Below are 53,386 nucleotides of genomic sequence, written 5' to 3'. Positions count from 1 at the left end.
GAGGAGCAGAAGACCGGCAGCGCCTGCCCGCCCGCCTCCTCGATGGCGGCGCAGAGCGTCTCGACGAACGCGGTGTTGCCGGCCATGTGATGCGCGCGGTAGTACAGCACTCCCACCACCGGTCCGCTCCTGGAGCCGGTCACGCGCTCCAGCCGTCCCCAGGACGGTGCGGGTGCGGGCGGCGCGAAGCCGTGCCCCGTGAGCAGGACGGTGTCGGTCAGGAACGCGTGCAGCTCGGCCAGGTTCGCCGGTCCGCCATGGGCGAGGTAGGCGTGTGCCTCGGCGCAGACGCCGCCGGTGACCGTGGACAGCTCCATCAGCTCGGCGTCCGGGGCCTGCTCCCCGCCGAGGACCACGACCTGGCGCGGCTGCGCCAGCAGCGCGTCCAGGCCCTCTTCCCAGGCCCTGCGTCCGCCCAGCAGGCGGACGACGACCAGATCGACGCCTTCGAGCAGGTCCGGCAGGTCTTCTGCGGCCAGCCTGGCGGGGTTGCCCCATCGGTAGGCCGCGCCACTGGCGCGGGCACTCAACAGGTCTGTGTCGGAGGTCGAGAGCAGCAGAACGGTAGGGCTGTCGCCAGGCACGACGCATCCTCCCTCGGGGTCCTCGCCCCGGTCGCGGGTGTCGCGACGGCAGGAGTCTCCTGGCTCCCGGATCAGCGCTCACCCCGGCCTTCCCACCCGTTGCCGGGTCGTGGCCTGCGGTGGGGTTCGCTCCCCGGTCACGGTGGCGGGACCGCGCCGGTTTCGCACCGGCTTCCTCCCTTTGCCATCGCCTACCGGGAGCCTACGGCAGGAGCTGCCCCCGCCAGAAGTGGCGTTACCATCCTCATCGTGTCCATAGCCGACTTTTCCGGACGAGTGCGCCCTGATGCCTGTCCGGGAGCGCTACAGGTGCACGAGGCCGCGGACGGTCCGCTGGCACGGGTTCGCCTGCCCGGCGGCGCCGTCACCGCTCCTCAGCTCCGCGAGATCGCGGCCTGCGCGGACGAGCTCGGCTCGGGGGTGATCGAGCTCACCTCACGGGCGAACGTGCAGGTGCGCGGCCTGCGCTCGGCGTCCGCCTTCGCCGCGCGGATCGCGTCCGCGGGCCTGCTCCCGTCCGCCGCGCACGAACGGGTCCGCAACATCGTCGGCTCGCCGTTGAGCGGGCGGGGCGCCACGGGGTCGCTCGACACGCAACCGATGGTGGACGCCCTCGACCGGACGCTGTGCTCACGTGCCCGCCTCGCCGGGCTGCCGGGACGGTTCCTGTTCGCGCTGGACGACGGCACGGGAGACGTGACCGGGCTCGGCGCGGACGTCACCTTCGTGGCGGCGGGCGCAGGACCAGGGCGGCTGCTGCTGGCCGGCGCGGACCTCGGGCTCGACGCCCGCCCGGACTCGGCGATCACCCTCATGATCGCCGCGGCTGAGGCGTTCCTCGACGAACGAGCTGCGCACGCGGCGTGGCGCATCCACGAGCTGGCGGACGGCCCCCGGCGCATCGCCGCCCGCCTGAACGGCCTCACCGCCGGACCACCCGGCGACTCGGACGACCCGGACGGCTCAGGACACTCCGGCGGCTCCGGCGGCTCCGGGGAGGCGAGCCGGCACGCCGCCGCTCCAGCCGAATCGCCCGAATCGCCCGATCCGCCCGCCATCAGGCGCGCCGGACGCATCGCCCAGCGGGACGGCCGCGTCGCGCTGGAAGCTCTGGTGCCACTGGGCCGGTTGACGCCCGCCCAGGCCGTGGCGCTCGCGAACGCAGGACCCACGGTGCGGCTCACTCCCTGGCGCACCGCCGTCCTGCTCGACCTGTCCCCCGGAGCGGCGGATCGCGCGGCGGACACCCTCGCAGAGGCCGGGCTCGTCCCGGACCCGGCATCGCCGTGGGCCGGCGTCACCGCCTGCACCGGCCGTCCGGGCTGCGCCAAGTCGCTCGCGGACGTCCAGGCCGACGCGCGGCGCTGGGTGAGCGGCCTGGACGCCGCCCCGCCCGCGCCCGTGCACTGGTCCGGCTGCGAGCGCCGCTGCGGGCTTCCCCGCGGCCGGGTCGTCCAGCTGATCGCCACCGAAGACGGTTACCAGGAAAGGCAGCAGTGAACGACTACCTCCGCGACGGCGCCGAGATCTACCGGCGCTCGTTCGCGACCATCCGCGCCGAGACCGACCTCAGCGGCATGCCGCCGGAGGTCGCGCAGGTGGCGGTGCGGATGATCCACGCCTGCGGGATGACCGATCTGGTCGCCGACCTGGACTGGTCGCCCGCCGTGGTGGTCAGGGCCAGGGAGGCGCTGCGCCGTGGCGCGCCCGTGCTGTGCGACGCCATGATGGTCGCCTCCGGCGTGACCAGGCGCAGGCTGCCCGCCGCCAACGAGGTGCTGTGCACGCTCGGTGAGCCCGGCGTGCCCGAGCTGGCCGAACGGCTCGGCACCACCCGCAGCGCCGCCGCTCTCGAACTCTGGCGCGGCCGCCTCGACGGCGCTGTGGTGGCGATCGGCAACGCGCCCACCGCCCTGTTCCGCCTGCTCGAACTGGTCGCGGAGGGCGCGGGCAGGCCCGCGGCGGTGCTCGGCATCCCCGTGGGGTTCATCGGCGCGGCCGAGTCCAAGCGGGCGCTGGCGGACAGCGACCTGGACCACCTGGTGGTGCACGGCCGTCGCGGCGGCAGTGCGATGACGGCGGCGGCGGTCAACGCCCTCGCGAGCGAGACGGAGTGAGCGCCATGACGGGACGGCTGTACGGGGTCGGTCTCGGCCCCGGTGATCCGGAACTGGTCACGGTCAAGACCGCCAGGCTGATCGGCGAGGCGGACGTGATCGCCTACCACGCCGCCCGCCACGGGCGGAGCATCGCCCGCTCGATCGCGCTGCCGTACATGAAGGCGGGGCAGATCGAAGAGCTCCTGCTCTACCCGCTGACCACGGAGACGACCGACCACCCCGGCGGCTACCAGGGCGCGCTCGACGACTTCTACGCCGACTGCGCCGAACGGCTGGCCGCGCACCTGGAGGCCGGGCGCACCGTGGTCGTGCTGGCGGAGGGCGACCCGCTGTTCTACGGCTCCTACATGCACCTGCACAAGCGGCTCGCGCACCGCTACCCGACGGAGGTGGTGCCAGGGGTCACCTCCGTCAGCGCCGCCTCCGCCGTGCTCGGCCGTCCCCTGGTGGAGCGGGACGAGGTGCTCACCGTGCTGCCCGGCACGCTGCCCGCCGGCGAACTGGCCGAGCGGCTGCGCGGCACCGACTCCGCCGCCGTGCTCAAGCTGGGCCGGACCTTCACGAAGGTGCGCGACGCCCTGGCCGAGGCCGGACGGCTCGACGACGCCTGGTACGTCGAGCGTGCCACCATGGGCGCCGAGCGGGTGGCACCGCTCAAGGACGTGAATGCGGACGGTGTGCCGTACTTCTCGCTGGCCCTGCTGGCCAGCCCGGCCGAGCGGACCTTCGTGCCCGAGCGTCCTGCGGCCGAGGCGCGGGGAGAGGTGACCGTGGTCGGCCTCGGCCCCGCCGGGCGGTCGTGGCTCACCCCGGAGGCGCAGGAGGCGCTGGCGGCGGCGACGGACCTGGTCGGCTACGGTCCGTACGTGGATCGGGTGGCGCCGAACCCGCGCCAGCGCCGCCACCGTACCGACAACCGGGTGGAGGCGGAGCGGGCCAGGCACGCGTTCGAGCTGGCCCGCGAAGGGGCCCGGGTGGCCGTGGTGTCCTCCGGCGACCCCGGCGTGTTCGCCATGGCCAGCGCGATCATGGAAGCGGCGGCCGACTTCCCCGGTGTGCCGGTGCGGGTCGTCCCCGGTCTGACCGCCGCGCAGGCGGTGGCCAGCCGGGTCGGCGCCCCCCTGGGCCATGACTACTGTGTGCTGTCGCTGTCGGACCTGCTCAAGCCGTGGGAGGTGGTGGCCGAGCGGCTGTCGGCCGCGGCTCGGGCGGACCTGGTGCTGGCGATCTACAACCCGGCCTCGCGCAGCCGTACCTGGCAGCTCGGCGCGGCCCGTGACCTGCTGCTGGAGCACCGCGACGGCGCCACCCCCGTGGTGATCGGCCGCGACGTCGGCGGCGAGCGGGAGAGCGTCACCGTCACCACGCTCGGCGCGTTGGATCCCGCCCAGGTCGACATGCGCTGTCTGCTGATCATCGGCTCCTCGACGACCCGGGTCACGGACGAGGGCGCCGTCTACACGCCCCGTCGCTATCCCTGAGCCCAGGCGGCCGCCACGGCCACGGTGTCCACCACCCGGACGCCCGGCGGCGGTGGCGGCCGATCGACCATGATCACCGGAAGTCCCAGCTCGCGCGCCGCCACGAGCTTGGCGGCCGTCATCTCCCCGCCGCTGTCCTTGGTGACCAGCACGTCCAGCCGGTGCTCCAGGATGAGGGACCGCTCCCCCTCGACCGTGTACGGGCCACGGTCGAGCAGCACGTGCACGTGAGCCGGGACGGGCGCGTCGGGCGGGTCGACCGACCTGGCCAGCAGCCACACTCCGGACAATCCGCTGAAGACCGGCAGGCTCCGGCGGCCGGTCGTGAGGAACACCCGCTCCACCGGCATGCCGGTCAGCCGGGCGGCCGCCTCCTCCAGGGAGGGAACGCGCCGCCAGGCGTCATCCGGGCTCTCCCGCCAGCCCGGTCTGCGCAAGACGAGCAGCGGCACACCGGTCCGTGCCGAGGCCTCGGCCGCGGAGGCCGACATTCGCGCCGCGAACGGATGCGTGGCGTCCACCACGGCGTCGATCCGCTCGGCGGTCAGCCAGGCGGCCAGCCCGTCCGGCCCGCCGAACCCGCCCTCCCGCACCTCGCCCACCGGCAGGCGGGGATTGGTCACCCGTCCGGCCAGTGACGACACCACATGCGTGCCCCCACCGGCCAAGTCTGCGGCCAGGGCCCGCGCCTCGGCGGTGCCGCCCAGGATCAGGATCCGGCGCACGGCCGGGCCCGTTCGGCGCTGTAGAGGTGGCTGTCGGGGAACTGCGTCGCCGAGAGCACCCGCCCGACGACGATCACCGCCGTACGCCGGACGCCGGCCTCGTGGACCTGCCCGGCGATGTCGGCCAGCGTGCCGCGCAGGATCACCTCGTCGGCCCTGCTGGCCCGCGCGACCACCGCCACCGGGCAGTCGGGGCCGTAGGAGGGCAGCAGCTCGGCCACCACCGCGTCGATCCGCTGCACGGCGAGGTGCAGCACCATCGTCGCGCCACTGGCGCCGAGCGTGGCCAGGTCCTCGCCCTCGGGCATCGGCGTGGCCCGCGCCGAGGTGCGGGTCAGGATGATCGTCTGGCCGACCCCCGGCACGGTCAGCTCCCTGCCGAGCGAGGCCGCCGCCGCCGCGAACGCCGGCACTCCGGGAACCACCTCGTACGGCACCCCGAGCGCGTCCAGCCGGCGCATCTGCTCGGCCACCGCGCTGAACACCGACGGGTCGCCCGAGTGCAGCCGCGCCACGTCCAGGCCCTGATCGTGGGCGGCGGTCAGCTCCGCGACGATCTCGTCGAGGGTCAGATTCGCCGTGTCCACCAGCCTGGCTCCCTCGGGGCACGAGGCGAGGAGCTCACGGGGCACCAGCGAGCCCGCGTACAGGCACACCGGCGCGGACTCCAGCCGCCGCAGCCCGCGCAGCGTGATCAGGTCTGCCGCGCCGGGGCCCGCTCCGATGAAATAGACGGTCACGGCTGGTCCTTCCTGGTGACCGACCAGACGGTCACCGGCATCGCGGCCCGCCATCCCGTGAACGAGCCGACGGGCGAGGCACGCTGCACGGCCAGGCGCACCAGATCACCGCCGAGCCTGGCGTACCATCCGGCCACGACGGCCTCGGACTCCAGGGTGACGGCGTTGACCACGAGCCTGCCGCCGGGCCGCAGCGCCGCCCAGCATTTCTCCAGCAGTCCGGGGGCCGTCGCACCGCCGCCGACGAACACGGCGTCCGGCGCGGGCAGCCCGTCGAGGGCGGCGGGCGCCCTGCCTTCGACGACCCGCAGCGACGGCACGCCGAGGGCATCGGCGTTGCGCCGGATCGCGGCGGCCCGATCAGCCCGGCTCTCGACGGCGACGGCCACGCACGCCGGATGGGCGCGCATCCACTCGACGGCGATGCTGCCCGCCCCCGCGCCGACGTCCCACAGCAGTTCGCCGGGCACCGGTGCCAGCCGCGACAGGCTGACGGCGCGGACTTCGCGCTTGGTGAGCTGACCGTCGTGCTCGAACGCCGTGTCGGGCAGGCCGGGGACGCGGGCCAGCGGCTCGGTGCCCGGCTCGGCGACGCACTCGATCGCGATCACGTTCAGCGACGAGGGCAGCGACGAGGGCAGCGACGAGGGCAGCGACGAGGACGCTGTGGCCGTCCACCCGTCCGCGGTGCCTCGCAGCTCCGACTCCGACGCCGCGCCCAGGTCCGACAGCACCGTCATCGGGCTGGGGCCGTACCCTCGATCGACGAGCAGCCCCGCCACCACAGACGGCGAGCCGGCTGCCGCGCCGAGCACGACGATCCGCCGTCCCGGCAGCAGGGCGGCGTTCAGAGCGGCCGGCGGGCGGCCCACGAGGCTCACCACCTCCGTCTGCTCGACCGGCCAGCCGAGCCGGGCGCACGCGAGCGACAGCGACGACAGGTGCGGCAGCACCCTGACCCGCGTGGCGCCCAGCAGCCGCACCAGGGTGGAGCCGATGCCGTGGAACATCGGGTCGCCGCTGGCCAGCACGCACACGTCGTGACCGGCGTACTTCTCCAGCAGCGCGGGCAGCGCCGGGAGCAGCGGTGACGGCCAGGCGACCCGTTCGGCGGCGGAGTCCGGCACGAGGCGGAGCTGCCGGGTGCCGCCCATGAGGACCTCCGCCGTCTCCACCGCACGGCGCGACCCGGCGGGCAGCCCGTCCCAGCCGTCCGCCCCGATGCCGACGACGGTGATCACACGTTGCCCAGCACGTTCGTCACCCGGATCTCCACCACCACTCTGGCCGGGTTCGGCCGTGGCGGCTTGTACCGGGCGGCGTAGCGGCGCTCGGCGTCGGCCACCTGCTCGGGCTCGGTCCGCAGCACGGCCAGGCCCTCCAGGGTCGACCACCGGCGGCCGTCCACCTGGGTCAGCGCCACCAGCGCACCGGACGGACCCGACCGGGCGATGAGCCTGGCCTTGTACGAGGTCCCGGAGGTGATGACGCGGGCGACCCCCGTCTCCAGGTCCAGCGTGGCCCCGACCGGGACGGCGTGCGGCGGCCAGCCGGGGCGAGCGGTGGCGAGCGTGCACAGGTGCCGCTCATGCCAGAACGCGGCGAAGTCGTCGCCCTGCTCGGCCAGATCCACGGTCCTCCTCGGGTGGTTTGCGAGCGATATCGTATATCTCCCGCTCTGGCACACTCTTATGGGTGAAGCGGCTACTCGTCATCGGCATCGGCGCGGGCGATCCCGACCATCTCACTCTCCAGGCGGCCAAGGCCATCGCCCGTACGGACGTGTTCTTCCTCGTGGACAAGGGCGAGGTGAAGGACGAGCTGGTACGGCTGCGGCAGGACCTGATCGCCGAGCACGGCCGCCCGCCGTACCGGATCGCCGAGGCCCGCGACCCGGAACGCGACCGCGGCGCCTCCGCCTACACCGCCGCTGTCGCGGACTGGCGCTCGCGCAGAGCGCTGGCCTGCGAAGCGCTCATCGGCGAGGAGCTGGCCGACGGCGAGACGGGGGCGTTCCTGGTCTGGGGAGATCCGGGCGTGTACGACAGCACGCTGGCCATCGTCGAGGAGATCCTCCAGCGCGGCAACGTCACGTTCGACTACGAAGTGATTCCCGGCATCAGCAGCGTGGCCGCACTGACCGCCCGCCACCGCACCAGCCTCACGCGGGTCGGGCGGCCCGTTCACCTCACCACCGGGCGCCGGCTGGCCGAGGAGGGCGCCACCGCCGACGACGTGGTCGTCATGCTGGACGCCCACTGCTCCTTCGACGGCCTGGACGACGGTGACATCTCCGGTGACAGCTCCTGGGACATCTATTGGGGCGCCTATCTGGGCACGCCCGACGAGATCCTGGTCTCCGGGAAGGTCTCCGAGGTCGGCGAGCGCATCCGCGAGCTGCGCGCCGAGGCGCGCGCCCGCAAGGGGTGGATCATGGACACCTACCTGCTGCGCCGGGCTCCTCGCGCCGACCGTTGAGACGCCCGGGGGCGGGACGGTGCCGCCGGCGCGCGGTGCCGCTCCGGGGGCGCGAAGAAGACCCTGAACAATCTCGAACGGCCCGACCGCCGGCGATGGAACGGGGAGCAGCGTGGTCACGGGGTGGCCCTGAGGCCGAGGACAACGCGGATCTGCGGGACGCCGGTGCTGGGATGGCGGGCCACCTCGGCGTCCACGTGGTAGACCTCGGCGAGCAGGGCGGGGGTGAGCACCTGGGCGGGTGGCCCGTCGGCGAGGACCCGGCCGTTCGCCATGACGTGGATCCGGTCGCAGAACGTGGCGGCAGGCGGCCAAGGCCATCGCCCGTACGGACGTGTTCTTCCTCGTCGACAAGGGCGAGGTGAAAGACGAGCTGGTACGACTCCGGCAGGACCTGATCGCCGAGCACGGCGGCCCGCCGTACCGGATCGCCGAGGCCTCCCGCGGCCATCGTCGGCGCCGGCCAGGGGCGCCTGCCGGCCGGCCTTTCCACGATTGATTTGACACACATCTAATCAGCAAGGCATGCCACCTACTACTTCGACAAGCATCTAAACAGGAGGCGATCATGGGTGACGGATGCTGCGGCACCACCACGCCCTTGGCAGCGGAGCAGTTCACCACCGACTTGGAGACCGACACGCTCCCGGTGGTGATCATCGGTGCGGGTCCGACCGGCCTGGCCGCCGCCGCCCACCTGGCTGAGCGGGGCCTCGACTTCCTTGTCCTCGGAAGCGGGCGGGCAGGTGGGCGCGTCCATCGCCAAGTGGGGGCACGTACGGGTGTTCAGCCCTTGGCGCTACAACATCGACGCCGCGGCCCGCCGCCTGCTGAACGGCGCGGGCTGGCAGGCCCCGGACGACGACTGGCTGCCGACCGGGGCCGAGATCATCGAGGACTACCTCGCTCCGCTGGCCAAGGTCCTGGGAGATCGCGTACGCGTCAACGCCCGCGTCTCGGCCATCACCCGCCTGGGCTTCGACCGGGTACGGACCAACGGCCGCCAGGACGTTCCGTTCCTGATCCGCCTGGAGAACGGCGAGGAGCTGTACGCCTGGGCGATCATCGACGCCTCCGGCACCTACACCACTCCCAACGTGCTCGGCGCGAGCGGCCTGCCGGCGCACGGCGAGGCCGATGTGGCGGCCCTGATCGACCACGCGCTGCCCGACGTGCCCGGACGGATCGCCCTGTTCTCGGTTGCCGACAAGGCCGCCGCACCGCTCGCCGCCGTCGCCCTGGCCCAGGCAGTCGGCTACGGCTGGGTCATAGGTGCGGTGGCCTCGGCCTGTGCGATCGCGGCGTTCGGCCTGCTCGCCTATCACCGCCTATAATTTCGACAGAGTTCGAATCAGAGGGGGAGCCGGATGGCCGCCACCACGACCCCGTGCTGCGCACCGATCGCCCGGGAGCCGCTGTCGGAGACCGACGCGGCCGACCTCGCGGTCATGCTCAAGGCGGTCGCCGACCCGGTCCGGCTGCGCCTGCTGTCGATGATCGGCTCACACGCGGGCGGCGAGGCATGCGTGTGCGACCTCACCGACGCCTTCGACCTGACCGCCCCGACCATCTCCCATCACCTCAAGGTGCTGCGCACCGCCGGCCTGATCGACGGCGAGCGGCGCGGCACCTGGGTCTACTATCGGATCATCCCCGAGGCGGTGAACAAGCTCGGCGCCCTCTTCGCCCCGCTGACCGAGTCTTCACCCGGCAGGCCGGGAGACCTCGAGCTCCTGCCCGTATGACCCGAGCTCCGCGCCCGGTCGACGTCCTGGTCATCGGCGGCGGTCAGGCGGGCCTGGCCGCCGGCTACTACCTGCGCCGCGCTGGGGCCGATTTCGTCATCCTGGACGCTCAGGAGGAACCCGGCGGGGCGTGGAGGCACGCGTGGCCGTCGCTCCGGTTGTTCTCCCCCGCCCAGTACAGCTCGCTGCCCGGACGCATGATGCCCGCCCCGCCGGGCGGCGGCTACCCCGGCGCCACCGACACCGTCGCCTACCTCGCCGACTACGAACAGCGCTACCAGCTCCCGATCGTCCGGCCCGCGACCGTGCATGCGGTACGGAGAGGCGAGCAGCGGCTTCTGGTCGACACCGACGCCGGCACCTGGCAGGCCCGCCACGTGATCAGCGCCACCGGCACTTGGTGGCGGCCCTACGTGCCCTACTACCCCGGCATCGGCGACTTCCAGGGGGAGCAGTCGCACACCGCCGGCTACCGTGGTCCGGAGCCGTTCCGCGGCCGGCGCGTCGTGATCGTGGGCGGCGCCAACTCCGGCGCCCAGATTCTGGCCGACGTCTCGACCGTCGCCGACACGACCTGGGTCACCCTGCACCCGCCTCGCCTGCTGCCCGACGAGGTCGACGGCCGGGCCCTGTTCGCCCTGGCCACCCGCCGGGCCCAGGGTGCGGACGGGGTGGGCCCGCTGGGCGACATCGTGGCCGTCCCACCGGTCCGGGAGGCGCGCGACCGCGGCGCGCTCAAGGCCCAGCCGATGTTCAGCCGCATCACCTCCACGGGCGTCACCTGGCGGGACGGCACCGGTCTCGACTGCGACGTCATCATCTGGTGCACCGGCTTCCGCCCGGCCCTGGGCCATCTGGCGCCGCTCCGGCTGCGCGGTCCCGACGGGCTCATCCCGGTGGACGGCACCCGCGCCGTGGGCGAGCCTCGACTGCACCTGCTCGGCTACGGCGACTGGACCGGCCCCGCCTCCGCCACACTGATCGGCGCGAGCCGCACAGCCAGGGACACCGTCGCCGAGATCCTGAGATCAAGCACCCAAGGACGAAACCGGCAGGGGTCCCCCTTGGCGGATCGCTGAGGCGGCAAGCAGCATGACGGCGTCACTGTCATTGCCCCTTCCCCTGCGGTGGAGATCAGGATCGTCAGCGGTCTGTCATCGCTCGTATCTCCATGATCCTCATCCTATCTTGGCTGTGATCCTGTTGATCTCGGCGGTGAAGACGGCGCGTGACTCTTCTCCTCGCGCATGATCTGCAGCGCCGCGGCCGTGCTTTCCTCTTCCACGAACCCGGCTGCACGCTCACTGCCCGGCGGTCTGCGGAATCAACTCGTCCAGCAGATCACGCACCATCAAATCGATCATCATGCACAGGTCGTGCACCTCATCCAAGGACCTGCCCCGGGTGTCGGTGAAGTCCCAGTTCAGATATCGCTTCCCCGGATGGATGGGACACGCATCACCGCAGCCCATGGAGACGATCACATCGGCGGCCAGGACGACCTCGTCAGTGAGCGGCTTGGGAAAATCGGTCAGGGTGGTGATCCCCATGAGGGTGAGGGCCTCGATCACGGTCGACTCGATCTCGGGGGCGGGATGGGTGCCCGCCGTACGTACGTGAACCTGGCCCGCCGCATGATGCCTCATCAGAGCCGCGGCCATCTGCGAACGACCGGCGTTGTGTGTGCAGACGAACAGCACCTCGCTCACCGGCTTGCCCATCTCGTCACGGCTCTGGGCCAAGGCGGTGAGGCGCTCCTCGGCCAGGCGCTCAGTGAGGGTGAACAGATGTTGCTGGACACGGGCGCCCCGCGCGAGCGAAGCGTACGACTCCGCCACATACCGCTCGACCGTCTCGATCGAGAAGATCCCGGGGAAACGGGGCAACAGCTGCTGGGCGATCCTGCCCAGCAAGGAATCCGACCTGCTCGGCTCCATTGGCACACTCCCAGCGCAGAGCGACACACCTCGAACGGCCTCATCGGAGGTCAACCCTCTCGATGTCGAGCCGAAGGTGCGCTCTAAATATAGACATATATCTATGCAATGTAATCCGAGCAGGCAGCGCTACACGGGTCACGGTCAGGCGGCAGCCGACACGTCGAATTAGCCCAGCAGGATGCGCCAGCCGGCGTTCGGCCTCATCTCGGATGGGCCGCATCAGGACCGGACATCTGCGACACACGTCGCACCGGCCTTCGCCGATCACGGCGGGCTTGACCGCGCCCGCGACGCCCGCGCATGGTGCTCTGGTGGTGCAAGACAATCCCCTGCACTCCGATCCTGCCTTACGAGAGCTCTACTCGGCTGCGCTGACTCGCGCGCTGCACGATCCGGAGATCCGTGACGCGTTCGACTACGTGACGGTGAGGCCGCTGCACATCCGGCTGGAGATGATGGAGCAGGCGGCCGAAGTCTTCGCGGCCGTGCTGACCCCGGCCCGAGAGCCCTCCACTGGAGATGCCCCGGCGCGCGAGGTCTCGGTCCCGTCAACTGCACTGATCCTGCTGGTGTTCGGGCTGCTCGTGCTGGGCGGGGCGACGGCGGACTGGCGGGCACCCCTGCTCATCGCCGTCGTCAGCGGCATGGTGGTGCGCTCGTACGTGGCTCTGGCTCGTGCGCGGGCCTGGCCCAAACTGCTCGATCGACTGCGGTCGTTCCCCTACTCCCCGGCTCGGGCGAAGCTGGTGCAGGGCCTGGAGAACGGCGAACTCATGGCTCAGATCCGTCAGCGGATCAACGTCCGCCGGGCCCGGTTCGATCCCACCTTCAGCGTGATGGCCAGTCCAGGGCTCAGCGAGGCGCTCGACAACGCCTACCATGTGCCGACGCGGACCGTGGACGCCCTGGACGAACTGCTCGGCCGCTTGTCCGGCGCGAGCGTAGGCATCGCCGGCCCACGCGGGTCCGGCAAATCCACCCTCGTACGGCGCTACTGCGAGGAGTCCCATCCCCGTTCGGGGAGCGGGGATCTGCGGTTGCTGGTCTCGGCTCCGGTGGAGTACGCACCACGCGACTTCGTGCTCCACCTGTTCGCCGCGTTCTGCCGGGCCATCTTGCGGCACCTTGGTCCCGGCCGCAGCCGCCGCGTCCGGGTCCGCCAGATCTTCACCCTGCTGGGATCCTGGCTGGCGGCCAAGACACTCGCCACCTGGCCCGCACTCCTCGCGGCGGTCGGCGGGGACGTGTTCCTGCAGGTCATGTACGCGCTAGGCCCGGCACCGCAGTGGCTGATCGGCGTGGCCGACCGCTACGGCGACAACCTGGCGCCCGAGGTGATCGCCCAGGTAGCGTCCCAGCTCGTCCTGCTCCTCGGCCTGGCCCTATTCGTCCTGTCCGTCCGCCGCGCAGGGCGCAGGTTCGATCCCACGGACAGCCTCAAGGCCCGCGCACACCGCCACCTGGCGCAGATCCGCTATCTGCAGACCCACACTGCGGCCTGGTCGGGCACGGTCAAGTTCCCGGTCTGGGTGGACGCGCAACTGAGCGGTGGCCGCACCCGGGCCGAGCAGCCTCTCAGCTATCCGGAGGTCGTCACCGCCTTCCGTTCCTATGCCCAGGACGTGGCCGGCCAACTCCAGCCCGGCCGCAGCGTGTACATCGGCATCGACGAACTGGACAAGATCGGCTCAGGAGAGCGGGCGGAACGTTTTCTCAACGAGATCAAGGGCATCTTCGGGCTCCCCCGTACGTACTTCATGATCTCGGTCTCCGACGATGCGATGAGCGCCTTCGAACGTCGTGGCCTGCCCTTCCGTGACGCCTTCGACAGCTCCTTCGACGAGGTCATCCGGGTGGGCCCGCTCTCCTACAGCGAGTCCGTCCGGTTCCTCTACCGCCGCGTCGTCGGACTCACCGAGCCGTACATCGCGTTCTGCCACTGCTTGTCGGGCGGACTGTCTCGCGACCTTCTCCGTGCCGCGCGCGCCGTCATCCGCACCGCGCACGCGCTGCCCTCCGAATCGCTGTCCCCGATCTGCCTGGCCGTACTCAAGGACGAGGTACGGAACAAGGCACACGCCCTCATGGAAGCGGCGAACGACCTGGCCCCCGACGTCCTCGACCTCCTCCATGACCTGGCCTACCGCCGGGCGGATCAGACGCCTGGCGAGACCTTGCAGCACCTCATGAGCCGTCGTGTCGAAGGTCCCGCCCAAGAATTCGCCGCGTACACCTACTTCTGCGCGACCCTGGAGGAGATTTTCACCGGTGAGCTGACCCGCTCCCCAGGTGCCATCGCCTTCGACGACCTCTCCGCAGCGCGGCACGCCTTCACTTTCGACACCGGCCTCGCCTGGCGGACCATCTCCACAGCCAGACGAGCGTGGGCGCTCACGCCGCATGACCTTCCCGCCTGATCTGGCGACCTACGGCCCGGCTCCAGCAGTTGAGCGATTGGCGCCCGGTCATAGACATATGTCAATATGGATGAAGACTTCGACAACCATCTATATCAGGGGGTTATCGCGTGGAGCCGCTGCAGATCCTGGATTGCAGCCCACCGCTCGTACGCGAGCAGCTGGATGCCGACAAGGCCGCCGACCTCGCTCGCGTGTTCAAAGCTCTGGGGGACCCGGTACGGCTGCGCATCCTGTCGATCGTGGCGAGCCACGCGGGCGGCGAAGCCTGCGTCTGTGACATCACCGACGCCTTCGACCTGACCCAGCCGACGATCAGCCATCATCTCAAGGTGCTCAGGGAGGTCGGGCTGCTCACCCATGAGCGCCGCGGTTCCTGGGTCTACTACCAACTCGTCCCGGAGAACCTGGCCCAACTGTCGGCCTTGCTGGACATCCCCGCCACGGTCTGACGCCCACCACTTCCAGGGAAGAACGAGATGTCTTCGAATGCTGCCCGCACTCAGGCGCCCGCGCAGGGCATGACGACGGCCGTGGTCGGCCGCCTATCGGTTCTGGACCGGTTCCTGCCGGTGTGGATCGGCGCCGCGATGGCCGCCGGGCTGCTGCTGGGCCGGTTCGTCCCAGGCCTGAACACCGCGTTGGAGGCGGTGAAGATCGGCGAAATCTCGCTGCCCATCGCGCTCGGCCTGCTGCTGATGATGTACCCGGTGCTGGCCAAGGTCCGCTACGACCGGCTCGACACCGTCACCGGCGACCGCCGGATGCTGATCTCATCGCTCCTGCTGAACTGGATCGCCGGCCCCGCCCTGATGTTCGCGCTGGCCTGGATCTTCCTTCCCGACCTCCCCGAGTACCGCACCGGCCTGATCATCGTGGGGCTCGCCCGCTGCATCGCCATGGTGCTCATCTGGAACGACCTGGCCTGTGGCGACCGCGAATCGGCGGCCGTGCTCGTAGCGATCAACTCTGTCTTCCAGGTGGTCGCGTTCGGCGCGCTGGGCTGGTTCTACCTGAAGGTTCTGCCCGGCTGGCTCGGCCTTTCGCAGGCGGCTCTCGACGTGTCGATGTGGGACATCGCCCGGTACGTGCTCATCTTCCTGGGCATCCCGCTGCTGGCGGGCTACATCTCGCGTACCTGGGGCGAGCGCGCCAAGGGAAGAGTCTGGTACGAGCAGCGCTTCCTGCCGCGCATCGGCCCGATCGCCCTGTACGGTCTGCTGTTCACCATCGTCATCCTCTTCGCGCTCCAGGGCCACACGATCAGCGAGCGGCCCCTGGACGTGGCCCGCATCGCGATCCCCTTGCTGGCCTACTTCTTCGTGATGTGGGGCGGCTCTTTCCTGGCCGGACGCGCGATCGGTATGTCCTATGAGCGGACCACCACGCTGGCCTTCACCGCCGCCGGCAACAACTTCGAGCTCGCCATAGCCGTGGCCGTCGGCGTCTTCGGCGTCACCTCCGGCCAGGCCCTGGCTGGAGTCGTCGGCCCGCTCATCGAGGTTCCCGTCCTGGTCGCCCTGGTCTACGTCAGCCTGGCCGGCCGCCGCCTGTTCACCACCACTTCCAAGGAGCAGATCTCGTGACTGACAAGCCCAGCGTGCTGTTCGTGTGCGTACACAACGCCGGACGCTCCCAGATGGCCGCCGGATGGCTCACCCACCTGGCCGGTGACCGCGTCGAGGTGCGCTCCGCCGGATCGGCTCCCGCCGACCAGGTCAACCCGGTCGCCGTCGAGGCGATGCGCGAGGTGGGCATCGACCTCACCGCCGAGCAGCCCAAGATCCTCACCGTCGATGCCGTCGAGGCCTCCGACGTGGTGATCACGATGGGGTGCGGGGACGCCTGCCCGATCTTCCCCGGCAAGCGGTACGAGGACTGGAAGCTCGACGACCCCGCCGGGCAGGGCATCGAGTCGGTCCGCGTGATCCGCGACCAGATCCGTACCCGCATCGACAAGCTCATCGGCGAGCTGACTGGCTGACGAAGCCAGGACGAGCAGCGCCATGCGGAGCTCATGGGACGTTCTGCCGCATGCGGCCCGCCATTGGTTGACGCAGGCATAACCCGGATCTCATCGGGCTACTGATGATGAGGATCAGGTCGGCGGTCAAAGCCGCTTCAGGTACGCGGATATGGCGGGCAGGGGGGCGTGGTCAGTTCGGCAGACGTTCGAGGTGATAGCGCCACAACTCGAACCGGGCGTCGGAACGTCGCACCTTGATACCGAGGGCCTCGGCTGAGGCGCGCCGGGCGGTGAGCAGTCGCCAGCCGGCGCGAGTGAAACGGTGCCGGACTTCCCCGGGCAGCAACGGTCCGGGTCCGTTGACGAGGTGATCAGGTCGGCGGGCGGGGCGGGCCGCTGCCACACTGCCAGCCCCAGGCGGTAGGCGAGGCGATAGACCAGGCGGTACCAGCGAAGGCGAGACCGCGGCAGTAGACGGGTGATCACGATGCGCACCGGCCGGTGGAGAGCCGGCGCCGGATGGAGCGCACTATCACCGGGAGGCCGACCAGGCTCGGAGCGATCCACCACGCCCAGGCAGGCAACCGGTCCCATCCCGGCAGGTGCCGGCCGTTGTCGACGTAGAAGCCGGTCAGCAGCACGATGTAGGAGCCGCCCATCCCGGCGATGTGCAGATACGGTTGCCGACGCCGCCGGTTCAGGTGACCGGTCAGAGCCAGTGCGGCGGCGACCAGGCCGATGGCGAAGAGATGCGCGTTGTGGCTCCAGCGAATCGCCGACATGACCGCCATCGATGCGAACATCACGCCCAGGCACCACAAGTAGAGCCGGCCGAAGCAGCGATGCCGGGCCGCTCCTTTGCGGGACAACGCCGCACCGGCTCCGCAGAAGACCGAGACCAGGCCGGCCGCGACGTGGACGGCCAGCACGGCGAGGAAGAACGGACCGGCGTTCGGCACGGGTATGCCGGCGATCTCTATCTCGTCCACCACACACCTCCATACGTAGCATTGCTACCTATCCCGACGCTACTCGGATGGTTGTCTCGGCGGAAGCCCCGATATAGCGTTACTACCTATGCGGGCAGAAGCGCTCAAGGGACACCTGGACGGCCTGCTGCTCGCGACGCTGGAGAACGGGCCGCGGCACGGGTACGCCGTCAAGGAAGCCCTGTGCGAGGCCACCGACGGCCGGATCGACCTGCCCACGGGCACCGTCTATCCGGCGCTGCACCGCCTGGAGCGGGCCGGGTTGATCACGGGGATCTGGTCGGTGGTCGGAGGGCGGCGCCGCCGCACCTACCAGCTCACTCAAGCCGGGCATGCCGCCCTGAGCCGGGAGCGGACCGGATGGCAAGAATTCGCCACCGCAGTCACCGCGGGCCTGGGAACGCGGCCATGGCCGGCCACAAGCTGATCGACGCCCAGCTCGCCGCCCTCGCCCGGCACCTTCCGGCCGAGGCGGTGGAGGAACTGTCCGACGGGCTTCACGAAGCCTACGACGCGTACCTCACCGAACTCGGCGATCCTGATGCCGCAGCCCGCGCGGCGATCAGCGAATTCGGCGATGCGGAGACGGTCACCGCGGCCTTCGTGCGCGGCTCGCCCTGGCGGCGGCCGGCTATGGCGCTGCTGGCCACCGGTCCGTTCATGGCCCTGCTGTGGGGACCTGCTCTGGTCTCCGCACAGGTGTGGACCTGGCCGATCGCGCCGTCCTTGCGGATCACCTACGGTCTCGCACTCGTCGCGACCGCGCTCACCCTGCTCGCCGTCGTCAGGGAGAGGCGGGCCTACCGCCGCATCCGGACCATGACGCTGTCGGCCGCCGCCGCCCTGATTCTGCTGGACACGGGCATGCTCGCGACCATCGCCGCTCACCTGCCGCCGGTTCCGCCCTGGCCACTCGCGTTGGCGGTGCCCGCCAGCCTGCTCCGGATCGTCCTCTCCCTTCGTGCCTTGCCGCGGCTCATGCAGCGCCGGTGACGAACCGACCCTCATCCAACAGCGCATTCACCCCGGCCGCGGCGCTGTCGAGGGCGGCAGCCGCTGCGGGCAGACGCCCGGAAGGCTTTGGCTCGCCACAGAATGACCGGACGACCAGGCCCGTGTGCTGAAACACGAGCTGACCGCATCCGCTTACGGCGTACCTGGCGGCGGTACGTCGAACAACCGCATCACGTGCCGAAACAGTTGCGCACCGATCGGCGTGACCGAATGGAAGGAGCGTGCATCCTCCACCTCGCAGTCGACCAGGCCGGCGTCGCGGAGCGCCTTGAGATGGTGGCTGATCGTCGGCTCGGTCACGTCGAAGGCTTCGGTGAGCTCGTGCACTCGGGCGCTGCCGTGCTCGTGACTCAGCAGAATGCTCATGATCCGCAGCCGAACAGGATCGGCGAGCACGCGAAGTTGCCGGGCCATGTCGATGGCCATCTGCGTCGGGGGAGGCGCCCCAGAGGGTGAGCCGGAGCAGTCGTCGGCATCGGACAGCACAGGCCACGTCTCCCTGCAAATGGACGCTGATCTAGTTTTGTGTCCGGGTCGGCGGGCACAGCGCGCTTCGATCACGGCTGAGCGCGGTTGACCGATCTCCGGCCCAGGCCCCGGCCATCAGCCGTCCTCCGTCGCTTCCTTCGACGCCACAAGCCGATAGCCGACACCGCGTACCGTCAGGATGAGCGCCGGGTTCTTCTCGTCATCGCCGATCCGGCGGCGTAACCGTTTGATGTGGACAGCGATGGTGTTGTTGGGCGGGGATACCGTGCTGCGCCACACATGGTGGCTGATCTCGTGACGGGTGACCACGCGACCGGCGTTCCTCATGAGGTACGCGAGCAGTTCGAACTCGCGCAACGGGACGTGCACCAGTTCCCCGCACACGCGGACCACGTGAGCCACCTCGTCCAGTTCGACGCCACCGACCCTCAACGGGGTCGACGGGTTGGAGCCGGCGTTGATCAACGGAAGGAGTTCCGACGAGCGATAGGGCCTGGCCACGCACGCGGTGGCCCCTGCCTGCAGCGCTCGCATGGCGAGCTCCGCATCGTCCGGGCCGACGCCCACGATGATCGTCATGTTCATCGACCGGCGTAGCGTGGTGATCAGGGTCGCCGCTTCGATACCGGGCAGTCGGGCGGTCAGCAGCAGCACGTCCGGTCGCTCGGCGCCGATGCGCAGCAGCGCCTCGGCGCCGTTGTCGCAGCGCGTCACCGCCACCCCGTGCGCGGACAGCTCGCTCAGTTCGGCATCCGGGTCGGCGACCAGGACCGTGGGGCCGGTCCTGACCGGCTCGGCGCCGTCCCGCTGCCCGCGCAACGGGACGGCGGCTGTTGCACGGCTCATGTGGCTCATCGGCTCCGCTCTGGGTCAGCCGAAGCGTCCGGTGATGTAGCCCTCGGTTCGCTTGTCGGCGGGGTTGCTGAAGATGCGTGCGGTGTTGTCGAACTCGACGAGGCGCCCGTGCCGTACGCCCTTGTCGTCGACCTCGGCGGTGAAGAAGGCGGTGCGCTCGGAGACGCGGGCGGCCTGCTGCATGTTGTGGGTGACGATCACGATCGTGTAGTCCCTGGAGAGCACCTGCATGAGATCCTCGATCTTGGTGGTGGCGATCGGATCGAGTGCGGAGCAGGGCTCGTCCATGAGAATCACGTCCGGCTTGACCGCGATGGCGCGGGCGATGCACAGGCGCTGCTGCTGGCCGCCGGACAGGGCCAAGGCGTTCTGCTTGAGCTTGTCCTTGACCTCGTCCCACAGGGCTGCCCGGTGCAGGGCCTCCTCGACCACGTCGTCCAGGCCCCGGCGTTGACCGTTGATGCGGGGGCCGTAGGCGATGTTGTCGTAGATCGATTTGGGGAACGGGTTCGGCTTCTGGAAGACCATGCCGATGCGGCGGCGCACTTCGATGGGGTCGACGTTCTCGCCGTAAAGGTCTTCGGCGTAGTAGGCGATCTTGCCGGCGACCCGAGCGTCGAGAATGAGATCGTTCATCCGGTTGAGGCAGCGCAGCACCGTGCTCTTGCCGCAGCCGGACGGGCCGATCAGCGCGGTGATCTCCCTGGGAGCGATGCGCATGTTGACGCCGCGCACGGCCTCGTAGTCGCCGTAGAAGACCGACAGGTCTGTCAGCGTGAAGACCGGGTCGAGCGCGTCGGCCGGTTCGTCAGCCATGGTGTCGCGGGCCTTCACTGTGATGTCGGAGCTCATGGATATGTCTCACCACCGCTTTTGGGAGCGATTACGGACGAGGATGGCGATCGAGTTCATCGCGATGATGACGACGAGCAGGAGCACGATCGCGGCCGATGACAGGTCGTGGAACTCGGTGCGGGATTGGCTGATCCAGCCGTAGATCTGGATCGGCAGCACGGTGTAGCCGCTGAGCAGACCATCGGGCACGTACGCCACGTAGGTCAGGCCGCCGAGCAGCAACAGCGGCGCCGCCTCGCCCGCCGCTCTGGACAGGGCCAGGATGGAGCCGGTGGCCATGCCGGGGACGGCCGCGGGCAGCACCTGGCGCCAGATGGTCTGCCACTTGGTGGCGCCCAGGCCGTAGGAGGCGTTGCGGATCTCGCCGGGCACCGCGCGGATCGCCTCGCGGGAGGCGATGATCACGATAGGCAGTACGAGCAGGCACAGCGTGATGGACGCCGTCAGCACGGTGGTGCCGAAGCCGAAGCCGCGGGCGATGATGCCCAGGCCGAGGATGCCGTAGACGATGGACGGGATGGCCGCCAGATTGGCGATGTTCAGCTCGATCAGCCGGTTGTACCAGCGGCGGTGGTCGGCGTATTCCTCCAGGTAGATCGCGCCGAGGATGCCCACCGGCAGGCAGAACACCGCAGTCATGCCGATCACCCACAGGCTGCCGAACAGGGCGGACCGGGCACCGGCCCGCTCAGGCCGGCGAATGGAGGGGAAGTTCTCCCACAGCCGGGCGTCGAGGCGCGGCCAGCCTCGGTAGACGACGTAGACGAGCAGCGTCACCAGGAACGCCACCGCGATGAACAGGCACAGCCGCAGCAGCAGCTTGAAGGCCAGGTCCCCCCAGCGCACGCCGCGCCGGGTGAGCAGACGTTCCTGAGTGGTCGTCATTCGTACACCTCCCTGAACCGGCGGACCAGACGGGCGCTGATGAAGTTCATCGCGAACGTGATGAGGAACAGCAGGGCGCCGACCGCGAAGATGGTCTTGTAGTCGAGCGAGGCGGTAGGCAGGTCACCGGAGCCGGCCTGGGCAATGAAGCCGGTCATCGTCTGCATGGCGTCAAGGGGGTTGAACGACAGCGCGGGCTTGTTGCCCGAGGCGATGGCGACAATCATCGTCTCGCCGATGGCACGGGAGATGGCCAGCACGAACGAGGCGACCACCCCGGACAGTGCGGCCGGGAGCACCACACGCACTGCCACGAGCCTGGTGGACGATCCCAGCGCGTACGCGCCGTCTCGCAGGCCCCTCGGCACGGCCGACATGGCGTCCTCCGACAGCGACGCCACGGTGGGCACGATCATGACGCCCATGACCAGACCTGCTGAGATCGCGTTGAAGATGTCCGGCTGCAGCCCGGCGGGCAGGTATGCCTGGAGGGTGGGGGTGACGAAGCGGAGCGCGAAGAACCCATACACGACGGTCGGCACGCCCGCCAGCACTTCTAGCACCGGCTTGAAGATCTTGCGGGTGCGGGCGTGGGCGTACTCGCTGAGGTAGAGCGCCGCGCCCAGCCCGAGCGGGATCGCCACCAGGATGGCGATGATCGTGATCAGGAACGTGGCGCTGACCAGTGGCAGCACACCGTACGCAGGCGGCTCGAACAGCGGCGCCCACTCGGTGCCGGTGAAGAATTCGGTGACGCTGACCGCACCGAAGAACTCGATCGTGGGCGGCACCAGTGAGATCACGATGCCTGCGGTGGTGGCCACCGACACCAGCGCGGCGGCCACCAGCACGATCTGCACCGTGCGTTCCCCGTAGCGCGAGCGCGCCCTCCCCAGCGGCCCTTGCGGGCCGGGAGGGGAGGACGCGGTTTCGATTGTGCTCATCCGCCGGCCTGGGCCTTCAGCTTGTCCAAATCGGCCTTGAGCTCGGTCTCCTGCTGCGCGTTGAGCGGGATGAACTTGGCGTCCTCGGCGATCTGCTTGTGGTTGGCCACGTAGTACTCGACGAAGGCCAGCACTTCCGGCCTCTTCAGCGATTCGGCCTTGGGGTAGATGAACAGCGGACGCGAGAGCGGCTTGTAGGTGCCGTCCTGAGCCGCCTGCACGCTCGGGCCGACGCACCCGTCGCCACCGTCGACCTGCACGGCCTTGAGCTTGTCGGCGTTCTCCTCGAAGTAGGAGAAACCGAAGTAGCCGAGGCCGCCCTTGGAGCCGGCCACACCCTGGACGGTGACGTTGTCGTCCTCGCTGGGGCTGTAGTCGGTGCGGCTCTTGCCCTCCTCACCGTTGATCACGTCGGTGAAGTAGTCGAAGGTGCCCGAGTCTGTTCCGGCGCCGAACAGCTTGAGCGGCTCGTTCGGGAACTTGGGATCGATCTGGTTCCAGTTGTTCACCTTCGAGCCGGGCTCCCACATCTTCTTGAGCTGGTCGACGGTGAGACAGGTGGCCCAGGTGTTCTCCTTGTGCACCACGACGGTCAGCGCGTCGTTGGCAACGGAGAACTCCTCGTAGGCGATGCCCTTGGCCTGGCAGGCCGTCTTCTCCTCGTCCTTGATCGGGCGCGAGGCGTTGGAGATGTCGGTCTCGCCGTTGCAGAACTTCTCGAAGCCGCCACCGGTGCCCGAGGTTCCGACTGTGAGGCGCACCTTCGCCTGCTGCTCAGCGAACAACTCGGCCGCCGCCGTGGACAGGGGCGCGACCGTACTCGAGCCATCGACCTTCACATCACCGGACAGTTCCTTGGCCGCCGTCTCGGCCCCACCGGTTCCCTCGGCACCTGGGGCACCGCCTGGATTCTGGTTGTTGCCGCCGCAGGCCACCAGCGCGACAGCGCACACCGCCACCGCGAGCAAGGCACGCACCATCCGCACTCGATCTTCCACGATCGTTCCCTTTTCCTAGAGTCAGGCCCGGCCCCGACCAGGCTTCCGTCACCCACGCATAGAAGCCCGCCTATATGAACAACCGGCAAACAGGAACTGATCTGGCGATAAATTCATCGATCGACGCCTATGTGTTATCGCACCAGCTCACGCCTTGAGCACACCAACACGCAGATTGCGGCGCACGTCCGAGAAGGGGCTAATGATGCCCGTCAGAACTCGATCACCATCCAGTCACCCATCGTCCATCATCGATCCATAGACTTGATCGGTGCACCAGGACGAGATCGCCCCCAACCACCACCATGACCGCGAAGACGGTTACATCGGCACGGGCGGAGCAGTCGAGCCACTTTCACGGCCCCAGGCGGAGCAACTCGCCAACGCGCTGAAGGCGGTCGCGGACCCCACCCGGTTGCAGTTGCTCAGCATGATCAGCGCAAGCGAGTCAGGCGAAGCATGCGTCTGCGATCTCACCGCACCCCTCGGCCTGACCCAGCCTACTGTCAGCCACCATCTGAAGATCCTCGTCGACGCCGGGCTGCTCACCAGGGAGAAGCGCGGCAAGTGGGCCTGGTACACCATCGTGGCACAACGACTGCAGGCGCTAGGCGGCCTCATCCCCCGGTGAGAGCCGCTGGACAAGTGATATAGACGCCCATCAAAATAGACACGTGTCTATAAGCCAAGCGGCGCCGATCTTCCTCGCGTCTGACGACACCTGTGGCGGTTCGCACCCAGGACCGCCCCTGCCTCCTGGGGCAGCACTCAAGCTCGCCCATCAGCTCGATGCGGCGGCCGACCCCGCGAGACTACGCATCCTGAGCTTCGTCCTCTCACAAGATCGAGGACGGTCATCCGCCTGCGACATCAACGACGACGTCCATACGGTCTTTCGCCTGCCCGCGTCAGCCGTCGGCCGGCATCTACAGGTGCTACGGGAGGCCGGCCTGCTCGACGTTCACGAACAGAACGCCCACCTCTTCTTTCAGGCCACTTCGGAGGGTCGCGAACTGCTTGCCCGCCTACGCCGAAGCCTCGGCGTCGTTCCCGCGATACGAGAACGCCATCAGCCACACACCGAAGTTCCGGAACCACAGTCGCCGGGCGGGCAGCAGGCCTGCAGTGTCACCTGCAAGTCGGACAGCGCCTTGCCGATGCGCGTGGAGTCGGCCCGATAGTAGACGGTCTTCCACTCGCGTCGCGAGGTCAGCACGCCGCCGTCGCGCAGCGTGGCCAGATGTGTGGAGGTGGCCGACTGGGCGAGTGACATGCGCTCGGCCACCTCGTTGACAGTCAGCTCGACACCGCCGACGAACAGCTCCATGATCTGCTGGCGCGTGCCGCTGGCCATCGCCTTGAGGAAGCCGCGCGCCTCGTCACTCAGCTCGAACCCGTTCGCCGTCATGGTCATAGCATCACCCCATTCTCATTATATTGTAATTTCTGGATATGAGGATATGATTCCGCGGCATGGACACCATCGTCATCGGCGGCGGCCAGTCCGGCCTCGCCGCCGCGCACTGCCTGAGCACCGCCGGGCTCCGGCCCGTCATCCTTGAAGCGGGCGAGCAGCCCACCGGCTCCTGGGCCGGCTACTACGACAGCCTCACCCTGTTCTCCCCCGCTCGCCACAGCACCCTCGGTGGCCGGCAGTTCCACGGAAACTCCGACCACTACCCGAGCCGGGACGAGGTCGTCGACTACCTGCGGCGCTACGCCGACAGCCTGGACGTCGAAATCCGCACCCGCACCCGGGTGAGCGCCGTCGAAGGAGACGGCGCGGGCGGATTCCTCGTCCACACCGCCGACGGCGACATCCTGCGCACCATGGGCGTGGTGGCGGCCACCGGCTCCTTCGGCAACCCGTACCAGCCCGAGTTGCCCGGCCAGGAGACCTTCGCCGGCCGTCTGCTGCACGTGGCCGACTACCGCAACCCCAAGCATTACACCGGCCAGCGCGTGGTCGTCGTCGGCGGCGGCAACTCCGCGGTGCAGGTCGGCTACGAGCTCGCCGAGGTGGCCACCGTCACGCTGGCCACCCGCCACCCGGTCGCGTTCATGCCGCAGTTCATCGGCGGCAAGGATGTACACCACTGGCACACCACCACCGGCTTCGACGACCTGCCCCCGCACTGGCTGGCGCAGATCACCGCCCGCGCCGGTGGCGGCACCCTGGCCATGGACACCGGCGACTACGCCGCCGCCCTGGCCGACGGCCGCATGGACCGCCGCCAAGTCTTCACCGCCTTCGACCGCGACCACATCGTGTGGGCCGACGGCGAGCGCGAGCACGTCGACACGGTCATCTTCGCCACCGGCTACCGGCCCGATCTGAGCTACCTGCACCCGCTCGGCGCACTCAGCGGGGACGGTCTGCCGCTGCACGACGGCGGCATCTCCACCACCCACCTCGGACTTGGTTACGTCGGGGTGGAGTTCCAGCGCTCGTTCGCCTCCAACACCCTGCGCGGCGTATATCGCGACGCCCAGCATGTCACCGCCCCGATCGCCGGCTACGCCGGCGGAGCCCTGGCCACCTACGGCCTCTGACATGGGCTCCGCACCAGCCACCCTGGCACTGCTCCTGCTCCTGCTGGCCAGCATGCTCACCGTCGGGACATCCCTGACGACTCAGGGCTTCCGCCCCCGGCTCCTAGCTTGATCTTTAACCTCTCCCGCCGGCCGGTCGTTGAGCTGGGTGGAGGTTGGGCCGTTCGCGGGACGTCGAGACGGCCTTGGCGTGATCATGAGCGTTGCTGAAGACGCTGACGATCACTACCAAGGCCGTGAGGATGAGTGTGCTGAACGAGGCTGTCCATGTCGAGCCCCTGGCCGAGTTGTCCGGCTTCCGGACCGATTTCTACGACTGTCTGAAGGCGCGGGGCGATGCGCTGTTCGAGCTGGCCGATGCGGTGTTGTGCAGTGATGGTCCGGTGCGTTCGCTGGTGGAGTTGTCCCTGGTCGGCGAGCACCGTCGAGGTCATGGGTCGCTGTATGCGGCGTTGGAGCGGGGCCGGCTCGATGTGGGGCGGCTGCGTCGGGTGTTGAGCACGGTGCCGCTGCCCAGGGCGGCCGACGGGCGGTTGGTGCTGGCGGTGGATGTGACGTGCTGGCTGCGGCCGGACGCGCACACCTCGCCGGAGCGGATCTTGTGTCATACCTATGGGTGGGCCAAGGACCAGCACATCATGATCCCGGGCTGGCCGTACTCGTTCGTGGTGGCGTTGGAGACGGGCCGCAGCTCGTGGACGGCGCCGCTGGATGCGCTCCGGCTGGCGCCGGGCGATGATCTGGCCGCGGTGACCGCCGCCCAGCTGCGCGAGGTGGTCGAGCGGCTGATGGCGGCCGGACAGTGGCAGTGCGGTGACCCCGACATCCTGATCGTGGCCGATGCGGGCTATGACGGGCCGCGCCTGGCATGGTCGTTGCGTGATCTGCCCGTCCAGATCCTGGCCAGGATGCGTTCGGATCGGGTGCTGCGCCGGGCGGCCCCGCCGCGAGTGCCGGGGACCAACGGCCGGCCACCGCGCCACGGGAGCGAGTTCATCTTCGGCGACCGGGGCAGTTGGGGCGAGCCCGACGTGGCCACCGAAGCTGAGACCCGCCTGTACGGGTGTGCCACCGCCTGGGCTTGGGATCGGCTGCACCCGCGGTTGACCCGCCGTGCGGCCTGGGCCGATGCGGCTGAGCTGCCGATGATCGAGGGCACCGTGATCCGGCTGGCGGTGGATCATCTGCCCAGCGGGGCGATCCCGAAGCCGGTGTGGCTGTGATGGTCCCAGGTCGATGCCACCACCATCGAGGTGGACCGGATGTGGCAGGCGTTCCTGCGCCGCTTCGACATCGAGCACACCTTCCGCCTGCTCAAGCAGACCCTTGGATGGAACTGCCTCAAGATCCGCGATCCGCAGGCGGCTGATCGCTGGACCTGGCTGATCCTGGCCGTCTACACCCAGCTCAGGCTGGCCCGCCCCCTGGCCGCCGACCTACGCCGCCCCTGGGAGGAACCTGCATCCCCTCAGCGTCTGTCGCCCGCTCGTGTGCGTCGAGGGTTTCGGCACCTGCGTGCCAAGACGGTCAGTCCGGCCCAGGCACCGAAACCCTCCCGGCCAGGACCCGGACGGCCACCCGGGCGCCGCAACAACCAGCCCGCCCCTCGCCACGACGTCTACACCGCCACCGGCCTGACCACCGCGAAGACTTCCGCTCGGAAACCGACAACGAAGAAACCCGCCAATCCACGTCCTCGACGCACAGGTCAAAGATCAAGCTAGCCCTCTGGCAGGCATGGAACCGGCTGGCCGCCGAAGGCGTCGTTCCCCGCGCCATGGCCCTGCAGCCAGGCCGGACGTCGAACTTCCCGACGCCAAGCAATATCCGTCCTATGGCGAGAACGGCTATTACCGCAGTTTGGATGGCCGGTCCATCTCGCCCGAACGGCGTGAAGCGATCGAGCGGAAGGCGGCCACGTCCGGGACCCGGCCGTCGGCCATCACCTATGTCATCGGCCACCCGAAGCGGTCAAGACCACCCTGCTGGCCGACGAGAGCACCCGGGCGGCGGCGCGGGAGTCGCTGGAGGAGTTCGAGGCCCGCCAGGCCGCCGCTGACGCGGCCGCCCGCGCCGCAGCCGCCGCCGTCATCAGGCACCGGCAGAGCGAGTACGACGAGAGCCTGCGCCGTGAGCGGGAGTCGTTGGCCGCCGAAGCCCGCGCGGCACGTGACGGGTCCGAGGCCGAGGCGTCTATTGACGTCTTCAACGCCATGGCCGAGATCCGCATGGCCGCCTCGCGGGCGCTGGCGCTGCTGCACAAGCAGCAGATGGCGACGAGTTCAGCTTCCGCGATGCCACGTCGGCCGCCCGCGCGGCGATGACCTCGGTCAAGGACATGCACCGCGCCACCACCTTCGAGGCCGCCAAACCCCCACTCGATCGGCCCGCAAGGAGTTCGCCACCATGGCCCAGGCCGCCAACGATTGCATCACCAAGGTCGCCGGCCTCGACACGGTCGGCGAGCAGGCGGTCCGGTGCGAGAACACCAGTTTGCTCACCCAAATGATCGCCGACCTCGAAGCCCGCCTCACGGAACCGGCAGCGGGCTGACCAGGACCGTCATCACGTCAAAACAGCCCGTCCCCGGACACGCCGCACCCTCAACGACCGGCCAAGGAGCCCCCGTCATGACTCCGCTCGAACGCAGCCTTGCCAGAGCCCTCACCGAGATCGTCATCAGGCTGGACCTCAGCGACGACGACGCCATCACGCCCGCCGCCACGATGCAGGTGATCGAGCCGGTGGCCGTCCTCCTGCAGGACCTGTCCGAGCAGGACCGGCAAGCCCTCACCGACCTGATCAACCAGTTCGCGCACCAGGAAACCGCCCTGACCGGCAACTGACGGCCTGGGAAGCGCCGGAAACCCTAGCCTTCTAGGCAATTGATAGGCGGCAGCAATCTTGTTTTATTGGGAGGCGGAGGGATAGGCACCGCAAGTAACCTCTGAACACGTGGCAGACGAGGAGATCTTGCAGGATTCTGCGCATCGCAGGGTGATACGCCTCGGTGACACGGTTCGCAGGCCCACATACCCCTGGACACCGGCCGTCCATACGTTGCTCCAGCATCTGGAGCAGGTGGGGTTCCCTTACTCACCGCGGGTGCTGGGAATCGATCAAGAGGGTCGTGAGATCCTCACCTACCTGGACGGCGAATCCGGCCCGCAAGGCTGGGCCAAGGTGGTCGAGGATTCCGGTCTGATGTCCTTTGCCCGCCTGCTACGCGACTATCACGACGCGGTCGCCGGCTTTCGCCCACCCCAGGGACTCAGCTGGTCCAGCGGTGTGGCAGAACCACGCGATGACGAGGTGATCTGCCACGGGGACTTCGGACCCTGGAACATCGTCTGGCGTGGTGAACGCCCCATCGGGATCCTGGACTGGGACTACGCCCGACCCAAGCCCCGGCTGCACGACATCGCCTACGCGCTGGAATACGTCGCGCCATTCCGCGACAACGCCGAATGCCTACGTTGGCTGCGCTACCCCACGCCCCCCGACCGGCGGCACCGCCTGGAGCTGTTTGCCACCGCCTACGGCCTGACGTCCACCACGGGCCTAATCGATGCCGTCATCGACATCCAACGAGACGGCATCGAGCGGACCCGCCAGTTCGCCGATGCCGGGCACCAGCCCCAAGCCCACTGGGTCGCCAACGGCTACCTCGACGAAGCGGGCAAAAAGCTGGCCTGGAGCCGGGATAACCGCCACCTGTTCGAATAACACAGACCGACGAGCGCAGTCGCGACCGAGCCTACTTGCCTAACATGCCTTAACGGCCTTCAAGCGGCTGACCAGCTATTTCACTTGACTACCCAAGACAACCATCGCGTCGGTGGCCACAGCCAGGGCGAGCTCGCGGCCCAGGGTGTCGGTGGCGGAGTAGAGCAAGGTGAAACGTGCGGGGCCGGGGCGCCGCCGAACTGCTCGCCGTCGCCGAGGAACTCCGTCGCCACGACATCGAGCTGGAGCTGCTGAGTGGCCCGCTGCAGGGCATCTACAACCCGTCGGGGCATGGCGCGGCATTGTTCGCCTTCTTCGCCGGGATGGCCGAGTCCGAGCGGGAGTACATCCGGGAGAAGTCCCACGAAGGCCAGGCCTCGGCACGCGAGCGCGGCCGCCACGGCGGCCGCCTCAAGGTGTTCGACGACGACATGATCGCCTACGCGCGCTCGCTGCGCGAGCGGGGTGTTGCGGTGCCCGACATCGCCCGCAAGCTCGTCATCCCCACCGGGAAGAACAAGGGCCAGCACCCTTCGGTGGCCAGCGTCTACCGGGTGCTGGCCGACGACATCGAGGTTCCAGTCAGGAGCCGAACATCTCGCCGTGGGGATCGATCAGTCGGCCTGGTCGCCGATAGGCACCACGGCCATCGTCGCCTCGGCCGAGGATCCGGGCACCAGGTGGATCGTGTCGCCCGGTTGCGCCGAGGCCAGCTCGTGAGGGTCGGCCGGACGGGCGCTGTGGTAAACGACGCGACGCTGTACGTCATCGAGGAGGATTTGTCGGCCTGCCAGATTCACCTGGATCTGGTTGGTGGCAAGGACGCCGAACTCCGGGTCGGCGGGTGTCTGGCTGGAGGCGCCGCGGGTCAGCGTGATCTGCGTCCAGGTGGTGCGGATCTCCTCGCCGCGCAGCAGCCGTGCGAGCTGGATGAGTTCGCCGACCTGCTCGGAGGTGACCACCTCCAGGTCGGGGACGGTGACACGCTGGAGGGTGTGGGCTTGTACGGCGAGGAGCGCCTGCAGGAAGGTGACCATCCAGCGGGCCAGGCGCTGCCCGCCGTCGCCGAAGAAGTACTCCACCAGGGCGGGATTGTCGGCGGCCAGGCCGTCCAGGGTACGGCCGCCCATCCAGCGGGTGGGGATGCCGTGGCCGGCGGTCAGCTTGGCCAGTCAGTCGAGCCGCGGGTTGCTGGGCTCCCATGGCGTCACCAGAGTCCAGGACCGCACCGGTAGTACCGGCAGCGTCTGGGCGACGAAGGTGTTCCAGGAATCTTCCACCCTGCGTGCCTGGCCGGTCGTCAGCGGGCGGCTGTAGCGCTTGACCTGGTAGATGTCGAAGCCGTCGGGGTGCTCCACGCGTACGTCGACGCCCCGATCCCCCTTGGAGGGGGTGGGCTGGTTGCCGTGCGGGTGCTTGAGCAGCAGCAGAGCGGCGACGAACTCCTCGATCTTCTCTCCGGGCTCACGCTCCCAGTTCACCGTCGTCATGCGTCATAGCGAAGCAGAAGCCCGTGACATTTCGCCCGTCCCTGTGGTGGGAGGTGGGGTGGGGTGGGCGGCGGCCATGACGCCGTGCACGGCTGCTGCGATGCGTTCGGCGGCGCGCTCGGGGTCGGGCTGGCCGGCGTCCAGCCAGGCGATGACGGCCTCCAGGGTGAAGCTGGGAATCAGGTTGGCGGCCCAGTCCAGCCAGGGCCCCTCGGGGATGACGCGGGCCAGGTTGCGGCGGCCGACCTCGCGGGAGGCGGCGGTGATGGAGTCGATCAGGTCGCGGAAGTCGGGCTCGCGGGCGGCGTAGCGGAACAGCAGCTTGAACCCGTCGGGGTCGGCGGAGGCGGCGCACAGCAGGGCGGGGATGGCGTCGTCGTCGAAGTCGTCGGCGCCGGTCGCCTCGGCCAGCCGTACGCATGCGCGGTCGAGCACCGCCCGGTACAGGTCGGCTTTGGAGTCGAAGTGCCGATACAGCATGGCCCGGGTCAGCGCGGCTTCGGCGGCAATGTCGTCCAGGCCGGTGGCGGCATATCCGGCGCGGGCGAAGGCGCGGGTGGCCGCGTCCAGGATCTGCTCGCGCCGCTCGGGACGACGCAGCCGCCGTACCGGCGGTGCCGCGACGGCCTCGCCTTCTGCGTCGGGGTTGCTCATCAGCCCTCCACTTGTAGAAGTCAAAGTATACATGTAGCTTTTTAGACATCAAAGTCTACAAATCATCGTCTACTTTATGGAGGCGCTGTGTCCACGCCTGTTCAGTTGCCGTACGCCCAGCCCGACCCGATGCGGCCCGCGCCGCTGCTGCGTGAGCTGCAGGCCCGCAGTCCGATCCATGCCATTCGCACCGCAGTCGGCGATCCCGGCTGGCAGGTCACCGGATATGAGGAGGTGCGCGCGCTGCTGGACGACGACCGGCTCGGCCGCGCGCACCGCGAGCCGGACAAGGCGTCCCGGACCGGGGAGTCGGCGATGTTCGGTGGCCCGCTGGGTGACTTCGACACCGAGCAGGCCGACCACCGGCGGATGCGCTCGCTGCTGCAGCCGCACTTCTCGCCCAAGCGGATGCGCGCGCTGCGCGCCCGCGTCGAGGCGCTCACCGCGGGCCTGCTGGACGAGCTGGCCGAGGCCGGGCCGCCCGCCGACCTGCACGCCGCGCTGGCGCTGCCGCTGCCGATCGCGGTGATCTGCGAGCTGCTCGGGGTGCCGTTCGAGGACCGCGCCCAGTTCCGGGCCTGGACCCAGGCCGCCGGCGATATCACCGACCGGGCCCGCTCGGAGCAGGGCTTGGCCGAGCTGTTCGTCTATGGCCAGCAGCTGGTGGCGCGTAAGCGGGCCGAGGGTGACACGGACGCCGACGTGATCTCACGGCTGGCCGCCACCGAGGGGGTGAGCGATGACGAGGCGGCCGCGATGGGCATGTTCCTGCTGTTCGCCGGGCACGAGACGACGGTCGCCGCGATTGACGAGGGCGCGCTGTGGCTGCTGGCTTACCCCGAGCAGTGGCAGGCCCTGATCGAGGATCCATCCCGGATCGACGCGGCGGTGGAGGAGATCCTGCGCGCGCCCGGCCTGGGCGGCGGCGGCATCCCCCGCTACGCACGAGAGGACCTGGGGATCGCCGGCGTACACGTCCGCGAAGGCGACCTGGTGCTGCTGGACAACGGCGCGGCCAACCACGACGTGTCCGTGTTCGCCGACCCGGACCGTTTCGACATCACCCGCCCTGCGGTGCCGCATCTGAGTTTCGGGCACGGCGCCCGGTACTGCATCGGTGCGCCGCTGGCCCGGATCGAGCTGCAGGTGGTCTTCTCCCAGCTCGCCACCCGCTTCCCCACGCTCAAACTGGAGTGCACGACCGACGAGCTGGCCTTCAACGCGCACGTGCTGACCGGCGGCCTGACCGCGCTGCCCGTCAGCTGGTGACCGCCATGACCGGGACGAGCGCGACGGCGAACATGAAGACGAACCGGCGGCGGCCGGTCTTCGGCCGGATGTACCCGGCGATGGCACGCGCCCTGGATGAGGGCGGTATGGCCGAGCGGCGCCGCGAGCTGCTGGCGGGCCTGGCCGGTGAGGTGGTCGAGGTCGGGGCTGGGCACGGCGTCAACTTCGCGCACTACCCGGCCGAGGTGGCCCGGATGGTGGCGGTGGAGCCGGAGCCGCGGCTGCGTGAGCAGGCCCAGGCGGCCGCGGCCGGTGCCGTGGCTGCCGTCGAGGTGGTGCCCGGGCTGGCTGACCGGCTCCCGACTGCCGATCGCAGCGTGGACGCGGTGGTGTTCTGCCTGGTCTTGTGCTCGCTGCCGGACGTCGCGGCGGCGCTGGCCGAGGCGCGGCGGGTGCTCAGGCCGGGCGGGCAGGTGCGTTTCCTGGAGCACGGGCGGGCCGACACGCGCGGCCTGGCCCGGATACAAAGGGTGCTGGATGCCACCATCTGGCCGCGCCTGGTCGGCGCCGAGCGACCTGTTCGGCAACCCCTTCAGCAGCCACCCCTACGGCCAGCAGCCTCGCGCGGCACTCCAGCACGCTCGCGAACAAGTCGCCGCCCTGATCGGCGCCCGCGCCCATGAGATCGTGTTCACCGCCTCCGGCTCGGAGGCGGACCTGCTCGCCCTGCGCGGCACCGTCGTCGCCGCCGGTCGGCCCCGCCCGCGCGTGATCACCCAGGCCACCGAACACCCGGCCATCCTGGAAACCTGCCACGTCCTGCAGCGCCTTTACGGCGCCCAGGTGACGGTGCTGCCGGTCGGTGGTGATGGGCTGGTGGACCCGGCCGCGCTGGCCGCCGCCATGGACGAGGACACGGTGCTGGTGTCGGTGATGGCGGCCAACAACGAGACCGGCGCCCTGCAGCCGATCGCCGACCTCGCCCCCTCGCCCGCGAGCACGGGGCGCTGCTGCACTGCGACGCCGCCCAGGCCGTCGGCAAGATCGGCGTCGACGTCGAGGCGCTGGGCGTCGACCTGCTCACCGTGGTCGGGCACAAGATGTACGCGCCCAAGGGCATCGCCGCCCTGTACGTCCGCGACGGTGTCGCTCTGGAGCCGGTCGTCTACGGCGGCGGCCAGGAACGCGGCCTGCGCGCCGGCACCGAGAACGCCACCCTGGCCGCCGCGCTCGGCACCGCCGCAGACCTGGCTGCCCGCGAGCTGGCCGACGGCGAGCCCGCTCGCCTGGCCGCCCTGCGCGACGACCTGCACCACAGGCTGGCCGAGCACCTGCCCGGCCGGGTGCATCTCAACGGCCCCTCGCAGCGGCGGCTGCCCAACACGCTGAACGTCAGCATCGACGGCGTCCTTGGCCACGAACTCCTCACAGCCGTACCGGAGATCGCGGCCTCCACCGGGTCGGCCTGCCACAGCGGAACCCACACCCCCTCACCGGTGCTCACCGCCATGGGACTGGACACCGATCGCGCCCTGACAGCGGTGCGGCTGTCGCCGGGCCGCTGGAGCACCCTCGCCGACATCGAGACGGCGGCGACCGCGCTGATCAAGGCTGCCGTGTGACCGGACATACCAGTCCCACCGTGAATTCGACCAGCAGGAGAGGCATGACCGACTCCACCGCACCGGACCCGACCGCACCGGGCGACATCGCCCGCGGCACCAACGGGCAAGGCCTGGCCACGCGCAGCGTGCACGCCGGCGAACGCCGCGATCCCGAGGGCGCCATCCACACCCCGCTGTACGCGCACTCCACCTTCGCCTTCGACTCCACCGCCGACCTCCTCGACGTCGTCGAGGGCCGCAAGCCGGGCAACCTCTACACCCGCTACGGCCTCAACCCCACCATCCGCGCGCTGGAGGACAAGCTCGCCGACCTGGAAGGCGGCCGGCAGGCGCCGGCCTTCTCCTCCGGCATGGCCGCCGAAGCCGCCACCTTCCTGGCCCACGCCCGCACCGGCGAGCACATCGTGTGCCTCGGCGACGTCTACGGCGGCACCTTCGAACTGCTCGGCGCCAACCTGCCCCAGCTCGGCATCACCACCACCTTCCTGCGCGCCGACGAAGCAACCCGGCTCGGGCAGGTGCTGACCGAGCGCACCCGCATCGTGTTACCGGCCATGGCGAGCAGAGGGTAGCCCGCGGCGGCGACGACGAGCCCGGAGGCCAGGCCGCCGGGCATCGGCGCCCTGGCCATCGTGCCCGCCATCGCCGTCACCACTCGCCGCCGATAAACCCGCCACGGCTCCCGCGCCATGACCGGAGCACACGCCTGCCAGGCTGCCCGCGAGACGGGCCCGGAGGACGCGACCACCGTAGTGATCAGATGCGACGTCAGTCCCAGGCCAGGCGTTGCTCCAGCAGCGCCTGCTGCGCCGGGTTGGCGGTCAGCTCCAGCGCCCGCTCATCGGCCCGCCGCGCCTCGTCGCGGCGGTCCAGGCCGCGCAGCAACTCGGCGCGGGTGGCGTGGAAGAGCGGGTAACGCTCCAGCACGTCGCCGACCTCCTTCAGCTCGTCCAGGGCCGCCTGCGCTCCTTGGAGGTGCCGCACGGCGATGGCCCGGTGCAACCGGGTGACGGGTGAGGGCACCAGGTGCAGCAGCATGTCGTACAGCACCAGGATTTGTGCCCAGTCGGTCGCGGCGAAGGTCCGCGCCTCGGCATGGCAGGCCACGATCGCCGCCTGCAGCTGGTACGGCCCCGGCCGGCGGTGGGCGCGGGCGGCTCGCGTCAGCAGCGCCGTGCCCTGCTCGATGGTCTGCCGGTCCCACAGGCCGCGATCCTGGTCAGCCAGCAGCACCAGCCGTCCGGCGGCGTCGAAGCGGGCCGCGCCCCGAGCCCGGTGCAGCCGGATCAGCGCCAGCAGCCCGGCCACCTCCGGCTCCTTCGGCAACAGGTTCGCCAGCAGCGCGGCCAGCCATTCGGCGTCCTCCACCAGGTCACGCGCCTGGGCTCGCTCGGCCGTACTGGAGAGGTAGCCCTCGTTGAACAGCAGGTAGATGACCGCCAATACCTCGTTGACGCGCTGCGGCAGCTCCTCCTGCGGCGGGATGCGGTACGGGATCCCGGCTTCGCCGATCTTCCGCTTGGCGCGGGTGATGCGCTGTGCCACCGTGGACTCGGGCACGAGGAAGGCGGCGGCGATTTGCGCCACCGACAGCCCGCACACCACCCGGAGCGTGAGCGCGATCTGCGCGGCCCGCGACAGCGCCGGGTGGCAGCAGGTGAAGACCAGCCGCAGCCGATCGTCACGCGGAGCAGGGGCCGGCCAGGTGAGCTGGGCGAGCTTGGCCCGGTAGTTCGACTCCCGGCGCAGCACGTCCAGCCCGCGCCGCCGGGCCACGGTGAATAACCACGCGTCCGGCCGCTCCGGCACGCCTTCCACAGGCCAGCGCCGCAACGCGGTCTCCACCGCGTCCTGCACCAGGTCCTCGGCGGCGGCGAAGTCGCCCAGCAGCGACACCAGGGACGCCGCCAGCCGGCCCGCGTGCTCGCGCACCACGCGGGCCAGCACCTCCTGGCTCACCTCGTTGGGCACCGGCTCGTTCACGAGGCGGGGCGGATCTCCACGATCGGGCAGGCCGGCCACGAGCGAGCGATCTTCAAAGCCTCGTCCAGATCGGCCACCTCCACCTCGGCAAACCCGCTCACCACCTCCTTGCCCTCGACGAACGGCCCGTCGGTAACCACCGGCTCGCCCGGCCCCAGGCGCACCGTGGTCGCGGTGTGCACCGGCGCCAGATGCGTGTGATGGGTGATCTTGTCGGCATGGTCGGCGAACCACTGCCCGACCGCCGCGTAGGCGGCCTGCTGCTCCAGCTCGCCCATGGCCTCCAGCTGCTGGGCGAACTCCTCGGTCTCGACGAACATGAGCACGTACTTCACGTCGGCCTCCAGTGGTGTCGTGGTCAGCGTGCCGGAAGGGCGGCGTACAGGTCGATACCGTTCCCGTCGGGGTCGGCCACCGTCGCGTACCGCATACCCCAGAACGCATCGAACGGCTCGGCGATCCTCCGGTATCCGGCCTCGACGAGCTCGGCGTACTTGGCGTCCACCTCGGCCGGGGCCTCGAACTCGAAGCACAGCAGCGTACGCGGCCCGCCAACCGGTGCGCTCCAGCCGGGCAGGAACGGCGTGCGGAAGCCCTCGGTGTCGAGCATCACGTGCAGCCCGTTCGGCAGGTCGCAGCCGGCGTGCTCGGGCGAGTGCTCATCGAGCTTGAACTCCAGCCCCAGCCGGGCGTAAAAGGCGATCGAGGCGTCCAGGTCGGACACCACGATGTCGATCGTGTTCAGCGTGGGATTCATCATGTGCTCCTTCGGACTCGGTTGCTGAGGTCCCAGGCCGTCTGCGAGCCGGACACGATGACATGCCCGCTGGCGGCCTGGCCCTCACTTCACAGACGATCGGCGAAGGCATCGATACGACAGGAGCGCCGATTCATTTTCGCGCTGGGCGCAGCCTGGTCCGCGGCGCCGCGCCGTGGCCCTCGCCGACCAGAGGATGCGCGCAAGCGTCCCCGATCACTGCGGCGAATCGGCGACGGCCTCCAGCTCCAGGTGGCGGTTCATGTCGAGCTCGAAGCGCCCATACAGGTTCAGGTGGGTCCAGAACAGGGCCGACAGCCCTCGCCTGTCAGCTGGACTCAGCCGTTTCCGCCAGGCCGCGTCCCGCAGCACGATCTGGATCATCACCGTGTTCAGGTACGTGATCGCCGCTGCGACCAGGTGCAGCGCCGGCGCGGAGACCTCGGCGTGCTCACGGTCGTCGCCGGTCAAGTCGCCGGCCTTGCCGTAGAACAGGTCCTTGCCGGCGGAATTGAAGTTCTCCACCACGTTCAGGCCCTCGCCGATCTCCCTTCTGAGTTCCTCGTCCGCGAGGTAATCACAAATGAAGATCGTCCTGACCACACGGCGAGTTCCTCGATCGATTCCGAGGCGTAGAACGCCTCCAGCCGCGAGCCGCGGTGGGCGAGCTTGCGGTGGGAGCGGTCGATCTCCAGCCACTCCTCAGCGATCTTGACGATCGCCTCGCGTTCCCACGGAAGCTGAACATACGTTTAGTATGCTGTTCATGCGTTCAGAGAGTGACCTGACCGGGCGAGCCCGGATCCGGGACGCGGCGCTGGAGTTGTTCGGCGCCGAGGGGATCAACCGGGTGAGCGTGCGGGCCATCGCCGCCCGCGCCGGGGTGTCGGCCGCGCTGGTGCTGCATCACTTCGGGTCCAAGGAGGGGCTGCGCAAGGCATGCGACGCGTACGTGGTCGAGCTGGTACGCGGCGGCCCCGAAGCGGACCTCGACGACGCCAGCGGGCTGGCGGCGATGCTGGAGGCGGGCTCGGCGGCGCGGCTCTACCTGGGGCGCGCGTTCCTGGACGGCACTCCGGAGGCGGCGGCACTGTTCGACGAGATCGTCGAGACGACGGAGCGGTGGCTGGAGGAGGGCGTACGGGCTGGACGGGTGCATCCGAGCGATGACCCGCGCGCGCGTGCCGCCGTCTACGTGACGTGGCTGCTGGCACCGCTGACGTTCGGTGAGCACCTGTCGCGGGTGCTGCGCTCGGGCGACCTGCCGGAAACGGATCAGACGCTGCGCTCTTCCCGCGCCGGAATCGAGATCTTCACCCGCGGCCTGTTCGCCGACGACCGCGTCCTGGGCGCGTGGGACGCGGTCCGCAAGGAACGAGGTTCGCGGTGAAGGTGCTGATCCTGGCCCATGGCACACGCGGCGACGTCCAGCCGTACACCGCTCTCGCCCTGGCTCTGCGCCAGGCCGGGCACCAGCCGGTGCTGGCCGCGCCGGCGGCGATGGCCTCGCTGGCCGAGCCGTACGGGCTCACGTTCGCGCCGCTGCACGACGGGCCGAACACGCTCATGGACGACCCCGGGATCCGCGAGGCCATCGAGACGAACTACCGGGGATTACGCGGCAAGGGGGTCGCCCTTGAGGTCATGCGGCGCACCAAGCCGCTCATGGCCCGCGTGTTCGACGACATGGCGACCGCCGCACAGGGCGGGGCGGACCTCGTGGTTCATGCCCCCGGCATACCAGGCCAGCATCTCGCCGAATGGCTCGGTGTGCCGGCCGTGCCGGCGGCGTTGCAGCCGGTGTGGGTGCCGACCAGCGCCTTTCCCAACCCGATGCTCCCGTTGCCGCTGCCCAGGGCGCTGAACCGGGCTTCGTACCTGCCGATCAAGCTGATGCTTCGCTCGTTCGGCGGCATCGCCGACCGGTTACGCGCAGGACGGCTGGGCCTTCCCCGCCGTCGCGGACGGCACGACATCCTGCGCCGCCCGGACGGCGGGCCGGCCACGGTGCTGCAGGCGTTCAGCGCTCACCTGCTGCCCGCCGGGCCGGACTATCCGGCGTGGGTGCACACCACCGGCTTCTGGTACCTGCCCGCCGCCCCCGGCTGGTCGCCGCCGCCGGAACTGGCCACGTTCCTGGACGCCGGGGATCCTCCTGTGTACGTGGGCTTCGGCAGCATGGCGGGCACCGATCCGGCACGGGTCGGACGCGTCGTCGCCAAAGCCGTACGGCTGGCCGGGGTCCGGGCGGTTCTGGCGTCCGGATGGGGCGGGATGCGGACCGGAGACCTGCCCGAGAACGTGTTCACGCTGGAACAGGCTCCGCACGACTGGTTGTTCCCGCGCATGGCGGCCGTCGTCCACCACGGTGGCAGCGGCACCACCGGCGCCGCGCTGGCCGCCGGCAAGCCGCAGGTCGTCTGCCCGTTCGTGGCCGACCAGCCGTTCTGGGCCGCCCGCTCGCACGCCATCGGCGTCGCCCCCGAGCCGCGGCCGCAGCGCCACCTCTCCGCCGACGGGCTGGCCGGAGCCATCCACCGGGCGATCACCGATCCGGCCCTCGACCGTGCCGCCGCCGCGACCGGTGAGCGCGTCCGTGCCGAGAACGGCGTCCACCGAGCTGTCGAGATTCTGGAGTCACAAGCATGAACACCACCGAACCGGAGATTCTCGGACTGCTGACCGCGGCCGACCGGGACGCGTTTCTGTCCGGACTGGCCGAGAACGGGCCGGTCAGCCGAGGCCGCTATGTCGACGGCACACCGATCTGGCTGGTCACGGGCTACGACGAGAGCGTGGCCGCGCTGACCGATCCGCGGTTCAGCAGCGACGTCACCAAGCAGTCCAAGCTGGACGTGGCCGCCGCGGCCGGACTGCCGGTCGACGTGGCCCCGTACCTGATGCACACCCTGGGCGCCTATGACCCGCCGGATCACACGCGGCTGCGGCGACTGGTGTCGCGCGAGTTCACCGCCCACCGGGTGGAGCGGCTGCGCCCGCGCATCCAGGAGATCACCGACGAGCTACTGGACGGGCTGCCCGGCGAGTTCGACCTGATCGAGCGGTTCGCGTACCCGCTGCCGATCCAGGTCATCTGCGAGCTGCTCGGCGTGCCCACGCATGACCGCGACGTCTGGCGCGCGTGGGCCGGCGACCTGACCGCCCCCGACCTGGACCGGATCGCGTCAGGAGCACGGGGCCTGGTCGCGTACATGACCGAGCTGGTCGGCGCCAAGCGGGCGGGTGGCGCCGACGACCTGCTGTCGGCGCTGGTCCGCGTCCAGGAGGACGACGGCGACCGGCTGTCCGACGAGGAGCTGATCGCACTGTCGATCAGCATGCTGATCGCCGGCCACGAGACCACGGTCGGCCTGATCAGCCAGAGCGTCCGGCTCCTGCTCACCCACCCGGACCTGCTCGCGCGCCTGCGCGCAGACCCGGACGCCGTCGCGGCGGCCGTGGAGGAGTTCCTGCGTGTCACCGGACCGGCCGAGATCGCGGTCATGCGCTACACGCTCCAGCCGGTCGAGCTCGGCGGCGTGACCATCCCGGCGGGCGAGCCGGTCCAGGTGGTGTACGCCTCCGCCAACCGTGACCCGCGCCGTTTCGACCGGCCCGCCCTGCTCGACCCGCGCCGTGCCGACAACCCGCACCTGGGGTTCGGCCACGGCATCCACTACTGCCTCGGCGCCGCCCTAGCCCGGGCGGAAGCGCAGATAGCGCTGCGCACCCTGCTGAGCCGCTTCCCCGGCCTCACTCTGGCCGTGCCGCCGTCCGAGATCGGCTGGCGGCCGGGCATGGCCCGGGCTCTTGACGCGCTTCCGGTCCGGACATCTCCGATGTAGCCAATATCTTGATATGGCTTCCAATATGGAAGCGCTGCGGGAGTCCTGCGACAAGCACGTACGCGACGTCGTCCTGGGCGCCGCCGGCGAGGTCCAGGACGGGGCCGACGTCAGCCCCGATTTCCTCAAGGGCATGTACGAGGCGAGTGAGCTCAGCGTCCGCTATCTCGCCCGGGCCCTGGTCGAGGGCTCGCCCGTGGCGGCCGAGCTGTTCGACGAAGGCGCCGAGACCGCGGAGCGGTTCTTCGCCGGCACCTGGCCGAACGAGTTCGCGCCCGGTGGGGCGAAGGTGCGCGAGCGCGCCGTCGCGATGGCGGCGATGCACCTGGGCACGATCGTGCTGCACGAGCACATGTCCCGGCGGCTGGGCATCGACGTGCTGCAGCGCGCCAACACCGGTCTGCTGGGCACCGCCATGATCGACGTCTACGCCCACATGGGCCAGTGGATCGCGACCCAGCAAGGAGACCAGCTCCGCCAAGCCGTCACCGAGGTCAACGAGGAGCGCTCCGATGCCTGACGTGATCGAGATCAGCGGGCTGGTCAAGACCTTCGGCCGGGTACGCGCGCTCGACGGCCTGGACATGACCGTACGGGAAGGCGAGGTGCACGGGTTCCTCGGCCCCAACGGCGCGGGCAAGAGCACGACCCTGCGCGTCCTGCTCGGCCGGCTGCGCGGCGGCGCTGACGCGAAGCGGCGCGACGAGCTGATCGAGCGTTTCGCCCTGGATCCGCGCAAGAAGGCCCGGACCTACTCCAAGGGCAACCGGCAGAAGGTCGCGCTGAGCGCCGCGCTCGCCTCCGAGGTGGAGTTACTGCTCCTGGACGAGCCGACCTCGGGCCTCGACCCGCTGATGGAGGCGGTCTTCCGCGAGGTCATCAACGAGGAGCGGCGCGCCGGCCGTACGGTCCTGCTCTCCAGCCACATCCTTGCCGAGGTCGAGGCACTCTGCGACCGGGTCAGCATCATCCGTGACGGCCGGATCGTGGAGGCCGGCACGCTCGCGCAACTGCGCCATCTGACCCGCATCTCGGTCATGGCGGACCTGGCCAGAGTGCCGGACGGCGGCCTGCCTCACGTCCACGAGCTCAGCACGGAGGGCCACCGTGTGCGATTCCAGGCCGACCCCGAGCACATCGGCGACGTGCTGGCCCGGCTCGCCGAGTACGGCGTCCGCGACATCACCGCCCAGCCCCCCACGCTCGAAGAGCTGTTCATGAGGCACTATCGATGAACACGGCCACCCTGATCCGGCTGATCCTGCGCCGCGACCGCGTCTGGCAGCCGTTGTGGATCCTGTCGGTCACCTTGTTCGTGGCGACCACGGTGGCCACCATCCGGGAACTGCTCCCGGCCCCCGAAGCCCTCCGGCAGTACGTCGACGAGATCGCCGCCAACCGGCCGTCATGCTGCTGCAAGGGCCGGCGTGCGGCGACAGCGTGGGCGCGGCCGCCGTCGGACGGCACGCGCCGCTGACCGCCGCCCTCATCGTCGTACTGGGCGCGAACCTGGTGCTGGCCGCGACGATCACCGCCGTCGGGGTGAGCGCCGGGCTCCCCCTGGCAGGGTCTCTCGCCTGGGGTCTGATGGCCGCCTCAGCCGGCTGGCCGGGGGCCGCGCTGGCCGCGGTCGCCGTGCAGCTCACCCAACGGGCCCGCCCGGCCGGATTCCTGGCTTTCACGGTGTTCTTCGCCGCGTACCTGATTCGCGGCTTCAGTGACCTGGGCGGGCCGGGGCTGGAATGGCTGGGCTGGCTCGTACCGAATGGGTGGATTCTGCGCGCCCGGGCCTTCGGCGGCGAGCAGTGGTGGGTGTTCCCGATGGTCGCGATTTTCGTCGCGGGCCTGTTCTGGGCGGCCTACGCGCTGTCGGCCCGGCGGGACGTCGGCGCCGGGCTCGTGCCGTCGCGGCCGGGCCCCGCCCAGGCACCGCCCGGCCTGAACGGGCCGCTCGGACTGGCGTGGCGGACGCACCGGGGCATGGCGCTGGCGTGGGTCGCGGGCGCCGCCTTCATCGGCGTGGCACTCGGACTGGCCGGGAAGGACGCGCTCGAACAGTTCAGCCAGAGCGGCGGGCTGAGCTTCTGGGCCGAACGCACGGGAGCCGCCGACCCCGTGGACATCTTCTTCCGGCTCGTCGTGTACGAACTCGCGGTGTTCTCCGTCTCCCTGTACGCGATCATGACCGTGCTGCGCCTGCGCGGTGAGGAAGGCACCGAGCTCTTCCTGTCCGGCCCGGTCAGCCGGACCCGCTGGGCGCTCAGCCATCTCGCCTTCGCGGTGACGGTACCGGTCGTCGTCCTGGTGATCGCCCTGGAGATCAGCTGGGAGGTCGGGCTGGTGAGCGACTCGGTGTTCATGATCTTCCCGTTCGCGCACGTCCACTACTCCACGCTGGCCGCCCCAGGGCCGGGGACGCTGCTCGGGCTCACGCTCGTGGCCGCCGGTTTCACGGCCGTCGGCCTGTACGGGCTCCGCCGCCGGGATCTGGCCATGTGACTCGGGACCGGGACGCGGTGCATCTATACAGGCCGCTGGACCGCGGGGGTGAGCCGACGATCAAGGAGCTCGCCGTCGTCGTCAAGCGGTCGGTGTCGCAGACCAGCCGGCTGGTGGATCAGCTGGTGCGCCGCGGCCTCGTCGAACGCTACGAGGACGCGGCCGACCGGCGGGTGCGGCGGGTGCGGGTCACCGGCCAGGGCGCTGCGGTGCTGCGGCGGATGGATCAGATGCGGGTCGAGACGCAGCTGAGGTTGTGGGACCACCTCGGACCGGATGAGCGGCCGGTCGTGCTCCAGGCCATGGAGCTGCTGGCCAAGGCCGCCGAAAGGATGCGGCATGACGATCGTTGACCTGGCCCGGGTGGATGCGGGCATGATCGAGCTGGTGGGCGGCAAGGCCGCCGGGCTCGGCGAGATGATCGGGGCGGGTGAGCGCGTTCCGGCCGGTTTCTGTCTGACCGTCGAGTCCTACACCTCCCGGCAACTGCCCGAGCGGGAATTGATCGACGCCTACGAGCGGCTCGGCGGCGGGCGGGTGGCCGTCCGTTCCAGCGCGACGGCCGAGGACCTGCCGGATGCCAGCTTCGCCGGCCAGCAGGACACGTACCTCAACGTGGAGGGCGCCGGCCCGCTCCTCGACGCGGTACGCCGGTGCTGGGATTCCCTGTACACCGAGCGTGCCGTGGCTTATCGCGCCAAGGCGGGCATCACCGACGCCGCCATGGCGGTGGTGGTCCAGCGCATGGTCGACCCCGTGGCCGCGGGCGTCCTGTTCACCGCGAATCCGATCACCGGCTGCCGCACGGAGATGGTCGTCGACGCCGCTCCCGGCTTGGGCACCGCCGTCGTCGACGGGACTGTCATCCCGGACCACCATGTGCTCGGCCGCCACGAGCCCGTACGGAACCGCGATGGCTGCCTCACCCACGAGCAACTGGAGGAACTGCGGCGAGCCGGGCTGCGGCTGCAGGATCACTTCGGCTCGCCGCAGGACATCGAGTGGGCCATCGACGCGGACGGCACGCTGTGGCTGCTGCAGTCGCGGCCGGTCACGACCCTGTTCCCGGCCCCGCCGGACACCGGTGACATGCGCCTCTACCTGGAGTTCGGCCACATCCAGGGAATGCTCCGGCCGGCCACGCCGATGGGGGTGTCGTTACTGAAGGTGGGGTCGGGGACGTGGTTCGCGGCCGCCGGCGCACGCGTCGACCCGCGCGATCCGTTGCCCCGGCTGATACCCATCGGCGGGCGGCTCTACTTCGACCTGACCGATTTCGTGCGCAACAAGGCCATGCGCGGGCGGCTGGGAACGTCACTGGAGGTGTACGGGCCGCGGGTGCAGAGCGCCGTCGAGCGGGTGCTGGACGATCCACGGTTCGCGCCGCGGCCCGGCCTGCCGTTCCGACTGGGCACCGCGGCGAGGATGGCGGCTCGATTGGCGCCCGGGGCGATCGCCGGCCTCGTGGGCAGCCTGGCACGACCGGATCTCGCCCGGGCCAGGGCCTATCGCGCCGTGCACGAGATCAGGCGCCGGACCATACCCCCGGCCGAGCAGGCGACGGCGGCGGAGCGGCTTCGCTGGGTGATCGAGGACTCCCATCGGATGGCCACGGGCCCCGCCATGACGACCCTGATGGGGCCGCTGATGGCCGGGATACTCGCCGGCATCGTGCCGTCCGGGCTGCTGGAGGGCGTCGCCACGCCGGAGGAGCTGGACATCGTCCTGGGCGGGATGCCGTACAACGTGACCACGGAGATGGACCTCGCGCTCTGGCAGGTCGCGGAGCGGGCGCGCGTACACCGTGAGCTGTTCCTCGACACCCCGCCGCAGGAACTGGCGGAGCGCTATCGCGCGGGCAAGCTGCCGGACATCGGGATGTCCGGCTTCCTCGACCGGTACGGCATGCGCGCCGCCGCCGAGATCGACGCCGGCATGCCACGCTGGGAAGAGGACCCGGCTCCTCTGTTCGCCACGATCGCCAACTACCTGCGCGTGGACGACCCCGAGCAGGCGCCTGACCGGCGGTTCGCGCAGGCCGCGGAGAGGGCGGAGAAGATGATCGCGACGCTGGCCCGGCGGGCACGACGGGCCAGGCCAGTACGCGGCCGGATGGCGACCTTCCTGATGCGGCGATCCCGCAAACTCACCGGCCTGCGGGAGATCGCGAAGTTCGCCTGGCTGACCGCGATCCAGGTAGCGCGTCGGCAGCTCCTGCTGATCGGAGACGACCTGGTCGCGCGCGGGCTGCTGGAGCGGGCGGACGACATCATGTTCCTCGACCTCTTCGAGGCCGGGGACGCCGTGCACGGCGGAGCTGACCATCGGGAGCTGATCGCGACGCGCCGCGCCGAGTACGAGCGGGAGCTGCGACGGCCCAGCGTCCCGGGCGCCTTGCTGTCGGACGGGACCGACCTGGAGGCGCTCGCCCCCCAGGGAGCCGTGCGGGACGGGGTGCTGGTCGGAATGGCAGGAGCCGCCGGACGGGCCACCGGCAGGGCGCGGGTGATCCGCGACCCGGCCGATGCGCACATCGAACCGGGCGAGATCCTCGTGGCACCGACGACGGATCCCGGCTGGACCCCGCTGTTCATGACAACGGCAGGTCTGGTCACGGAGACCGGGTCGCCGATGGCGCACGGCCCCACCGTCGCCCGCGAGTATGGCATCCCGGCCGTCATCTGTGTCCGCGACGCCACCCACGAGATCAAGACCGGCCAACTGATCACAATCGACGGCGCGGCGGGGACCGTCACCATCGACGACCCAGCCGGCGCTGCTATCTGAAGCAGTTATTTTAGTTTGTACTGAAATAGCTGTAATATGAGTCGCGTGGACGACCGGGAAGCGTCGCTGGAGTGGGTAGAACGCGTGGCCATGTATCTGGCCCGCGACGGGGTGCCGCCGATCGCCGGGCGGGTACTGGGCTGGCTGATGGTATGCGATCCCCCTGAGCAGTCGGCCGGGCAGATCAGCGCGGCCATTGGCGCCAGCCGCGCCTCGCTCACCTCGAACCTGCGGTTGCTGACCGGCATGGGTTTCCTCACCTGGCGCACCCGGCCGGGCGAGCGGACCGTCTACTACCGGATGGCCGACGACGCGTGGGCGGTCGTGGTGCGGCAGCAGGTCGCCGGGATCGCGTCGTTCCTGGCCATCACCCGTGACGGTCTCGACCTGGTCGGCCCGGACGACGATCGCTCAGCGCGGATCCGGCAGGCACAGGCGACCTTCGCGTGGATGGCCAAGGTCTTCGACGACGCGCCGCCGCTGGAGGACGGCTCATGAACGGGCAGGCGATCATCGTCGGCGGTGGCATCGGCGGGCTGGGCGCCGCCGTGGCGCTGCGCCGGATCGGCTGGCGGGCGGTGGTGCTGGAACGGGCTGACGACCTGGGCGAGATCGGCGCCGGCATGTCCCAGGCGCCGAACGCGATGCGCTGCCTGGACGCGCTCGGCGTCGGCGAGCAGGCCCGCGCGATCGGGTTGCCCACCTATTCGGCCGGCAACCTGCGCCTGCCCGATGGCCGTCACCTGCAACGGGCCCACCCCGGCGATCCGACGCCGCTGCTCGCCTTCCACCGCGCTGACCTGCACCGGCTGCTGTTGGAGGCGGTGCCCGCCGGATGGGTGCGCACCGGTGCGGAGGTCACCGGCCTCCGCCAGGACCGAGACCAGGTAACGGTCACCTGGAAAGACGGCGAGGCCACCGCGGACGTGGTGATCGGCGCCGACGGCATCCGCAGCGCCGTACGCCGTTCGCTGTGGCCGGACGCGTCCCCGCCTCGCTATCTCGGCCGTACCGCCTGGCTGGGCATCGCTCCCGCCGGAGCGCTGCCGGGCAGCGTCACCATGGGCTCCGGCGCCTACTTCCTCATCCACCCGCTGAGCCGTGACCGGGCTTACTGGGCCTACGTCACCACCTGCGCCCGGCCCGGCGTCCGTCACGCAGACGAGAAGGCTACGGTCCTGCAGCAGGTACGGGACTGGCACGAACCGATCCCGGCCCTGATCGCCGCCACCCCGGACGACGCCGTGATCCGCATCGACATCCACGACCTCGACCCCCTGCCGTCCTACGTCGACGGGCGGGTGGCGTTGCTCGGCGACGCGGCGCACGCCATGAGCCCCGACCGGGGCCAGGGCGCCGGGCAGTCCCTGGAGGACGCCGTCGTACTCGCCGCCGCCCTGGCCGCCGAGCCGTCGATCGGGACCGCGCTGCGCCGCTACGACGCCGAACGCCGCCCCCGCACCCAGGCCACCGCCCGAGGCGCCCGCGCCGACGGCCGCCGCACCACCTCCCCGGCCGCCCACCGATGGCTGACGACCATGGTGCGGCTGGTGCCGCCCGCGCTGTGGCGCAAGGGCCTGACGCCCGACGGCAACGCCACCTGGCGCTGGCAACCACCCCACCTGCCCACCCCGGACACCGGTAGATAACCCCGCGCCGCATCGGCATTCGCAGGCGCTTATCGGCGGCAGGCCGCCAGGGCGACGAGGATGACCTCGACCAGCCGGTCGTGGGCGTACGGGTCGGCGAAGTCACCTTCGGCCATGAGGGTTTGCGGGCGCGCGTACGTGAGTCCGACCAGGCAGTCGAGGGCCAGGTCGGTGTCCAGGTCGGCGGGCAGTTCGCCACGCTGGACGGCGCGGTGCAGCATGGCGGCGCCGGCGGCGCGGCGGGGCTCGCGGAGGGCGGCGTAGAAGGTCTGGGCGAGCTGCGGGTTGCGGATGGCTTCGGCGCCGAGGTCGGCGATGATGCGGGTGGCGCGCAGGTCGCTCCTGAGCGCGGCGGCGTCGCGAACGTAGGCGCTGACGTCGTCGCGCAGGTTGCCGGTGTCGGGGACGGGGACGGCGTGCCAAGCCAGGTTGCCGACGATCTGCTGAACCATGACCTCCTTGGACGCCCAGCGCCGGTAGAGGGCGGCCTTGCCGACGCCGGCTCGCCGGGCGACGGCTTCCATGGACATCCGGGCGTAGCCGGTGTCGGCGAGCTCGTCGAGGACTGCCGAGGTGATCACGTCGGTGACGTGTTCGCGCAGGAGCGCCGCTCCTGCCACTCGACGTCCGTGGGTCGCGGCCATGGCGACACCTTACTACGGAACGGAACGGTTACGTTCCGACGGTTCGCCCGCTTAGGCTCCACGGTGAGACGGAACGGGTCCGTTCCGTCGTTTGAAGACCGGGAGCGCATCATGGATGACACCGAGGTGCTGGTGGTCGGCGCGGGGCCGGCCGGTCTGGCGCTGGCCTGCGCGTTGCGCCTGCACGGCATCGCCGTCCAGGTGGTGGATTCGGCGTCCGGACCCGCGTCCACGTCGCGGGCGAACATCCTGCACGCGCGGGGCGTCGAGGTGCTCGACCGGCTCGGTGCGCTCGGCGACCTGCCGGAACGCGCGCTCTCGGCGATCACCATCACGCAGCATCTGGACGGGCGCCCGGCGATCACCATTCGCTTCGGTGACGTGGGCCTGGGCGACGCGCGGCCGGCTCTGTACATCTCGCAGGCGGACATCGAGGCGGAGCTGCGGCGTCGGCTGGCCGAGCTGGGGGTCGACGTCCGCTGGGACACCCCGCTGGCCGACCTCGTCCAGGACGCCGACGGGGTCACCGCCCTGCTCGGCGACGAGCGGGTCCCGCTGCGCTGCCGATGGCTGGCAGGCTGCGACGGCTCGCACAGCACGGTGCGCAAGCTGGCCGGGATCGGCTTTCCCGGGGTCCGGCTCACCGAGGGATTCCTGCTGGCCGACGTGCACGCCGACTGGCCGGTGGACCGGGCCGGCGGCCACGGCTGGCCACACAGGGACGGCCCGTTCTTCGCCCTGCCGATGCGAGAGGAGGGCGGTGCGGACGATCTGTGGCGGTTGATGGCCTACGACCCCGCCGGTGCGGACGGCGTACAGGGGGATGAGGAGATCGTCGAACGCTTCCGCCGGCTCGTGCCCGAGCGGACCGGACGCGCCGACATCCGCATCAAGGACGCGGTGTGGACGTCAGCCTTCCGCATCCACCGCAGGCTGGCCGACACCTACCGCCGGGGCCGGATCTTCCTGGCGGGCGACGCCGCCCACATCCACAGCCCGCTCGGCGGCCAGGGCATGGTCACCGGGATGGGCGACGCGGAGAACCTCCGCAACCGCGTGCTCGTTCCGGTCGCCAACCTGCCGGCCGTGCAGCGCCGGGCCGGGCAACTGGCCTCCCAGCTGTGGGCGACGTACCGGCGCGGTCCTCTGGGCGGCGGGGGCGTGGCCCGGCGACGGCCACGGCCCGGCGACCGGGTGGCGGACCTGATCTGCCTCCGCCCGACGGCAGCGCCACCCGCCTGCACGCCGAACTGGGCCGCCGCTGGGCGCTGCTCTCTCCGGGCGGGGACACGTACGCGTGCCTGAAAGAGGCGCGCGAACGGCTGGGTGACACCGTCACGGCGCTGACCGCGACTCCGGCACGCAACAGGACGTCTGGCTGATCCGCCCGGACGCCCACCTGGCCTGGCGCGGCCGGCCCCCTGCGGCACGCCTGGGCCCATGGCTGGACCAGGTCCTGCGACAGGAGCAGGCCCGGTCATGAACCTTGAGCTCCGGGGCGCCGTCGATCCCATTCGTCGAGGAGCTTGGGAAACTCGCGGCCCATGAAGCCGTACATGTCACGCATCAGCTCAAGCCTGGCCCGGCTCTTGGGACTGTCGCCGACCACGGCCAGACCCTGCTCCGCGAGCTGCGCGAATGCGGAGAACTCAGCCATCTTCGCCCGGAAAGCACGTCCGAACACGTCCTCGGTCAGCCGATAGTGATCGCGCCGCCCCCGGGGTGGGCGGAAGCGCTCGACGAGCCCACCCCGTTCGAGCTGCCCCAGAGCCACGCTCATGCTGCTTTTGGCCACGCCGAGCCGCTCACACAGCCCCGGCGCGTCGCCGGAGTCGTCCGGGTCGACCAGCAGCACGCCGACGACCCGCCCTGCCGTACGACTGAGCCCCAGCCGCTCGAAGTACAGCCCCGCGCTCTCCACGAACTCCTCAACACCCGCCACCCCACAGATTCTAATCTGTTCGGATCGTTCCGAACAGACTAGAATCCCCGCATGCTGTCCGTCGCCATCACCGGCGCCAACTCAGGGATCGGCCTACGCGCCGCCCAATCTCTCGCCGCCGCAGGCCACCACGTGCTGGCGCTGTGCCGAGACCCCGATCGAGGCCGCGCTGCCCTGGCCGACATCAACGCCCACGCCGCGCACCCGGCCACCCTGATCCACGCCGACCTGTCGATACCCGGCTCCATCAAGGCCGCCGCCGACCAGCTCACGCACACTGTCGGCCACCTCGACGTGCTCATCAACAACGCCGCCGTCTTCGACCAGACGATCCAAGAGCCCCGCTTCACGGCAGACGGCCATGAACTGTTCTGGGCCACCAACCACCTGGGCCCCTTCCTGCTCACCGCACACCTCAGCCCCCTGCTCGCCGCCGCGGACCGGCCCCGCGTGATCAACGTCGCCAGCAAGGGACTGCTCTCGATGCCCCGCATCCGGATCCGCTTCGACCAACTCGACGACCCGAGCTGGTACAGCCCCACCCGCGCCTACTACCACGCCAAACTCGCCCAGATCATGACCACCCTCTCCCTGACCGAGAAGGCCGGAGGACGCCTGGAGACCACCTGCGTCCGCGTCCCCGCCGTACGCCTCGACCCCGATCGGGTGGCCGCCATGCCACGGTTGCTGCGCACCCTGTACGCGCCCAAGAACCGCATGGCCGTCCCCGCCGAACGCCTCGGCGAGACCTACGCCCGCTTCGCCACCTGGGGCGGAAGCCTGCCTGGGCCGTACGTGGACGAAAACCTCCGCCCCGTCCGCGCCCCAGCCTCCGCCTACGACAGGGCCGCCCGCGAACGGCTGTGGTCGCTCTCCCGGACCGCCACCGGCGATCCCGCCTGGGCCTGGTGACCACGGAGGCGATTCACATGCTCAGCGATCGTGGTCGGCGCGCCGCCACCAGGCCACGGTCGCCGCGACCCCGGCCACACCTAAGGCAAGAACCAGCAGGTGGCCCAGTGGTCCGGGCGCATCCTGGGCAGGGCCGGCGATCCCGGCATACAGGCCCGGCACCGAGTACGGGAAATAGGCGCCGTAGCCGAGCGCGGCGATGATCTGGGCGCTGAACACGGCGGCGAACATGGCCCCCACGGCAGACAGGTAACCGCGCCCCGCGCTGGCCGCCAGAGCGAACGGCGCGGTCAGCACGTACGTCAGCAGTCCAGTGATCACGATTCGCGCGGCCCCGGCGGCGAGGACGGCGATCGAGCCGCCGGGTAAGTCGAGCAGCATTCCGGCGAGCAAGCCGAGCGCGACCGTCCACAGCGCCAGCAACAGCGACCAGCCGGCTGCGACGACGAACTTGGCCGCCACGATGGCGCCGCGTGAGGTGGGCAGGGCCAGCAGATCCTTGGCAGTGCGGTCGCTGAACTCGCGTCCGAACAGCCAGATGACGAGCGTGCCGAAAATGACCAAACCGCCCACGCCGGTGGCCTGAGCGAGCAGCGCCAGGTAGCCGGGCCAGTCGGCAGTGGCGGCACTGAGCTGCGCCTTGTCACCGAGCAGGCCGAGCGCGCGAGCCCTGCCGGTGTCCTGAAGGATGAACATGAACAACCCGCACACGGCCGCGACCACGGCGAAGGTCGCCGTCGTGATCCACGGAAGCCGGCTGCGCCGCAGCTTGAGCAGCTCGGCGAGCAGCGCCTTACGCATCGGCCTCTCCCACCAGGCGCAGGAAGAAATCCTCCAGGTCCTCTTGCTCGACCACCAACCGGGTGGGCGGGCAGCCGGCTTCCACCAGGGCGGTGGCGATCTCCTCCGGATGCTCCAGCGCCCGCTGACCGGTGAGCACCAGACCGGCGCCGACGCCCGGTTCCGAGGTGAACCCGTAACCGGCCAGCGCGTGAGCGGCGCGAGTGTCGTCCCGGGTGGCCAGGACGAGCCTGCGACGCACCTGACCGCCCAGTTGGCGCGGGTTGATCTCCTGGAGCAGCCGGCCTTGGTGGATGACGGCGATGCGGGTGGCCAGCCGGGTCACCTCGGCCAGCAGGTGGCTGGAGAGCAGCACGGTGGTGCCGTGCTCGCGAGCCAGTTCGCTCAGCAGGGTCCGGATCTCCACCACGCCGGCCGGGTCGAGCCCGTTGCTGGGCTCGTCGAGGATGAGCAGGTCAGGGCTGTGGATGAGCGCCTTGGCCAGGGCCAGGCGCTGGGCGTTGCCCATGGACAGGGTGCGGGCTCTGCGTCCAGCGTAAGGAGTGAGGGCTAACCGGTCGATGACGTCGTCGACGCGTCCGGCCGGCCGGGGCAGGCGGCGCAGCCGGGCGACGAGGCGCAGGTTCTCCCGTACGGTCAGCTCGGGATAGGCGGCCGGCGTGTCGATGAGATACCCGGTCCGCGCCCACGCCCCGCGATCACCGGCGCTGACCTCGGCGCCCAGCACCCGCGCAGTGCCGGACGTGGGGGCGATCATGCCGAGCAGCATGCGGATCAGCGTGGTCTTGCCCGCGCCGTTCAGGCCGACCAGGGCATGGACGTCACCGGGAGCAACCCGCAGGCAGACGCCGTCGGCCGCGACCACCTCCCGATAGCGCTTGGTCAGATCCACCGTCTCGATCACCGGCATCCGCCCACCGCCCTTCCTCGTGTCACAGGTAGCGCAGCCACAGGTACGGGGCGACGAGCGTGACGGTGACCGCGGTGACGATCAGGCCGTACTTGGTGAACTGCCAGAAGCTGATCGGGGTGCCGTTGCGGGCGGCGATGCCCAGGATGACGAC

General features: G+C 70.3%; 67 protein-coding genes, 3 pseudogenes and 1 riboswitch (1 of these 71 cut by a window edge). Of the genes and pseudogenes, 43 read left to right on the top strand and 27 right to left on the bottom strand.

From position 1 onward, the window contains the following. Positions 1-584, bottom strand: the 5' end (the start) of a protein-coding gene (gene cobN / locus AB0C28_RS50890; RefSeq protein ID WP_358083891.1) for a cobaltochelatase subunit CobN. 3,052 nt of this gene lie to the left of the window's left edge; 584 of the gene's 3,636 nt are visible here — the first part of the coding sequence; the start codon lies at positions 582-584; the stop codon falls past the left edge of the window. Positions 585-636: 52 nt separating this feature from the next. After that, a riboswitch (cobalamin riboswitch) is annotated at positions 637-762 on the bottom strand. A gap of 71 nt (positions 763-833) precedes the next feature. On the opposite strand from cobN, the gene cobG reads away from it, so the two are divergent. From cobG to AB0C28_RS50875, 3 genes are read left to right on the top strand one after another with little or no spacing between them, the layout of a single operon-like run. Beyond that, on the top strand, positions 834-2,084 hold the full coding sequence (gene cobG / locus AB0C28_RS50885; protein WP_358083888.1) for a precorrin-3B synthase: 1,251 nt from the start codon (positions 834-836) through the stop codon (positions 2,082-2,084). Continuing rightward, positions 2,081-2,701 (top strand): precorrin-8X methylmutase, encoded by a 621-nt coding sequence (locus AB0C28_RS50880; protein WP_357860165.1) that lies wholly within the window; start codon positions 2,081-2,083, stop codon positions 2,699-2,701. The genes cobG and AB0C28_RS50880 overlap by 4 nt, the downstream gene beginning before the upstream one ends. 5 nt (positions 2,702-2,706) lie before the next feature. Next, positions 2,707-4,185 carry a precorrin-2 C(20)-methyltransferase gene (locus AB0C28_RS50875; RefSeq protein ID WP_358083885.1) on the top strand — a complete coding sequence of 493 codons (1,479 nt, stop codon included), beginning with the start codon at positions 2,707-2,709 and terminating at the stop codon, positions 4,183-4,185. Here AB0C28_RS50875 and AB0C28_RS50870 read toward each other — a convergent pair. The 4 genes from AB0C28_RS50870 to AB0C28_RS50855 are packed head-to-tail and all read right to left on the bottom strand — an operon-like array spanning position 4,176 to position 7,283. Further along, a complete protein-coding gene (locus tag AB0C28_RS50870) occupies positions 4,176-4,910 on the bottom strand; it encodes a cobalt-precorrin-6A reductase (protein WP_358083882.1) in 735 nt (244 codons plus the stop codon). The genes AB0C28_RS50875 and AB0C28_RS50870 overlap by 10 nt on opposite strands. After that, the gene (cobM, locus tag AB0C28_RS50865) at positions 4,895-5,650 is read right to left on the bottom strand and encodes a precorrin-4 C(11)-methyltransferase (protein WP_357860174.1); all 756 of its coding nucleotides are present in this window, start codon (positions 5,648-5,650) and stop codon (positions 4,895-4,897) included. Before cobM ends, AB0C28_RS50870 begins: the two co-directional genes overlap by 16 nt. Further along, complete coding sequence (gene cbiE, locus AB0C28_RS50860; protein WP_358083879.1) at positions 5,647-6,891, bottom strand: precorrin-6y C5,15-methyltransferase (decarboxylating) subunit CbiE; 1,245 nt, start codon at positions 6,889-6,891, stop codon at positions 5,647-5,649. The genes cobM and cbiE overlap by 4 nt, the downstream gene beginning before the upstream one ends. After that, positions 6,888-7,283: a pyridoxamine 5'-phosphate oxidase family protein gene (locus AB0C28_RS50855; RefSeq protein WP_358083876.1), complete on the bottom strand. Its 396-nt coding sequence runs from the start codon at positions 7,281-7,283 to the stop codon at positions 6,888-6,890. The genes cbiE and AB0C28_RS50855 overlap by 4 nt, the downstream gene beginning before the upstream one ends. Before the next feature lie 62 nt (positions 7,284-7,345). Between AB0C28_RS50855 and cobF the strand changes: the two genes are divergently transcribed. After that, positions 7,346-8,128: a precorrin-6A synthase (deacetylating) gene (cobF, locus tag AB0C28_RS50850; protein WP_358083873.1), complete on the top strand. Its 783-nt coding sequence runs from the start codon at positions 7,346-7,348 to the stop codon at positions 8,126-8,128. Between the two features lie 116 nt (positions 8,129-8,244). Here cobF and AB0C28_RS50845 read toward each other — a convergent pair whose 3' ends face one another. Then, positions 8,245-8,403 (bottom strand): hypothetical protein, encoded by a 159-nt coding sequence (locus AB0C28_RS50845; RefSeq protein ID WP_358083870.1) that lies wholly within the window; start codon positions 8,401-8,403, stop codon positions 8,245-8,247. A 59-nt stretch (positions 8,404-8,462) separates the two neighbouring features. Here AB0C28_RS50845 and AB0C28_RS50840 point away from each other — a divergent pair, with 59 nt between their 5' ends. The 5 genes and pseudogenes from AB0C28_RS50840 to AB0C28_RS50820 all read left to right on the top strand — a co-directional run bounded on the left by AB0C28_RS50840 (position 8,463) and on the right by AB0C28_RS50820 (position 10,952). Then, positions 8,463-8,627: a hypothetical protein gene (locus AB0C28_RS50840; protein ID WP_358083867.1), complete on the top strand. Its 165-nt coding sequence runs from the start codon at positions 8,463-8,465 to the stop codon at positions 8,625-8,627. A gap of 69 nt (positions 8,628-8,696) precedes the next feature. Continuing rightward, positions 8,697-8,840 (top strand): annotated as a pseudogene (locus AB0C28_RS50835) (flavoprotein); the annotation flags it as partial. Next, positions 8,791-9,462: a hypothetical protein gene (locus AB0C28_RS50830; RefSeq protein ID WP_358083864.1), complete on the top strand. Its 672-nt coding sequence runs from the start codon at positions 8,791-8,793 to the stop codon at positions 9,460-9,462. The pseudogene AB0C28_RS50835 and the gene AB0C28_RS50830, both read left to right, overlap by 50 nt. 33 nt (positions 9,463-9,495) lie before the next feature. Then, positions 9,496-9,873, top strand: a complete 378-nt coding sequence (locus AB0C28_RS50825) for a metalloregulator ArsR/SmtB family transcription factor (protein WP_358083861.1) — start codon at positions 9,496-9,498, stop codon at positions 9,871-9,873. Then, positions 9,870-10,952, top strand: a complete 1,083-nt coding sequence (locus tag AB0C28_RS50820; RefSeq protein WP_358083930.1) for an ArsO family NAD(P)H-dependent flavin-containing monooxygenase — start codon at positions 9,870-9,872, stop codon at positions 10,950-10,952. The genes AB0C28_RS50825 and AB0C28_RS50820 overlap by 4 nt, the downstream gene beginning before the upstream one ends. Positions 10,953-11,174: 222 nt before the next feature. On the opposite strand, the gene AB0C28_RS50815 is transcribed toward AB0C28_RS50820, so the two are convergent. Continuing rightward, positions 11,175-11,786: a three-helix bundle dimerization domain-containing protein gene (locus tag AB0C28_RS50815; protein WP_358083858.1), complete on the bottom strand. Its 612-nt coding sequence runs from the start codon at positions 11,784-11,786 to the stop codon at positions 11,175-11,177. Positions 11,787-12,127: 341 nt separating this feature from the next. Here AB0C28_RS50815 and AB0C28_RS50810 point away from each other — a divergent pair, with 341 nt between their 5' ends. From AB0C28_RS50810 to AB0C28_RS50795, 4 genes are all read left to right on the top strand, one after another. Continuing rightward, entirely contained in the window at positions 12,128-14,230 is a 2,103-nt protein-coding gene (locus AB0C28_RS50810; protein WP_358083856.1) for a hypothetical protein, read from the top strand. 110 nt (positions 14,231-14,340) lie between these two features. Beyond that, complete coding sequence (locus AB0C28_RS50805; protein WP_358083853.1) at positions 14,341-14,682, top strand: metalloregulator ArsR/SmtB family transcription factor; 342 nt, start codon at positions 14,341-14,343, stop codon at positions 14,680-14,682. Between the two features lie 69 nt (positions 14,683-14,751). Then, positions 14,752-15,816, top strand: coding sequence for an ACR3 family arsenite efflux transporter (gene arsB / locus AB0C28_RS50800; protein ID WP_357860349.1), 1,065 nt, complete (start codon positions 14,752-14,754; stop codon positions 15,814-15,816). Further along, positions 15,813-16,214, top strand: coding sequence for an arsenate reductase ArsC (locus AB0C28_RS50795; RefSeq protein ID WP_357860202.1), 402 nt, complete (start codon positions 15,813-15,815; stop codon positions 16,212-16,214). The genes arsB and AB0C28_RS50795 overlap by 4 nt, the downstream gene beginning before the upstream one ends. A gap of 464 nt (positions 16,215-16,678) precedes the next feature. Here AB0C28_RS50795 and AB0C28_RS50790 read toward each other — a convergent pair whose 3' ends face one another. Beyond that, complete coding sequence (locus AB0C28_RS50790) at positions 16,679-17,185, bottom strand: hypothetical protein (RefSeq protein WP_357860205.1); 507 nt, start codon at positions 17,183-17,185, stop codon at positions 16,679-16,681. 88 nt (positions 17,186-17,273) lie between these two features. Between AB0C28_RS50790 and AB0C28_RS50785 the strand changes: the two genes are divergently transcribed. Together AB0C28_RS50785 and AB0C28_RS50780 are read left to right on the top strand one after the other, a co-directional pair. Continuing rightward, positions 17,274-17,612, top strand: coding sequence for a helix-turn-helix transcriptional regulator (locus AB0C28_RS50785; RefSeq protein WP_357860207.1), 339 nt, complete (start codon positions 17,274-17,276; stop codon positions 17,610-17,612). Further along, positions 17,594-18,178: a hypothetical protein gene (locus AB0C28_RS50780; protein WP_357860210.1), complete on the top strand. Its 585-nt coding sequence runs from the start codon at positions 17,594-17,596 to the stop codon at positions 18,176-18,178. Before AB0C28_RS50785 ends, AB0C28_RS50780 begins: the two co-directional genes overlap by 19 nt. A 153-nt stretch (positions 18,179-18,331) precedes the next feature. Here AB0C28_RS50780 and AB0C28_RS50775 read toward each other — a convergent pair whose 3' ends face one another. The 6 genes from AB0C28_RS50775 to AB0C28_RS50750 form a co-directional block, all read right to left on the bottom strand. After that, positions 18,332-18,625: a metalloregulator ArsR/SmtB family transcription factor gene (locus AB0C28_RS50775; RefSeq protein ID WP_357860213.1), complete on the bottom strand. Its 294-nt coding sequence runs from the start codon at positions 18,623-18,625 to the stop codon at positions 18,332-18,334. 177 nt (positions 18,626-18,802) lie between these two features. Then, entirely contained in the window at positions 18,803-19,534 is a 732-nt protein-coding gene (locus tag AB0C28_RS50770) for a response regulator transcription factor (RefSeq protein WP_357860216.1), read from the bottom strand. A gap of 24 nt (positions 19,535-19,558) precedes the next feature. Beyond that, a complete protein-coding gene (gene pstB, locus AB0C28_RS50765; RefSeq protein ID WP_357860352.1) occupies positions 19,559-20,359 on the bottom strand; it encodes a phosphate ABC transporter ATP-binding protein PstB in 801 nt (266 codons plus the stop codon). Between the two features lie 45 nt (positions 20,360-20,404). Then, the gene (gene pstA, locus AB0C28_RS50760; protein WP_357860219.1) at positions 20,405-21,283 is read right to left on the bottom strand and encodes a phosphate ABC transporter permease PstA; all 879 of its coding nucleotides are present in this window, start codon (positions 21,281-21,283) and stop codon (positions 20,405-20,407) included. Then, complete coding sequence (pstC, locus tag AB0C28_RS50755; protein WP_357860222.1) at positions 21,280-22,227, bottom strand: phosphate ABC transporter permease subunit PstC; 948 nt, start codon at positions 22,225-22,227, stop codon at positions 21,280-21,282. Before pstC ends, pstA begins: the two co-directional genes overlap by 4 nt. After that, positions 22,224-23,225 carry a PstS family phosphate ABC transporter substrate-binding protein gene (locus tag AB0C28_RS50750; protein WP_357860225.1) on the bottom strand — a complete coding sequence of 334 codons (1,002 nt, stop codon included), beginning with the start codon at positions 23,223-23,225 and terminating at the stop codon, positions 22,224-22,226. Before AB0C28_RS50750 ends, pstC begins: the two co-directional genes overlap by 4 nt. Before the next feature lie 271 nt (positions 23,226-23,496). Here AB0C28_RS50750 and AB0C28_RS50745 point away from each other — a divergent pair, with 271 nt between their 5' ends. Both AB0C28_RS50745 and AB0C28_RS50740 read left to right on the top strand, forming a co-directional pair. Continuing rightward, on the top strand, positions 23,497-23,856 hold the full coding sequence (locus AB0C28_RS50745; RefSeq protein ID WP_357860228.1) for a metalloregulator ArsR/SmtB family transcription factor: 360 nt from the start codon (positions 23,497-23,499) through the stop codon (positions 23,854-23,856). Positions 23,857-23,899: 43 nt separating this feature from the next. Further along, positions 23,900-24,406 carry a winged helix-turn-helix domain-containing protein gene (locus tag AB0C28_RS50740; protein ID WP_357860231.1) on the top strand — a complete coding sequence of 169 codons (507 nt, stop codon included), beginning with the start codon at positions 23,900-23,902 and terminating at the stop codon, positions 24,404-24,406. Here AB0C28_RS50740 and AB0C28_RS50735 read toward each other — a convergent pair. Next, positions 24,295-24,639 carry a metalloregulator ArsR/SmtB family transcription factor gene (locus tag AB0C28_RS50735; RefSeq protein ID WP_357860234.1) on the bottom strand — a complete coding sequence of 115 codons (345 nt, stop codon included), beginning with the start codon at positions 24,637-24,639 and terminating at the stop codon, positions 24,295-24,297. The genes AB0C28_RS50740 and AB0C28_RS50735 overlap by 112 nt on opposite strands. A gap of 59 nt (positions 24,640-24,698) precedes the next feature. Here AB0C28_RS50735 and AB0C28_RS50730 point away from each other — a divergent pair, with 59 nt between their 5' ends. From AB0C28_RS50730 to AB0C28_RS50695, 8 genes and pseudogenes are all read left to right on the top strand, one after another. Further along, positions 24,699-25,778 carry an NAD(P)/FAD-dependent oxidoreductase gene (locus AB0C28_RS50730; protein WP_357860237.1) on the top strand — a complete coding sequence of 360 codons (1,080 nt, stop codon included), beginning with the start codon at positions 24,699-24,701 and terminating at the stop codon, positions 25,776-25,778. Positions 25,779-25,981: 203 nt separating this feature from the next. After that, positions 25,982-27,001, top strand: a complete 1,020-nt coding sequence (locus AB0C28_RS50725) for a transposase (RefSeq protein ID WP_357860240.1) — start codon at positions 25,982-25,984, stop codon at positions 26,999-27,001. A gap of 39 nt (positions 27,002-27,040) precedes the next feature. Beyond that, the gene (locus AB0C28_RS50720; protein WP_357860243.1) at positions 27,041-27,502 is read left to right on the top strand and encodes a hypothetical protein; all 462 of its coding nucleotides are present in this window, start codon (positions 27,041-27,043) and stop codon (positions 27,500-27,502) included. A 420-nt stretch (positions 27,503-27,922) separates the two neighbouring features. Then, complete coding sequence (locus tag AB0C28_RS50715) at positions 27,923-28,102, top strand: hypothetical protein (RefSeq protein WP_357860246.1); 180 nt, start codon at positions 27,923-27,925, stop codon at positions 28,100-28,102. 82 nt (positions 28,103-28,184) lie between these two features. Then, positions 28,185-28,331, top strand: a complete 147-nt coding sequence (locus AB0C28_RS50710; RefSeq protein WP_357860249.1) for a hypothetical protein — start codon at positions 28,185-28,187, stop codon at positions 28,329-28,331. A gap of 77 nt (positions 28,332-28,408) precedes the next feature. Beyond that, positions 28,409-28,624: a hypothetical protein gene (locus tag AB0C28_RS50705; RefSeq protein WP_357860252.1), complete on the top strand. Its 216-nt coding sequence runs from the start codon at positions 28,409-28,411 to the stop codon at positions 28,622-28,624. Between the two features lie 109 nt (positions 28,625-28,733). Further along, complete coding sequence (locus tag AB0C28_RS50700) at positions 28,734-29,504, top strand: aminoglycoside phosphotransferase family protein (RefSeq protein WP_357860255.1); 771 nt, start codon at positions 28,734-28,736, stop codon at positions 29,502-29,504. Between the two features lie 176 nt (positions 29,505-29,680). After that, positions 29,681-29,890, top strand: a pseudogene (locus tag AB0C28_RS50695) (recombinase family protein); the annotation flags it as partial. 228 nt (positions 29,891-30,118) lie between these two features. Here AB0C28_RS50695 and AB0C28_RS50690 read toward each other — a convergent pair. From AB0C28_RS50690 to AB0C28_RS50680, 3 genes are read right to left on the bottom strand one after another with little or no spacing between them, the layout of a single operon-like run. Beyond that, complete coding sequence (locus tag AB0C28_RS50690) at positions 30,119-30,634, bottom strand: hypothetical protein (RefSeq protein ID WP_358083939.1); 516 nt, start codon at positions 30,632-30,634, stop codon at positions 30,119-30,121. A 42-nt stretch (positions 30,635-30,676) separates the two neighbouring features. Beyond that, positions 30,677-30,994, bottom strand: a complete 318-nt coding sequence (locus tag AB0C28_RS50685) for a hypothetical protein (protein ID WP_357860258.1) — start codon at positions 30,992-30,994, stop codon at positions 30,677-30,679. Between the two features lie 3 nt (positions 30,995-30,997). Continuing rightward, complete coding sequence (locus AB0C28_RS50680; protein ID WP_357860260.1) at positions 30,998-31,648, bottom strand: helix-turn-helix domain-containing protein; 651 nt, start codon at positions 31,646-31,648, stop codon at positions 30,998-31,000. Between the two features lie 87 nt (positions 31,649-31,735). Between AB0C28_RS50680 and AB0C28_RS50675 the strand changes: the two genes are divergently transcribed. From AB0C28_RS50675 to AB0C28_RS50665, 3 genes and pseudogenes are all read left to right on the top strand, one after another. Further along, positions 31,736-32,917, top strand: coding sequence for a cytochrome P450 (locus AB0C28_RS50675; protein WP_357860263.1), 1,182 nt, complete (start codon positions 31,736-31,738; stop codon positions 32,915-32,917). Positions 32,918-32,922: 5 nt separating this feature from the next. After that, positions 32,923-33,561 (top strand): class I SAM-dependent methyltransferase, encoded by a 639-nt coding sequence (locus tag AB0C28_RS50670; RefSeq protein ID WP_358083850.1) that lies wholly within the window; start codon positions 32,923-32,925, stop codon positions 33,559-33,561. Continuing rightward, positions 33,455-33,802: pseudogene (locus tag AB0C28_RS50665) on the top strand (aminotransferase class V-fold PLP-dependent enzyme); the annotation flags it as partial. The gene AB0C28_RS50670 and the pseudogene AB0C28_RS50665, both read left to right, overlap by 107 nt. Here AB0C28_RS50665 and AB0C28_RS50660 read toward each other — a convergent pair. Further along, positions 33,709-33,975 carry a hypothetical protein gene (locus AB0C28_RS50660; RefSeq protein WP_358083936.1) on the bottom strand — a complete coding sequence of 89 codons (267 nt, stop codon included), beginning with the start codon at positions 33,973-33,975 and terminating at the stop codon, positions 33,709-33,711. The pseudogene AB0C28_RS50665 and the gene AB0C28_RS50660 overlap by 94 nt on opposite strands. Between AB0C28_RS50660 and AB0C28_RS50655 the strand changes: the two genes are divergently transcribed. Both AB0C28_RS50655 and AB0C28_RS50650 read left to right on the top strand, forming a co-directional pair. Further along, positions 33,886-34,500, top strand: a complete 615-nt coding sequence (locus AB0C28_RS50655; protein ID WP_358083927.1) for an aminotransferase class V-fold PLP-dependent enzyme — start codon at positions 33,886-33,888, stop codon at positions 34,498-34,500. The genes AB0C28_RS50660 and AB0C28_RS50655 overlap by 90 nt on opposite strands. A gap of 44 nt (positions 34,501-34,544) precedes the next feature. Beyond that, entirely contained in the window at positions 34,545-35,075 is a 531-nt protein-coding gene (locus AB0C28_RS50650) for a PLP-dependent transferase (RefSeq protein ID WP_358083847.1), read from the top strand. 196 nt (positions 35,076-35,271) lie between these two features. Here AB0C28_RS50650 and AB0C28_RS50645 read toward each other — a convergent pair whose 3' ends face one another. The 4 genes from AB0C28_RS50645 to AB0C28_RS50630 form a co-directional block, all read right to left on the bottom strand. Continuing rightward, entirely contained in the window at positions 35,272-36,486 is a 1,215-nt protein-coding gene (locus AB0C28_RS50645) for a DUF6596 domain-containing protein (protein ID WP_357860272.1), read from the bottom strand. Beyond that, positions 36,483-36,821 carry a YciI family protein gene (locus tag AB0C28_RS50640; RefSeq protein ID WP_319718710.1) on the bottom strand — a complete coding sequence of 113 codons (339 nt, stop codon included), beginning with the start codon at positions 36,819-36,821 and terminating at the stop codon, positions 36,483-36,485. The genes AB0C28_RS50645 and AB0C28_RS50640 overlap by 4 nt, the downstream gene beginning before the upstream one ends. A 23-nt stretch (positions 36,822-36,844) precedes the next feature. Next, positions 36,845-37,246 (bottom strand): VOC family protein, encoded by a 402-nt coding sequence (locus AB0C28_RS50635; protein WP_358083844.1) that lies wholly within the window; start codon positions 37,244-37,246, stop codon positions 36,845-36,847. 213 nt (positions 37,247-37,459) lie between these two features. Continuing rightward, complete coding sequence (locus tag AB0C28_RS50630; RefSeq protein WP_358083841.1) at positions 37,460-37,846, bottom strand: Tn3 family transposase; 387 nt, start codon at positions 37,844-37,846, stop codon at positions 37,460-37,462. A 163-nt stretch (positions 37,847-38,009) separates the two neighbouring features. Between AB0C28_RS50630 and AB0C28_RS50625 the strand changes: the two genes are divergently transcribed. From AB0C28_RS50625 to AB0C28_RS50575, 11 genes are read left to right on the top strand one after another with little or no spacing between them, the layout of a single operon-like run. Then, a complete protein-coding gene (locus AB0C28_RS50625; protein ID WP_358083838.1) occupies positions 38,010-38,633 on the top strand; it encodes a TetR family transcriptional regulator in 624 nt (207 codons plus the stop codon). Beyond that, entirely contained in the window at positions 38,630-39,892 is a 1,263-nt protein-coding gene (locus tag AB0C28_RS50620; protein WP_357860288.1) for a glycosyltransferase, read from the top strand. The genes AB0C28_RS50625 and AB0C28_RS50620 overlap by 4 nt, the downstream gene beginning before the upstream one ends. Continuing rightward, a complete protein-coding gene (locus AB0C28_RS50615; protein ID WP_357860291.1) occupies positions 39,889-41,088 on the top strand; it encodes a cytochrome P450 in 1,200 nt (399 codons plus the stop codon). Before AB0C28_RS50620 ends, AB0C28_RS50615 begins: the two co-directional genes overlap by 4 nt. Positions 41,089-41,101: 13 nt before the next feature. Next, a complete protein-coding gene (locus tag AB0C28_RS50610; protein WP_358083835.1) occupies positions 41,102-41,608 on the top strand; it encodes a TetR/AcrR family transcriptional regulator in 507 nt (168 codons plus the stop codon). Further along, positions 41,601-42,323, top strand: coding sequence for an ATP-binding cassette domain-containing protein (locus AB0C28_RS50605; protein WP_357860297.1), 723 nt, complete (start codon positions 41,601-41,603; stop codon positions 42,321-42,323). Before AB0C28_RS50610 ends, AB0C28_RS50605 begins: the two co-directional genes overlap by 8 nt. Further along, positions 42,320-42,565: a hypothetical protein gene (locus AB0C28_RS50600; protein ID WP_357860300.1), complete on the top strand. Its 246-nt coding sequence runs from the start codon at positions 42,320-42,322 to the stop codon at positions 42,563-42,565. The genes AB0C28_RS50605 and AB0C28_RS50600 overlap by 4 nt, the downstream gene beginning before the upstream one ends. Beyond that, positions 42,496-43,587, top strand: coding sequence for a hypothetical protein (locus AB0C28_RS50595; protein WP_358083832.1), 1,092 nt, complete (start codon positions 42,496-42,498; stop codon positions 43,585-43,587). Before AB0C28_RS50600 ends, AB0C28_RS50595 begins: the two co-directional genes overlap by 70 nt. 17 nt (positions 43,588-43,604) lie before the next feature. Next, entirely contained in the window at positions 43,605-43,940 is a 336-nt protein-coding gene (locus AB0C28_RS50590) for a MarR family transcriptional regulator (protein ID WP_357860305.1), read from the top strand. After that, on the top strand, positions 43,927-46,374 hold the full coding sequence (locus AB0C28_RS50585; RefSeq protein ID WP_358083829.1) for a PEP/pyruvate-binding domain-containing protein: 2,448 nt from the start codon (positions 43,927-43,929) through the stop codon (positions 46,372-46,374). Before AB0C28_RS50590 ends, AB0C28_RS50585 begins: the two co-directional genes overlap by 14 nt. 45 nt (positions 46,375-46,419) lie before the next feature. Beyond that, positions 46,420-46,872: a transcriptional regulator gene (locus AB0C28_RS50580; protein WP_357860311.1), complete on the top strand. Its 453-nt coding sequence runs from the start codon at positions 46,420-46,422 to the stop codon at positions 46,870-46,872. Next, the gene (locus AB0C28_RS50575; protein WP_358083826.1) at positions 46,869-48,023 is read left to right on the top strand and encodes an FAD-dependent monooxygenase; all 1,155 of its coding nucleotides are present in this window, start codon (positions 46,869-46,871) and stop codon (positions 48,021-48,023) included. Before AB0C28_RS50580 ends, AB0C28_RS50575 begins: the two co-directional genes overlap by 4 nt. 29 nt (positions 48,024-48,052) lie before the next feature. Here AB0C28_RS50575 and AB0C28_RS50570 read toward each other — a convergent pair whose 3' ends face one another. Next, entirely contained in the window at positions 48,053-48,667 is a 615-nt protein-coding gene (locus AB0C28_RS50570; RefSeq protein WP_357860317.1) for a TetR/AcrR family transcriptional regulator, read from the bottom strand. Between the two features lie 111 nt (positions 48,668-48,778). Between AB0C28_RS50570 and AB0C28_RS50565 the strand changes: the two genes are divergently transcribed. Next, positions 48,779-49,972, top strand: a complete 1,194-nt coding sequence (locus tag AB0C28_RS50565) for an FAD-dependent monooxygenase (protein ID WP_358083823.1) — start codon at positions 48,779-48,781, stop codon at positions 49,970-49,972. A 172-nt stretch (positions 49,973-50,144) separates the two neighbouring features. Here the strand turns inward: AB0C28_RS50565 and AB0C28_RS50560 are convergent, their stop codons facing one another. Further along, positions 50,145-50,609, bottom strand: a complete 465-nt coding sequence (locus AB0C28_RS50560) for a MarR family transcriptional regulator (RefSeq protein ID WP_358083821.1) — start codon at positions 50,607-50,609, stop codon at positions 50,145-50,147. Between the two features lie 51 nt (positions 50,610-50,660). Between AB0C28_RS50560 and AB0C28_RS50555 the strand changes: the two genes are divergently transcribed. Then, the gene (locus AB0C28_RS50555; RefSeq protein ID WP_358083818.1) at positions 50,661-51,521 is read left to right on the top strand and encodes an SDR family NAD(P)-dependent oxidoreductase; all 861 of its coding nucleotides are present in this window, start codon (positions 50,661-50,663) and stop codon (positions 51,519-51,521) included. A gap of 21 nt (positions 51,522-51,542) precedes the next feature. Here AB0C28_RS50555 and AB0C28_RS50550 read toward each other — a convergent pair whose 3' ends face one another. Together AB0C28_RS50550 and AB0C28_RS50545 are read right to left on the bottom strand one after the other, a co-directional pair. After that, positions 51,543-52,322, bottom strand: a complete 780-nt coding sequence (locus AB0C28_RS50550; protein ID WP_358083815.1) for an ABC transporter permease — start codon at positions 52,320-52,322, stop codon at positions 51,543-51,545. Then, positions 52,315-53,232, bottom strand: coding sequence for an ABC transporter ATP-binding protein (locus AB0C28_RS50545; RefSeq protein WP_357860331.1), 918 nt, complete (start codon positions 53,230-53,232; stop codon positions 52,315-52,317). Before AB0C28_RS50545 ends, AB0C28_RS50550 begins: the two co-directional genes overlap by 8 nt. Between the last annotated feature and the right edge of the window lie 154 nt (positions 53,233-53,386).

Origin of the sequence: Nonomuraea sp. NPDC048892 (genome assembly GCF_040649735.1) — a bacterium.
Lineage (GTDB): Bacteria > Actinomycetota > Actinomycetes > Streptosporangiales > Streptosporangiaceae > Nonomuraea > Nonomuraea maheshkhaliensis.
This window is presented reverse-complemented; position numbering and strand designations above follow the sequence as displayed.

Coding starts and splice junctions, on each gene's coding strand:
- AB0C28_RS50545 (WP_357860331.1), bottom strand. CDS start 53,232: ATGCCGGTGATCGAGACGGTGGATCTGACCAAGCGCTATCGGGAGGTG.
- pstB (WP_357860352.1), bottom strand. CDS start 20,359: ATGGCTGACGAACCGGCCGACGCGCTCGACCCGGTCTTCACGCTGACA.
- AB0C28_RS50820 (WP_358083930.1), top strand. CDS start 9,870: ATGACCCGAGCTCCGCGCCCGGTCGACGTCCTGGTCATCGGCGGCGGT.
- AB0C28_RS50730 (WP_357860237.1), top strand. CDS start 24,699: ATGGACACCATCGTCATCGGCGGCGGCCAGTCCGGCCTCGCCGCCGCG.
- AB0C28_RS50680 (WP_357860260.1), bottom strand. CDS start 31,648: ATGAGCAACCCCGACGCAGAAGGCGAGGCCGTCGCGGCACCGCCGGTA.
- AB0C28_RS50685 (WP_357860258.1), bottom strand. CDS start 30,994: ATGACGACGGTGAACTGGGAGCGTGAGCCCGGAGAGAAGATCGAGGAG.
- AB0C28_RS50720 (WP_357860243.1), top strand. CDS start 27,041: ATGTGGCAGGCGTTCCTGCGCCGCTTCGACATCGAGCACACCTTCCGC.
- AB0C28_RS50575 (WP_358083826.1), top strand. CDS start 46,869: ATGAACGGGCAGGCGATCATCGTCGGCGGTGGCATCGGCGGGCTGGGC.
- AB0C28_RS50825 (WP_358083861.1), top strand. CDS start 9,496: ATGGCCGCCACCACGACCCCGTGCTGCGCACCGATCGCCCGGGAGCCG.
- AB0C28_RS50670 (WP_358083850.1), top strand. CDS start 32,923: ATGACCGGGACGAGCGCGACGGCGAACATGAAGACGAACCGGCGGCGG.
- AB0C28_RS50595 (WP_358083832.1), top strand. CDS start 42,496: ATGCTGCTGCAAGGGCCGGCGTGCGGCGACAGCGTGGGCGCGGCCGCC.
- AB0C28_RS50875 (WP_358083885.1), top strand. CDS start 2,707: ATGACGGGACGGCTGTACGGGGTCGGTCTCGGCCCCGGTGATCCGGAA.
- AB0C28_RS50550 (WP_358083815.1), bottom strand. CDS start 52,322: ATGCGTAAGGCGCTGCTCGCCGAGCTGCTCAAGCTGCGGCGCAGCCGG.
- AB0C28_RS50735 (WP_357860234.1), bottom strand. CDS start 24,639: ATGACCATGACGGCGAACGGGTTCGAGCTGAGTGACGAGGCGCGCGGC.
- AB0C28_RS50785 (WP_357860207.1), top strand. CDS start 17,274: ATGCGGGCAGAAGCGCTCAAGGGACACCTGGACGGCCTGCTGCTCGCG.
- AB0C28_RS50625 (WP_358083838.1), top strand. CDS start 38,010: ATGCGTTCAGAGAGTGACCTGACCGGGCGAGCCCGGATCCGGGACGCG.
- AB0C28_RS50770 (WP_357860216.1), bottom strand. CDS start 19,534: ATGAGCCGTGCAACAGCCGCCGTCCCGTTGCGCGGGCAGCGGGACGGC.
- AB0C28_RS50565 (WP_358083823.1), top strand. CDS start 48,779: ATGGATGACACCGAGGTGCTGGTGGTCGGCGCGGGGCCGGCCGGTCTG.
- AB0C28_RS50555 (WP_358083818.1), top strand. CDS start 50,661: ATGCTGTCCGTCGCCATCACCGGCGCCAACTCAGGGATCGGCCTACGC.
- AB0C28_RS50570 (WP_357860317.1), bottom strand. CDS start 48,667: ATGGCCGCGACCCACGGACGTCGAGTGGCAGGAGCGGCGCTCCTGCGC.
- AB0C28_RS50615 (WP_357860291.1), top strand. CDS start 39,889: ATGAACACCACCGAACCGGAGATTCTCGGACTGCTGACCGCGGCCGAC.
- arsB (WP_357860349.1), top strand. CDS start 14,752: ATGACGACGGCCGTGGTCGGCCGCCTATCGGTTCTGGACCGGTTCCTG.
- AB0C28_RS50690 (WP_358083939.1), bottom strand. CDS start 30,634: ATGGGCGGCCGTACCCTGGACGGCCTGGCCGCCGACAATCCCGCCCTG.
- AB0C28_RS50605 (WP_357860297.1), top strand. CDS start 41,601: ATGCCTGACGTGATCGAGATCAGCGGGCTGGTCAAGACCTTCGGCCGG.
- AB0C28_RS50585 (WP_358083829.1), top strand. CDS start 43,927: ATGACGATCGTTGACCTGGCCCGGGTGGATGCGGGCATGATCGAGCTG.
- pstA (WP_357860219.1), bottom strand. CDS start 21,283: ATGACGACCACTCAGGAACGTCTGCTCACCCGGCGCGGCGTGCGCTGG.
- AB0C28_RS50780 (WP_357860210.1), top strand. CDS start 17,594: ATGGCCGGCCACAAGCTGATCGACGCCCAGCTCGCCGCCCTCGCCCGG.
- AB0C28_RS50610 (WP_358083835.1), top strand. CDS start 41,102: ATGGCTTCCAATATGGAAGCGCTGCGGGAGTCCTGCGACAAGCACGTA.
- AB0C28_RS50650 (WP_358083847.1), top strand. CDS start 34,545: ATGACCGACTCCACCGCACCGGACCCGACCGCACCGGGCGACATCGCC.
- AB0C28_RS50600 (WP_357860300.1), top strand. CDS start 42,320: ATGAACACGGCCACCCTGATCCGGCTGATCCTGCGCCGCGACCGCGTC.
- AB0C28_RS50845 (WP_358083870.1), bottom strand. CDS start 8,403: ATGGCGAACGGCCGGGTCCTCGCCGACGGGCCACCCGCCCAGGTGCTC.
- pstC (WP_357860222.1), bottom strand. CDS start 22,227: ATGAGCACAATCGAAACCGCGTCCTCCCCTCCCGGCCCGCAAGGGCCG.
- AB0C28_RS50635 (WP_358083844.1), bottom strand. CDS start 37,246: ATGATGAATCCCACGCTGAACACGATCGACATCGTGGTGTCCGACCTG.
- AB0C28_RS50775 (WP_357860213.1), bottom strand. CDS start 18,625: ATGGCCATCGACATGGCCCGGCAACTTCGCGTGCTCGCCGATCCTGTT.
- AB0C28_RS50710 (WP_357860249.1), top strand. CDS start 28,185: ATGGCCCAGGCCGCCAACGATTGCATCACCAAGGTCGCCGGCCTCGAC.
- AB0C28_RS50705 (WP_357860252.1), top strand. CDS start 28,409: ATGACTCCGCTCGAACGCAGCCTTGCCAGAGCCCTCACCGAGATCGTC.